The sequence below is a fragment of the Paraburkholderia sp. J11-2 genome (assembly GCF_905220185.1).
GTDB lineage: Bacteria > Pseudomonadota > Gammaproteobacteria > Burkholderiales > Burkholderiaceae > Paraburkholderia.
In genome coordinates, this window is the sequence record NZ_CAJMYY010000049.1 from 1 (window position 1) to 47,775 (window position 47,775).

The window sequence follows — 47,775 nt, forward strand, 5'->3', positions numbered from 1 at the left end:
CCTCTACAAGCGAGACCCCGGCCCTAAAAAGCCGGGGTTTTTGCTTTTTCGCTCTCCCTATAAGTGAGAGCGTTGTGGGATCGGCGCCGAACAAAGTGCTTGACACGATTCGGATGTTCCCCCATAATCATCAGTTCTCTGCGGAGGGGTGCCCGAGTGGCTAAAGGGGGCAGACTGTAAATCTGTTGGCTTACGCCTACGTTGGTTCGAATCCAACCTCCTCCACCAGAATTCAGCTGTAGTAAGTGTCGGGCCGGCAGCAGTACCAAGCCGGCGAACCTCGCGGGTGTAGCTCAATGGTAGAGCAGAAGCCTTCCAAGCTTACGACGAGGGTTCGATTCCCTTCACCCGCTCCAGCGAAGCAATAAAGCGGTTTAGAGCAGTTTTTGCCCATGTGGCTCAGTGGTAGAGCACTCCCTTGGTAAGGGAGAGGTCGGCAGTTCGATCCTGCCCATGGGCACCAGCCGGTATCTAGCGGGCCTCAGAAGCCCCGCATCGAGCAGGCAGCAGCAAGCCAGTGATTGTTTGCGCGCCCCGCGCAACGTACGGAAAAATCCTCTTAGGAGTCGAAAATGGCCAAGGGTAAGTTTGAGCGGACCAAGCCGCACGTGAACGTGGGCACGATCGGTCACGTTGACCACGGCAAGACCACGCTGACGGCAGCGATCACGACGGTTCTGACCGCGAAGTTCGGCGGCGAAGCGAAGGCGTACGACCAGATCGACGCAGCGCCGGAAGAAAAGGCACGTGGTATTACCATCAACACCGCGCACGTCGAGTACGAAACGGCTAACCGCCACTACGCACACGTCGACTGCCCGGGCCACGCTGACTACGTGAAGAACATGATCACGGGCGCGGCACAGATGGACGGCGCAATCCTGGTGTGCTCGGCCGCTGACGGCCCGATGCCGCAAACGCGTGAGCACATCCTGCTCGCCCGTCAGGTTGGTGTTCCGTACATCATCGTGTTCCTGAACAAGTGCGACATGGTCGACGACGCCGAGCTGCTCGAGCTGGTCGAAATGGAAGTGCGCGAACTCCTGTCGAAGTACGACTTCCCGGGCGACGACACGCCGATCATCAAGGGTTCGGCCAAGCTGGCGCTGGAAGGCGACAAGGGCGAACTGGGTGAAGTGGCGATCATGAACCTGGCCGACGCACTGGACACGTACATCCCGACGCCGGAGCGTGCAGTTGATGGCGCGTTCCTGATGCCGGTGGAAGACGTGTTCTCGATCTCGGGTCGCGGCACGGTGGTGACGGGTCGCGTTGAGCGCGGCATCGTCAAGGTCGGCGAGGAAATCGAAATTGTCGGTATCAAGCCGACGGTGAAGACGACCTGCACGGGCGTGGAAATGTTCCGCAAGCTGCTCGACCAGGGTCAGGCAGGCGACAACGTGGGTATCCTGCTGCGCGGCACGAAGCGTGAAGACGTGGAGCGTGGCCAGGTTCTGGCCAAGCCGGGTTCGATCACGCCGCACACGCACTTCACGGCTGAAGTGTACGTGCTGAGCAAGGACGAAGGCGGCCGTCACACGCCGTTCTTCAACAACTACCGTCCGCAGTTCTACTTCCGTACGACGGACGTGACGGGCTCGATCGAGCTGCCGAAGGACAAGGAAATGGTCATGCCGGGCGACAACGTGTCGATCACGGTGAAGCTGATCGCTCCGATCGCGATGGAAGAAGGTCTGCGCTTCGCAATCCGCGAAGGTGGCCGTACCGTCGGCGCCGGCGTGGTTGCAAAGATCATCGAGTAAGTTTTTGCCAGTCTCGTTGATCGACTAAGTGGTTTCGGGGTTGGCGATGCCGCCAACCCCAAAATGGTTTAGGGGTATAGCTCAACTGGCAGAGCGTCGGTCTCCAAAACCGAAGGTTGGGGGTTCGATTCCCTCTGCCCCTGCCAACTTCTCGCGCTTCGGTGCGTTGTTCTTTAAGGTGTTATGGCGAATCCTTCCGTCGAAACTGTTAATACTTCCAGCGACAAGCTGATGCTTGCAGTGGGCGTATTGTTGGTTGTGGCCGGGTTCGTAGGGTTCTACTGGCTCGGTAGCCAGGAGTGGTATGTCCGCGGTGCAGCGCTCGCAGTGGGCGTGATCGCGGGGGTGGTAGTCGGTCTTCTCTCGGCGCCCGGCAAGAGCTTCATCGCGTTTGCCAAAGACTCGTACAAGGAAGTTCGCAAGGTCGTCTGGCCGACTCGCAAAGAGGCCACGCAAACGACCCTGGTGGTCTTCGGTTTTGTGCTGGCAATGGCCATCATTCTGTGGGTTTGCGACAAGTCCATCGAGTGGGTGATTTTCTCGGCGATTCTGGGTTGGAAATGATATGAGCGATACACCGGCATCCCCGAGCGGAAAACGTTGGTATGTGGTGCACGCCTACTCCGGCATGGAGAAGAGCGTGCAACGTGCGCTTCAGGAGCGCATCGAACGTGCTGGCATGCAAGACAAGTTTGGCCAGATCCTCGTTCCGACTGAAGAAGTGGTCGAGGTGAAGGGTGGTCACAAATCAGTGACCGAACGTCGTTTCTTCCCGGGCTATGTCCTGGTTGAGATGGAAATGACGGACGAAACGTGGCACCTCGTGAAGAACACGGCAAAGGTGACCGGTTTTGTCGGCGGGGCGCGTAATCGCCCGAGCCCGATTTCGCCGCGCGAAGTCGAAAAGATCATGTCGCAGATGCAGGAAGGCGTTGAGAAGCCACGCCCCAAGACCCTGTTCGAAGTCGGCGAGATGGTCCGCGTGAAGGAAGGTCCGTTCACGGACTTCAACGGCAGCGTCGAAGAAGTCAACTACGAAAAGTCGCGCGTCCGGGTCTCCGTCACCATTTTCGGTCGCGCCACACCGGTCGAACTCGAATTCGGCCAGGTCGAAAAGCTGTAAATCGAATACTACGGATCGCGCCTCTGGTGCGGTCCGTTTTTCCGCGCTTACGGTCCGCGTTATGGCCGTAGAGGAGCGCCAGTAGTCCAGTCGGCTGTAGATGTCGCCAAAGCAGTTGGCACAGCGAAGATTGTGGCGAGCGCGCGCTACCACTCACCAGAACGCTCACGCGTTCCAAAGAGGTTTTCAACATGGCAAAGAAAATCATCGGCTTTATCAAGCTGCAGATTCCTGCAGGTAAAGCCAATCCGTCGCCGCCGGTCGGCCCGGCACTGGGTCAACGCGGCCTGAACATCATGGAGTTCTGCAAGGCGTTCAACGCGCAGACTCAAGCCATGGAACCGGGTCTGCCGGTTCCGGTCGTGATCACGGCATTCGCGGACAAGAGCTTCACGTTCATCCTGAAGACGCCGCCGGCTACGGTTCTGATCAAGAAGGCAGCGAAGGTCGACAAGGGTTCGGCCAAGCCGCACACCGACAAGGTCGCTACGATTACCCGCGCGCAAGCTGAGGAAATCGCCAAGACCAAGATGCCGGACCTCACGGCAGCCGATATGGACGCAGCGGTCCGCACGATCGCTGGTAGCGCCCGCTCGATGGGCATTGTCGTGGAGGGCGTGTAAATGGCTAAGGTTTCGAAGCGTCAAAAGGCACTGGCTGCCAAGATCGACCGCCAGAAGCAATACCCGATCGGCGACGCACTGTCGCTCGTGAAGGAATGCGCCACGGCGAAGTTCGACGAGTCGATCGACGTTGCAGTGCAGCTCGGCATCGATGCGAAGAAGTCGGACCAGGTCGTTCGTGGTTCGGTCGTTCTGCCCGCAGGTACCGGCAAGTCGGTCCGCGTTGCAGTGTTCGCGCAAGGTGAAAAGGCTGAGCAAGCCAAGGCAGCAGGCGCTGAGATCGTCGGTATGGAAGACCTCGCCGAGCAGATCAAGGGCGGCAACCTGAACTTCGACATCGTGATCGCTTCGCCGGACACGATGCGCGTTGTCGGTACGCTCGGTCAGATCCTCGGCCCGCGCGGCCTCATGCCGAACCCGAAGGTCGGCACCGTGACGCCGGACGTGGCGACCGCGGTCAAGAACGCGAAGGCTGGTCAGGTGCAATTCCGTGTCGACAAGGCCGGTATCATCCACGCGACCATCGGCCGTGCATCGTTCGAGCCGACCGCGCTGCGCAGCAACCTGGACGCGCTCCTCGACGCGCTGACCAAGGCGAAGCCGGCAACGAGCAAGGGCGTGTACCTGCGCAAGATCGCTGTCTCGAGCACGATGGGCGTTGGCGTTCGCGTCGACCAAACGTCGCTCGCAGCGTAATAGTTTCGCCGCGCTGAGGTTTGAAAGAACAGCAGCGCGGATTTAAAGGGCTTTGGGCGGTTGTGCAGCGGCAGTTTGCGCGGTGCAACCGGTTGTCAAAGACCGTTGGCGGAAGTGCAGCAGTTGGGTGCTTCCTTAATGCAAAGCCAACGCAGATGGCGAACCCGAAAAGGTTTTGAAGTGCTGATGTGAGCGGATGCGGGCGGCAACGCCTGAAGATGCAAACTGATTTACTCCGGACTGGTCGGTCGCCGTTGTTGAACGCGGCACATGTAGCGAAAGCAAAGTGTGTCGAATCTGGAGGTTAACCGTGCCACTGAACAAAGAAGGTAAGCAGGCCGTCGTGGCTGAAGTCTCCGCGCAAGTCGCGAAGGCTCAGACCATGGTGCTGGCCGAGTATCGTGGAATCGCGGTTGGCGATCTGACCAAGCTGCGCGCGAAAGCGCGTGAGCAGCAGGTGTACCTGCGCGTGTTGAAGAACACGCTGGCGCGTCGCGCTGTCGAAGGTACCCCGTTTGCTCCGCTGGCAGAGCAGATGACTGGCCCCCTGATCTACGGCATCTCGGAAGATGCAATTGCTGCTGCGAAGGTCGTCAATGACTTCGCGAAGGGCAATGACAAGTTGGTCATCAAGGCTGGTTCCTACGAAGGCAAGGTGATGGACGTGGCAGGCGTGCAAGCGCTGGCCAACATCCCGAGCCGCGAAGAACTGCTCTCGAAGCTGCTGTTCGTTATGCAAGCTCCTGTTTCCGGCTTCGCGCGTGCTCTGGCCGCGCTGGCGGAGAAGAAGCAAGCAGAAGCTGCCTGATTTCAGGCAGACGAACGAGCAAGAGCGAGCGAAGATCGCTAGCTGTTTCCGAATTCAAATCTGGAGTAATTTCAAATGGCAATCGCAAAAGAAGACATCCTCGAAGCCGTTGGCTCGATGTCGGTTCTCGAACTGAACGAACTGGTCAAGGCATTCGAAGAGAAGTTTGGCGTGTCGGCAGCTGCTGTGGCAGTCGCTGGCCCGGCAGGCGGCGGCGCTGCTGCTGCTGCTGAAGAGCAGACCGAATTCACGGTCAACCTGCTTGAAGCAGGCGCGAACAAGGTTTCGGTCATTAAGGCCGTTCGTGAACTGACGGGTCTCGGCCTGAAGGAAGCGAAGGACCTGGTCGACGGTGCACCGAAGCCCGTGAAGGAAGCGGTGCCCAAGGCTGCTGCTGAAGAAGCGAAGAAGAAGCTGGAAGAAGCCGGCGCGAAGGCTGAAATCAAGTAAGTTTCAGCGCGCTGTGCGAAGGCTGGCGGTTTTTACACCGCCGGCCTTTTTGTGCTTTGTGGGTTCTGCGTTTTTGTGTTCGATTTTTTTGAAGTCGGAGGCGGAATGCGGGACCTAGAAGCCAAAGAAAAACGTCTTTCGCCGGGTGAAAGCCTCAAGGGCACCATCTGGGCGCACGACGCTTCTCTTTGTCTTCTGAAGCGACTGCAGAAGGCAAGTTTGGTCGGGCAGCGGGCAAGTTATGACAAGCCGAAATCCGTTGCCGTCAGCCAGCGGTTGGTAGAGGCCAACCACCAAGCTTCCAGGGCTCGCGAAGCCATCGGGTCTCAGTCGGTGAACACTCGGGTCGTCCTACCCGCCGTGATTCGGAGATCGTATGCACTATTCCTTCACCGAGAAGAAGCGTATTCGCAAGAGTTTCGCGAAACGCCCCATCGTTCACCAGGTTCCTTTCCTGCTGGCTACCCAGCTTGAATCATTCAGCACTTTCCTGCAAGCAGAAACGGCGACCGCACAACGCAAACCGGAAGGTCTGCAGGCAGCGTTTTCGTCCGTTTTTCCTATTGTTTCCCATAACGGCTTTGCTCGTCTAGAGTTCGTCAGCTACATGCTGTCGTCGCCGGCATTCAACATCAAGGAATGCCAGCAACGCGGTTTGACGTACTGCTCGGCGCTGCGCGCCAAGGTCCGTCTCGTCCTGCTCGACAAGGAATCGCCGAGCAAGCCGGTCGTGAAGGAAGTGAAGGAACAGGAAGTGTACATGGGCGAAATTCCGCTCATGACGCCGACCGGTTCGTTCGTTATCAACGGCACCGAGCGTGTCATCGTCTCGCAGCTGCACCGCTCGCCTGGCGTGTTCTTCGAACACGACAAGGGCAAGACGCACAGCTCGGGCAAACTGCTTTTCTCGGCCCGTATCATTCCTTACCGCGGTTCGTGGCTCGATTTCGAGTTCGACCCGAAGGACGTGCTGTACTTCCGTGTGGACCGTCGCCGCAAGATGCCGGTCACGATCCTGCTGAAGGCTATCGGCCTCACGCCGGAACAGATCCTCGCGAACTTCTTCGTGTTCGACAACTTCACGCTGATGCCGGAAGGCGCGCAGATGGAGTTCGTGCCGGAGCGTCTGCGCGGTGAAGTCGCGCGCTTCGACATCAGCGATCGCGAAGGCAAGGTCATCGTCCAGAAGGACAAGCGGATCAACGCGAAGCACATCCGCGACCTCGAAAACGCGAAGACCACCTACATTTCGGTCCCCGAAGATTATCTGCTCGGCCGCGTTCTCGCGAAGAACGTCGTCGACGGCGACACGGGCGAAGTGATCGCGAACGCAAACGACGAGATCACGGAAAGCGTGCTCGAGAAGCTGCGCGAAGCGAAGATCAAGGACATCCAGACGCTCTACACGAACGATCTGGACCAGGGTCCGTACATCTCGTCGACGCTGCGTATCGACGAAACCGCCGACAAGATGGCCGCACGCATCGCGATCTACCGCATGATGCGTCCGGGCGAGCCGCCGACCGAAGAAGCAGTCGAGGCGCTGTTCAACCGCCTGTTCTATAGCGAAGAAGCGTACGACCTCTCGAAGGTGGGTCGTATGAAGTTCAACCGCCGCGTGGGCCGTGACGAAATCGTCGGCCCGATGACGCTGCAGGACGACGACATCCTCGCGACCATCAAGATCCTCGTCGAGCTGCGCAACGGCAAGGGCGAAGTGGACGACATCGACCACTTGGGCAACCGCCGCGTGCGTTGCGTGGGCGAGCTCGCGGAGAATCAATTCCGCGCGGGTCTCGTGCGCGTCGAACGTGCAGTGAAGGAACGCCTCGGCCAGGCCGAAAGCGAAAACCTGATGCCGCACGACCTGATCAACTCGAAGCCGATTTCGTCGGCGATTCGCGAGTTCTTCGGTTCGTCGCAGCTGTCGCAGTTCATGGACCAGACCAACCCGCTCTCGGAAATCACGCACAAGCGTCGTGTTTCCGCACTGGGCCCGGGCGGTCTGACGCGTGAGCGCGCAGGCTTCGAAGTCCGCGACGTGCACCCGACCCACTATGGCCGCGTGTGTCCGATTGAGACGCCGGAAGGTCCGAACATTGGTTTGATCAACTCGCTCGCACTGTACGCGCACCTGAACGAATACGGCTTCCTCGAAACGCCGTATCGCAAGGTCGTGGACAGCAAGGTGACCGACCAGATCGACTACCTGTCGGCGATCGAAGAAGGCCGTTACGTGATCGCTCAGGCGAACGCGGCAGTGGCCGAAGACGGCACGCTGACCGACGAACTCGTCTCGTCGCGTGAAGCGGGCGAAACGCTGATGGTCACGCCGGACCGCATCCAGTACATGGACGTGGCGCCGTCGCAGATCGTCTCGGTTGCTGCTTCGCTGATTCCGTTCCTCGAGCACGACGACGCGAACCGCGCACTGATGGGTTCGAACATGCAGCGTCAGGCCGTGCCTTGCCTGCGTCCGGAAAAGCCGGTCGTCGGTACGGGTATCGAGCGCACGGTTGCGGTCGACTCGGGCACGACGGTTCAGGCGCTGCGTGGCGGCGTGGTGGACTACGTCGACGCAGGCCGTATCGTGATTCGTGTGAACGACGACGAAGCGGTGGCGGGTGAGGTTGGTGTCGATATCTACAACCTGATCAAGTACACGCGTTCGAACCAGAACACGAACATCAACCAGCGTCCGATCGTGAAGATGGGCGACAAGGTTGCGCGCGGCGACGTGCTGGCTGACGGCGCATCGACCGATCTGGGCGAGCTCGCGCTCGGCCAGAACATGCTGATCGCGTTCATGCCGTGGAACGGCTACAACTTCGAAGACTCGATCCTGATCTCGGAGAAGGTGGTTGCGGACGACCGTTACACGTCGATCCACATCGAAGAACTGAATGTCGTTGCACGCGACACGAAGCTCGGACCGGAAGAAATCACGCGCGACATTTCGAACCTCGCGGAAGTGCAGCTTGGCCGTCTCGACGAGTCGGGCATCGTGTACATCGGCGCGGAAGTCGAAGCGGGCGACGTGCTCGTGGGCAAGGTCACGCCGAAGGGCGAAACCCAGCTCACGCCGGAAGAAAAGCTGCTGCGCGCGATCTTCGGCGAGAAGGCTTCGGACGTGAAGGACACGTCGCTGCGTGTGCCCTCGGGCATGAGCGGCACGGTCATCGACGTGCAGGTGTTCACGCGTGAAGGCATCCAGCGCGACAAGCGTGCACAACAGATCATCGACGATGAACTGAAGCGCTATCGCCTCGACCTGAACGACCAGCTGCGTATCGTGGAAGGCGACGCGTTCCAGCGTCTCGCACGTATGCTCGAAGGCAAGGTCGCGAACGGCGGTCCGAAGAAGCTCGCGAAGGGCACGAAGATCGAGCGCGCGTACCTCGAAGACCTGGATCACTACCACTGGTTCGACATCCGTCTCGCGGACGAAGAAGCAGCGGCGCAGCTCGAAGCGATCAAGAACTCGATCGAAGAGAAGCGTCACCAGTTCGATCTGGCTTTCGAAGAAAAGCGCAAGAAGCTCACGCAAGGCGACGAACTGCCGCCGGGCGTGCTGAAGATGGTCAAGGTGTACCTCGCGGTGAAGCGTCGTCTGCAGCCTGGCGACAAGATGGCAGGCCGTCACGGTAACAAGGGTGTGGTGTCGAAGATCGTTCCGATCGAAGACATGCCGTACATGGCTGATGGCCGTCCGGCAGACGTCGTGCTGAACCCGCTCGGCGTGCCGTCACGGATGAACGTGGGTCAGGTTCTCGAAGTGCACCTCGGTTGGGCCGCGAAGGGTCTGGGCTGGCGTATTGGCGAAATGCTCGCGCGTCAGACGAAGGTTGCGGAGATGCGTGAGTTCCTCACGAAGATCTACAACGAATCGGGCCACAAGGAAGACCTCGACAGCTTCAGCGACGACGAGATCCTCGAACTCGCGAAGAACCTGCGCGAAGGCGTGCCGTTCGCAACGCCGGTGTTCGACGGTGCGACCGAAGAGGAAATGTCGAAGATGCTCGACCTGGCGTTCCCGGACGACATCGCGACGAACCTCGGCATGACGCCGTCGAAGAACCAGGTGCGTCTGTACGACGGCCGCACGGGCGAGATGTTCGAGCGTACGGTCACCGTGGGCTACATGCACTACCTGAAGCTGCACCACCTTGTCGACGACAAGATGCACGCGCGTTCGACGGGTCCGTACTCGCTCGTGACGCAGCAGCCGCTGGGTGGTAAGGCGCAATTCGGTGGTCAGCGCTTCGGTGAAATGGAAGTGTGGGCGCTCGAAGCGTATGGCGCTTCGTATGTGCTGCAGGAAATGTTGACGGTGAAGTCCGATGACGTGACGGGCCGGACGAAGGTGTACGAAAACCTCGTCAAGGGCGACCACGTGATCGACGCGGGCATGCCGGAATCCTTCAATGTGCTGGTGAAGGAAATCCGCTCGCTCGGCATCGACATCGACCTCGACCGCAACTAATCGGACTACGGAGAGAAGGCAATGAAAGCTCTGCTCGATCTATTCAAGCAAGTCCAACAAGAAGAAGTTTTCGACGCGATCAAGATCGGTCTGGCCTCGCCGGACAAGATCCGTTCGTGGTCGTTCGGCGAAGTGAAGAAGCCGGAGACCATCAACTACCGCACGTTCAAGCCGGAGCGGGATGGTCTGTTTTGCGCGAAGATTTTTGGTCCGATCAAGGACTACGAATGCCTTTGCGGCAAGTACAAGCGCCTGAAGCACCGTGGCGTGATCTGCGAGAAGTGCGGCGTGGAAGTCACGCTCGCCAAGGTGCGTCGCGAACGCATGGGCCACATCGAGCTGGCCTCACCGGTCGCTCACATCTGGTTCCTGAAGTCGCTGCCGTCGCGTCTGGGCATGGTGCTCGACATGACGCTGCGCGACATCGAGCGCGTGCTGTACTTCGAAGCGTACGTGGTGATCGAACCGGGCATGACGCCGCTGAAGGCGCGGCAGATCATGACCGAAGAGGATTACTACAACAAGGTCGAAGAGTACGGTGACGAATTCCGCGCTGAAATGGGCGCGGAAGGCGTGCGCGAGCTGCTGCGTGCGATCAACATCGACGAACAGGTCGAGACGCTGCGCACGGAGCTTAAGAACACCGGCTCGGAAGCGAAGATCAAGAAGTACGCGAAGCGCCTGAAGGTGCTCGAGGCCTTCCAGCGTTCGGGCATCAAGCCCGAATGGATGGTGCTCGAAGTGCTGCCGGTGCTGCCGCCCGAACTGCGTCCGCTCGTGCCGCTGGACGGTGGCCGCTTCGCGACCTCGGACCTGAACGACCTGTATCGCCGCGTCATCAACCGTAACAACCGTCTGAAGCGTCTGCTCGAGCTGAAGGCGCCGGAGATCATCGTCCGCAACGAAAAGCGGATGCTCCAGGAAGCGGTTGACTCGCTGCTCGACAACGGCCGTCGCGGCAAGGCGATGACGGGCGCGAACAAGCGTCCGCTGAAGTCGCTCGCCGACATGATCAAGGGTAAGGGCGGTCGCTTCCGTCAGAACCTGCTGGGCAAGCGCGTGGACTACTCGGGCCGTTCGGTCATCGTGGTGGGTCCGACGCTCAAGCTGCACCAGTGCGGTCTGCCGAAGCTGATGGCGCTCGAACTCTTCAAGCCGTTCATCTTCAACAAGCTGGAAACGATGGGCGTTGCCACGACCATCAAGGCTGCGAAGAAGGAAGTCGAGAACCAGACGCCGGTGGTGTGGGACATCCTCGAAGAGGTGATCCGCGAGCATCCGGTCATGCTCAACCGTGCGCCGACGCTGCACCGTCTTGGCATTCAGGCTTTCGAGCCGGTGCTGATCGAAGGTAAGGCAATCCAGCTGCACCCGCTCGTTTGCGCGGCGTTCAACGCCGACTTCGACGGTGACCAGATGGCTGTGCACGTTCCGCTGTCGCTCGAAGCGCAGATGGAAGCGCGTACGCTCATGCTCGCGTCGAACAACGTCCTGTTCCCGGCCAACGGCGATCCGTCGATCGTGCCGTCGCAGGATATCGTGCTCGGCCTGTACTACGCCACGCGTGAAGCGATCAACGGCAAGGGCGAAGGCATGACGTTCACGGGCGTGTCGGAAGCACTGCGCGCCTACGAGAACAAGGAAGTCGAGCTGGCCTCGCGCGTGAACGTGCGTATTACCGAAATGGTCCATAACGAGGACAAGTCGGAAGGCGCACCGGCATTCGTGCCGAAGATCACGCTGTACGCGACCACGGTCGGCCGCGCGATCCTCTCGGAAATCCTGCCGCCGGGCCTGCCGTTCACGGTGCTGAACAAGCCGCTGAAGAAGAAGGAAATCTCGCGTCTGATCAACACCGCGTTCCGCAAGTGCGGTCTGCGTGAAACGGTGATCTTCGCCGACCAGCTGATGCAGTCGGGCTTCCGCCTTGCAACGCGCGCCGGTATTTCGATCTGCGTGGACGACATGCTCGTGCCGCCGCAGAAGGAAACCATCGTCGGCGACGCCGCGAAGAAGGTGAAGGAGTACGACCGTCAGTACATGTCGGGTCTCGTCACCGCGCAAGAACGCTACAACAACGTGGTCGACATCTGGTCGGCAACGTCGGAAGCGGTCGGCAAGGCGATGATGGAGCAGCTCGCGACGGAACCGGTCATCGACCGCGACGGCAAGGAAACGCGTCAGGAATCGTTCAACTCGATCTACATGATGGCCGACTCGGGCGCGCGGGGTTCCGCGGTCCAGATCCGTCAGCTGGCGGGTATGCGCGGTCTGATGGCGAAGCCGGACGGCTCGATTATCGAAACGCCGATTACCGCGAACTTCCGCGAAGGTCTGAACGTGTTGCAGTACTTCATCTCGACCCACGGTGCACGTAAGGGTCTGGCTGATACGGCACTGAAGACCGCGAACTCGGGTTACCTGACGCGTCGTCTCGTCGACGTCACGCAGGATCTCGTGGTCGTCGAGGAAGATTGCGGCACGTCGAATGGCGTGGCGATGAAGGCCCTCGTGGAAGGCGGTGAAGTCGTCGAAGCGCTGCGCGACCGTATTCTCGGCCGCGTGGCGGTGGCGGACGTCGTCAATCCTGAAACCCAGGAAACGATCTACGCTTCGGGTGACCTGCTCGACGAAGACGCAGTCGAAACGATCGAAAGCCTCGGCATCGACGAAGTGCGCGTGCGCACGCCGCTGACCTGCGAAACGCGTTACGGCCTGTGCGCATCGTGCTACGGCCGCGACCTGGGTCGTGGTTCGCGTGTGAACGTCGGCGAAGCAGTCGGCGTGATCGCAGCACAGTCGATCGGCGAACCGGGCACGCAGCTCACGATGCGTACGTTCCACATCGGTGGTGCGGCATCGCGTGCGGCAGTGGCCTCGTCGGTGGAAGCCAAGTCGAACGGTACCGTGCGCTTCACAGCGACGATGCGTTACGTCACGAATGCTAAGGGTGAGCAGGTTGTCATCTCGCGTTCGGGCGAAGCCATCATCGCCGACGATCACGGCCGCGAGCGCGAGCGTCACAAGGTGCCGTACGGCGCGACGCTGCTGCAGCTCGACGGCGCGGCGATCAAGGCCGGCACGCAGCTCGCAACGTGGGATCCGCTCACGCGCCCGATCATCACCGAGTACGGCGGTACGGTGAAGTTCGAGAACGTCGAAGAAGGCGTGACCGTGGCCAAGCAGATCGACGACGTCACGGGTCTGTCGACCCTCGTCGTGATCGACGTGAAGCGCCGCGGTTCGCAGGCTGCGAAGAGCGTGCGTCCGCAGGTCAAGCTGCTCGACGCGAGCGGCGACGAAGTGAAGATCCCGGGCACGGAGCACTCGGTGCAGATCGGCTTCCAGGTCGGCGCACTGATCACCGTGAAGGACGGTCAGCAAGTGCAGGTCGGTGAAGTGCTCGCACGTATCCCGACCGAAGCGCAGAAGACGCGTGACATTACCGGTGGTCTGCCGCGTGTGGCGGAACTGTTCGAAGCACGTTCGCCGAAGGACGCAGGTATCCTGGCGGAAGTCACGGGTACGACGTCGTTTGGTAAGGACACGAAGGGCAAGCAGCGTCTCGTTATCACGGACCTCGAAGGCAATCAGCACGAGTTCCTGATCGCGAAGGAAAAGCAGGTGCTGGTCCACGACGGTCAGGTCGTCAACAAGGGCGAAATGATCGTGGACGGCCCGGCCGATCCGCACGACATCCTGCGTCTGCAGGGTATCGAAGCGCTGTCGCGTTACATCGTGGACGAAGTGCAGGACGTGTACCGTCTGCAGGGCGTGAAGATCAACGACAAGCACATCGAAGTGATCGTGCGGCAGATGCTGCGTCGTGTGCAGATCACCGACAACGGTGATACGCGCTTCATTCCGGGCGAGCAGGTCGAGCGTTCGGACATGCTGGACGAAAACGACAAGATGAACGCCGAGGACAAGCGCCCGGCAACGTACGAGAACGTGCTGCTCGGTATTACGAAGGCATCGCTCTCGACCGACTCGTTCATCTCGGCGGCATCGTTCCAGGAAACGACGCGCGTGCTGACCGAAGCGGCGATCATGGGCAAGCGCGACGATCTGCGTGGCCTGAAGGAAAACGTGATCGTCGGTCGTCTGATTCCGGCCGGTACGGGTCTCGCCTTCCACAAGGCGCGCCGTGCGAAGGAATCGTCGGATCGCGAGCGTTTCGACCAGATCGCAGCGGAAGAAGCGTTCGAGTTCGGTACGCCGGAAACCCCGGCCGCCGAGCAGCCGCAACAGCCGCATACGACGGACGAGTAAGCCTGGGGCGGTGCAAGCCGCCTTGTGCCTCGGGCTGACGTGCCCTCGCAAAAGCCGCCCGGTATTCACCGGGCGGCTTTTTTATTTGCGCTGGCGTTTGCCCGCTCGCGCCTGCGGCCTCGTGCCGCAGTGCCGGCCCGCTCGCTGCGCGCATCGGTCAGGCGTGCTAACGTAGCGCGCCAAGTCCGCCTGTGTGGGTCTTTTCGTACGACGCTGGCGGCATTTTTCTGAATCTGGAGGCGGTAATCATGTGGGTGGTCGGGGTCGGTCTCATCCTGAATCTGGTGGCGTGTGTCGCCAGCTTTTCGCAGCTACTGCATCACGTCAGCAATCAATCTGCGGCGAACTTCTTCGCGACCTTCCTCGTGATGTGGGCGTTCCTGATTATCGGCTTCATCATGTTGCTGGCGCGCCGGGCCAAGGGCGGCGCCGCGCTGCTCACGGTCGGCTCGTTGATGTTCGTCGGCGCGAACTTCGTGCTCTTCGGGGCCGGCGTATTCGCGATCGTGGCCGCGATCGTGGCCGTTGTGACGATCGTCGGTGCAGTGCGCATCGCGCGCGGGCGTCAAGCCGCCTGACTATCTCCGTTTCACCCTGGTTGTCTGCGCTCGCGGCATGCGCGCGCAGCCCTCAGGGGCTCTTGTTTCCCGCTGGGTAACGGCCTTCGAATCCGGTACAGCGCCTCGACCTTTCGGCTAACGTTGCTTGAAGTGCGGTTTGAGGAGCGCCGCGGTTGGTAGAATGCGCCGACCGCTTCAGAATCCCGTGCCCTTCATGTCCCGCTCCCTCGAAATCCTCAACGAAGTCTTCGGCTATCCCGCGTTTAGAGGGCAGCAAGCCGAAATCGTCGAGCACGTTGCAGGGGGCGGCGATTCGCTGGTGCTCATGCCTACCGGCGGCGGCAAATCACTCTGCTACCAGATTCCGGCGCTTGTGCGGCACGAAGCCGGACTAGGGGCCGGCATCGTGGTGTCGCCGCTCATCGCGCTCATGCAGGACCAGGTGGCCGCGCTCACGGAAGTGGGCGTGCGCGCCGCTTATCTCAATTCCACGCTCAGCGGCGCCGAAGCCGCGGCTACCGAGCGAGCGCTGCGCGAAGGCGACCTCGACCTGCTTTACGTCGCACCCGAGCGCCTCATGACGCCGCGCTTTCTCGACTTGCTCGAGCGCACGCGCATTGGGCTCTTTGCGATCGACGAAGCGCATTGCGTCTCGCAATGGGGCCACGACTTCCGGCCCGAATACATCCAGCTCTCGGTGCTGCACGAACGCTTTCCGAACGTGCCGCGAATTGCGCTCACGGCGACGGCCGACGCCATCACGCGCGACGAAATTGCGCACCGCCTCGCGCTCGACGACGCACGCGTGTTCGTCTCGAGCTTCGACCGGCCGAACATCCGTTACCGGATCGCTGAAAAGGACAACGCGCGCTCGCAGCTGCTCGACTTCATCCGCGCGGAGCACACGCGCGCCGACGGCACGACGGATGCGGGCGTCGTGTATTGCCTCTCGCGCCGTAAGGTCGAAGAAACTGCAGAGTGGTTGAAAGGGCAGGGGCTGCGTGCGCTGCCGTATCACGCGGGCATGGAATTCGAGGTGCGCCAGAAGCACCAGGAGCTGTTCCAGCGCGAGGAGGGCGTGGTAATGTGCGCCACCATCGCATTCGGTATGGGCATCGACAAGCCGGACGTGCGTTTCGTCGCGCATCTCGATTTGCCGAAGAGTGTGGAAGGCTACTACCAGGAAACCGGCCGCGCGGGGCGCGACGGGCTGGCGGCCAATGCGTGGATGGCTTATGGCCTCGGCGACGTGGTACAGCAGCGCAAGATGATCGACGAGTCCGAAGCCGACGAGCAGCACAAGCGTGTGCAGACGGGCAAGCTCGACGCGCTGCTCGGCTTGTGCGAAACGGCCTCGTGCCGGCGCGTGCGGCTGCTCGCGTACTTCGGCGAGGAGAGCAAACCGTGTGGCAACTGCGACACGTGCCTCGAGCCGCCCGCCACCTGGGATGCGACGCGTGAAGCGCAAATGGCGCTCTCTTGTGTGTTCCGCGCGCAGCGCGCGAGCGGCTTCAACTTCGGCGCCGGCCATCTGATCGACATCCTGCGCGGCAACCGCAACGAGAAGATCCTGCAGCGCGGGCACGAGAAAATCTCCACCTTCGGCATCGGCTCGGCGCTTTCGGAGCCGGAGTGGCGCGCAATCTTCCGGCAACTGGTGGCGTTCGGTTATCTCACCGTCGACCACGACGGCTATGGTTCGCTCGTGCTCACCGAGGCGAGCAAGCCGGTCCTCAAGGGCGAGCAGAACGTCACGATGCGCCGCTACGTGAAGCCCACGCGTACGCGCACGTCGTCGAGCCGCACGAGCGAGCGCGCCGATCCGACCCTTGGCATGAGCCCGCGCCAGCGCTCGCGCTGGGAGCGCCTGCGCCTGTGGCGCACCGAAACCGCCAAGAGTGAAGGCGTGCCGGCCTACGTCATCTTCCACGACGCCACGTTGGCGGAAATCGCGCGCAACGGGCCGGAGTCGGTGGACGATTTGCGGGACATTCCGGGTATCGGCGCGCGAAAACTCGAGCGCTTCGGTGAGGAACTCGTCGAGGTCGTCGGCGACGAATAAGGCGCGGCGTTTCCTCCGGGTATTCCGGGCGCCGCCGGATTGTCACGCCGCTGTCACTTCTTCCGTCGTCCGAAATGTCGCAAGCCGTTGACTCGCTTGGTATTTTCGGAATATCATGCTGGGTTCCGGTCTTTGGGATGTGCGTGCTCGTCGATTGATTTGACGAAAACTAACATCGAATACCCAATTCCGGAGTTCGATACGCGTGCGTTTCCGCTTTGCCCGGAAATAAATGCGTCGATTTTGTTCAATTTCAGGAATAAACAATGCCAACCATCAATCAACTGGTTCGCAAAGGCCGCGCTTCGGAAGCTTCGAAGAGCAAGTCGCCGGCCCTGCAGGACTGCCCTCAGCGTCGCGGCGTGTGCACCCGTGTGTACACGACGACGCCGAAGAAGCCGAACTCGGCACTCCGTAAGGTCGCCAAGGTGCGCCTGACGAACGGCTTCGAAGTCATTTCGTACATCGGTGGTGAAGGCCACAACCTGCAGGAACACTCGGTCGTGCTGATCCGCGGCGGCCGTGTGAAGGACTTGCCGGGTGTGCGTTACCACATGGTTCGTGGCTCGCTGGATACCCAGGGCGTCAAGGATCGTAAGCAGGCTCGTTCGAAGTACGGCGCAAAGCGCGCCAAGGCTGCGAAGTAAGAGTCAGGTGTCGTCGCGCTCGCGAGAGTGCAGGCGATAAAAGCGACAGGTGCCGGATTGGCCGGTGCTGTCGAGTAAGTGGTCACCCGACCAGGCTGGTAAGTCGTAATGGATGAATCGGGTTAGTTGGTGGCCGCGGAGCGCAAGGGATTCACCCGCGCTTCAACTGAAAAGTTAAAGGAAGAAACATGCCGCGTCGTCGCGAAGTCCCCAAGCGGGAAATATTGCCGGATCCGAAGTTCGGCAACGTTGATGTAGCCAAGTTCATGAACGTGCTGATGCTCTCCGGCAAGAAGTCGGTTGCCGAGCGTATCGTGTACGGCGCTTTCGAACAGATCCAGACCAAGGGTGGCAAGGACCCGCTGGAAGTGTTCACTGTCGCACTCAACAACGTGAAGCCGGTGGTGGAAGTGAAGAGCCGCCGCGTTGGTGGTGCGAACTATCAGGTTCCGGTCGAAGTGCGCCCCTCGCGTCGTATGGCATTGGCGATGCGTTGGCTGCGTGAAGCCGCGAAGAAGCGCAGCGAGAAGTCGATGGCTCTGCGTCTGGCAGGTGAACTCACCGAAGCGGCCGAAGGCCGTGGCGGCGCGATGAAGAAGCGCGACGAAGTTCACCGGATGGCAGAAGCGAACAAGGCGTTCTCGCACTTCCGCTTCTAAGAGAAAGCCCCTACCGGGGTTTGCTCGAAAAACGGAAAAAATTCCGGGCGGGTGCGCTTATCAAGCGCCTCGCCCGTTTGTGTTCAGGCGCGTTGGGATCAACCCGGTCGGGATGACCCGGCGCGCACCTCCCGATAGAGGATCAAAGTGGCTCGCAAGACTCCTATCGAGCGCTACCGTAACATCGGTATTAGCGCTCACATCGACGCCGGCAAGACGACGACGACCGAGCGCATTCTGTTTTACACCGGCGTGAACCACAAGATTGGTGAAGTTCACGACGGCGCCGCGACCATGGACTGGATGGAGCAGGAACAGGAGCGTGGCATCACGATCACGTCCGCTGCTACGACCGCGTTCTGGAAGGGCATGGGCGGCAACTACCCCGAGCACCGCATCAACATCATCGACACCCCGGGCCACGTTGACTTCACGATTGAAGTCGAGCGCTCGATGCGCGTGCTCGACGGCGCGTGCATGGTCTACTGCGCAGTGGGCGGCGTGCAGCCGCAGTCGGAAACGGTGTGGCGTCAGGCGAACAAGTACAAGGTTCCCCGTCTCGCGTTCGTCAACAAGATGGACCGTACCGGCGCGAACTTCTTCAAGGTCTACGACCAGCTGAAAACGCGTCTGAAGGCGAATCCGGTTCCGGTCGTGGTGCCGATCGGCGCGGAAGACACGTTCACTGGCGTGGTCGACCTGATCAAGATGAAGGCGATCATTTGGGACGAAGCCTCGCAAGGCACGAAGTTCGACTACGTCGACATCCCGGCTGAACTCGTTGACACGTGCAACGAGTGGCGCGAGAAGATGATCGAGTCGGCGGCTGAAGCCAGCGAAGAGCTGATGGAGAAGTACCTCGGCGGCGAAGAGCTCACGGAAGCGGAAGTCGTCAAGGCACTGCGCGACCGTACGATCGCGTGCGAAATCCAGCCGATGCTGTGCGGCACCGCGTTCAAGAACAAGGGCGTGCAGCGCATGCTCGACGCCGTGATCGACTTCCTGCCGTCGCCGGTGGATATTCCCCCGGTCAAGGGCGAACTCGAAAACGGCGAAGTGGCAGAGCGCCGCGCAGCCGACGACGAGAAGTTCGCAGCACTCGCGTTCAAGATCATGACCGACCCGTTCGTCGGTCAGCTGATCTTCTTCCGCGCGTACTCGGGCATCGTCAACTCGGGCGACACCGTGCTGAACTCGACCAAGGGCAAGAAGGAACGCCTCGGCCGTATTCTGCAGATGCACGCGAACAACCGCGAAGAAATCAAGGAAGTTCGTGCCGGCGACATCGCTGCTGCTGTCGGCCTGAAGGAAGCGACCACGGGTGACACGCTGTGCGACCCGCAGAACCCGATCATCCTGGAACGCATGGTGTTCCCGGAGCCGGTGATTTCGCAGGCCGTCGAGCCGAAGACGAAGCCTGACCAGGAAAAGATGGGCATCGCCCTGAACCGCCTGGCGCAGGAAGACCCGTCGTTCCGCGTCCAGACGGACGAGGAATCGGGCCAGACCATCATTTCGGGTATGGGCGAGCTCCACCTCGAAATTCTGGTGGACCGCATGAAGCGCGAATTCGGCGTGGAAGCGACCGTCGGCAAGCCGCAGGTTGCCTACCGTGAAACGATCCGCGCAACGGCGAAGGACGTGGACGGCAAGTTCGTCAAGCAGTCGGGTGGTCGCGGCCAGTACGGTCACGCGGTCATCACGCTCGAGCCGAACGAACAGGGCAAGGGCTACGAGTTCCTCGACGAGATCAAGGGCGGTGTGATTCCGCGCGAATACATCCCGGCGGTGGACAAGGGTATCCAGGACACGCTGAAGGCAGGCGTGCTGGCGGGCTTCCCGGTCGTCGACGTCAAGGTTCACCTGACGTTCGGTTCGTACCACGACGTTGACTCGAACGAAAATGCGTTCCGCATGGCCGGTTCGATGGCGTTCAAGGAAGCCATGCGCAAGGCGCAGCCGGTCATCCTCGAGCCGATGATGGCTGTTGAAGTCGAAACGCCGGAAGACTACATGGGCAACGTGATGGGCGACCTGTCGGGCCGTCGCGGTATCGTCCAGGGCATGGAAGACATGGTTGGCGGCGGCAAGATCGTTCGCGCCGAAGTGCCGCTGTCGGAAATGTTCGGCTACTCGACGTCGCTGCGCTCGCTGACGCAAGGTCGTGCAACGTACACGATGGAATTCAAGCACTACGCAGAAGCACCGCGTAACGTGGCCGACGCGATCATCAGCGCGAAGGCGAAGTAAGCATCGGCGCATAAGCGGATCGGGCGTGAGTCCGGTCCGCATCGCTCAGTCACCGATTCACCACTTTTTTGAAAGAAGAGAAACATGGCAAAAGGTAAATTCGAACGGACCAAGCCGCACGTGAACGTGGGCACGATCGGTCACGTTGACCACGGCAAGACCACGCTGACGGCAGCGATCACGACGGTTCTGACCGCGAAGTTCGGCGGCGAAGCGAAGGCGTACGACCAGATCGACGCAGCGCCGGAAGAAAAGGCACGTGGTATTACCATCAACACCGCGCACGTCGAGTACGAAACGGCTAACCGCCACTACGCACACGTCGACTGCCCGGGCCACGCTGACTACGTGAAGAACATGATCACGGGCGCGGCACAGATGGACGGCGCAATCCTGGTGTGCTCGGCCGCTGACGGCCCGATGCCGCAAACGCGTGAGCACATCCTGCTCGCCCGTCAGGTTGGTGTTCCGTACATCATCGTGTTCCTGAACAAGTGCGACATGGTCGACGACGCCGAGCTGCTCGAGCTGGTCGAAATGGAAGTGCGCGAACTCCTGTCGAAGTACGACTTCCCGGGCGACGACACGCCGATCATCAAGGGTTCGGCCAAGCTGGCGCTGGAAGGCGACAAGGGCGAACTGGGTGAAGTGGCGATCATGAACCTGGCCGACGCACTGGACACGTACATCCCGACGCCGGAGCGTGCAGTTGATGGCGCGTTCCTGATGCCGGTGGAAGACGTGTTCTCGATCTCGGGTCGCGGCACGGTGGTGACGGGTCGCGTTGAGCGCGGCATCGTCAAGGTCGGCGAGGAAATCGAAATTGTCGGTATCAAGCCGACGGTGAAGACGACCTGCACGGGCGTGGAAATGTTCCGCAAGCTGCTCGACCAGGGTCAGGCAGGCGACAACGTGGGTATCCTGCTGCGCGGCACGAAGCGTGAAGACGTGGAGCGTGGCCAGGTTCTGGCCAAGCCGGGTTCGATCACGCCGCACACGCACTTCACGGCTGAAGTGTACGTGCTGAGCAAGGACGAAGGCGGCCGTCACACGCCGTTCTTCAACAACTACCGTCCGCAGTTCTACTTCCGTACGACGGACGTGACGGGCTCGATCGAGCTGCCGAAGGACAAGGAAATGGTCATGCCGGGCGACAACGTGTCGATCACGGTGAAGCTGATCGCTCCGATCGCGATGGAAGAAGGTCTGCGCTTCGCAATCCGCGAAGGTGGCCGTACCGTCGGCGCCGGCGTGGTTGCAAAGATCATCGAGTAAATCGAGTAGAATACTCGGCTTGCTGTAGAAGTTGATGTACCCTGGGACCACCTTGCGGCGCCTTGCCGCGGGGTGGTCCTGCGCTCTTTATATCGTCTGGCGGCGCAAGTCCGCCTCGCTCTTTTCAAGGAATTGTCATGCAGAACCAAAAAATCCGTATCCGTCTGAAGGCTTTCGACTACCGTCTGATCGACCAGTCGGCCGCTGAAATCGTCGATACGGCGAAGCGCACGGGTGCCATCGTCCGCGGTCCGGTGCCGCTGCCGACGCGTATCCAGCGTTTCGACATTCTGCGTTCGCCGCACGTCAACAAGACGTCGCGCGACCAGCTCGAAATCCGCACCCACCTGCGCCTGATGGACATCGTCGACCCGACGGACAAGACCGTTGACGCGCTGATGAAGCTGGACCTCCCGGCTGGCGTGGACGTCGAAATCAAGCTGCAGTAAGAGTCTCCAGCGCTGTCAGATTCTCTGGCGGCGCTAAGTCTTTGATTGCTTGCGGAAAACGAGGAAGGACGTTATACTTGACGTCTTTTCGCGCGTTTGCGCAAAAAATCGGTGTGTCCCTTTCGAGCCTTTACCTCGAAAACGCGCCGGTACTTTGTAAATTAGCCCCGACCAATCGCAGTCGGGAATGGAGAAAACGATGAGCCTTGGACTCGTAGGTCGCAAGGTTGGCATGACGCGTATCTTCACGGCTGACGGGGATTCGATTCCCGTGACCGTGCTGGACGTGTCCGACAACCGCGTGACGCAGATCAAGACTGTTGAAACCGACGGCTACACGGCCGTGCAGGTTGCTTTCGGCACTCGCCGCGCATCGCGCGTGACGAAGCCGCTCGCAGGTCATCTCGCCAAAGCTGGCGTTCAAGCCGGTGAAATCCTCAAGGAATTCCAGATCGACGCCGCTAAGGCCGCCGAACTGTCCGCTGGCGCTGTGATCGGTGTGGAACTCTTCGAAGAAGGCCAGAAGATCGACGTGCAAGGCACCTCGATCGGTAAGGGCTACGCCGGTACCATCAAGCGTTACAACTTCGCTTCGGGTCGTGCTTCGCACGGTAACTCGCGCTCGCACAATGTGCCGGGCTCGATCGGTATGGCGCAGGATCCGGGTCGTGTTTTCCCGGGTAAGCGCATGACCGGTCACATGGGTGACGAAACCGTGACGGTGCAAAACCTCGAAATCGCCCGTATCGACGCAGAGCGCAAGCTGCTGCTCGTGAAGGGTGCTGTCCCGGGTGCAAAGGGCGGCAAGGTTTTCGTGACGCCGGCTGTCAAGGCCCGCGCCAAGAAAGGAGCGCAATAATGGAACTGAAGCTCCTGAACGCTAATGGTCAGGAAGGCGCAGCAGTCAACGCATCGGACGTCGTGTTCGGTCGTGACTACAACGAAGCGCTGATCCACCAGATCGTTGTTGCCTATCAGGCGAACGCGCGCAGCGGTAACCGCGCGCAGAAGGACCGCGAACAGGTCAAGCACACCACCAAGAAGCCGTGGCGTCAGAAGGGTACGGGCCGCGCTCGTGCCGGTATGTCGTCGAGCCCGCTGTGGCGTGGCGGTGGTCGCATCTTCCCGAATTCGCCGGAAGAAAACTTCTCGCACAAGGTCAACAAGAAGATGCATCGCGCAGGTCTCTGCTCGATCTTCTCGCAGCTGGCCCGCGAAGGCCGCATCTCGGTCGTGGAAGAGCTCTCGCTCGAAGCGCCGAAGACGAAGCTGCTGGCCGAAAAATTCAAGGCCATGGGTCTCGAATCCGTGCTGGTCATCACCGACACGGTCGACGAGAACCTGTTCCTGGCGTCGCGCAACCTGCCCCACGTGGCAGTCGTTGAGCCGCGCTTTGCCGACCCGCTCTCGCTGATCTACTTCAAGAAGATCCTGATCACGAAGGCAGCGGTCGCCCAGATCGAGGAGTTGCTGTCATGAGCGAGATTCGCAAGAACGATCATCGTTTGATGCAGGTCCTGCTCGCACCGGTGATCTCCGAAAAGGCGACGCTGGTTGCGGAGAAGAACGAACAAGTCGTCTTCGAAGTCGCGCCGGACGCGAACAAGCAGGAAGTCAAGGCTGCTGTCGAGCTGCTGTTCAAGGTGGAAGTCGAGTCCGTCAACGTGCTGGTCCAGAAGGGTAAAGCCAAGCGCTTTGGCCGCTTCAACGGCAAGCGCAAGGACGTGAAGAAGGCGTATGTCTGCCTGAAGCCCGGCCAGGAAATCAACTTTGAAGCGGAGGCCAAGTAATCATGGCAATCGTGAAAGTTAAGCCGACCTCGCCGGGTCGCCGCGCGATGGTCAAGATCGTCAACAAGGACCTCCATAAGGGTGCGCCGTTCGCAGCGCTGCTCGAAAAGAAGTCCTCGAAGGCCGGTCGTAACAACAACGGTCGTATCACGACGCGTCACCAGGGTGGTGGTCACAAGCAGCACTACCGCGTGATCGATTTCCGTCGCAACAAGGACGGTATCGCAGCGAAGGTCGAGCGTCTCGAGTACGACCCGAACCGTAGCGCGAACATCGCGCTGGTTCTGTACGCAGACGGCGAGCGCCGCTACATCATCGCGCCGAAGGGCGTGGCGGTTGGTGCGCAGCTGATGTCGGGTTCGGAAGCGCCGATCAAGGCAGGCAATGCACTGCCGATCCGCAACATTCCGGTCGGTACGACGATCCACTGCATCGAAATGCTGCCGGGCAAGGGCGCGCAGATCGCGCGTTCGGCTGGTACGTCGGCAATGCTGCTGGCACGTGAAGGCATCTACGCGCAGGTTCGTCTGCGTTCGGGTGAAATCCGTCGCGTGCACGTTGAGTGCCGCGCAACGATCGGTGAAGTCGGCAACGAAGAGCACAGCCTCCGTCAAATCGGTAAGGCTGGCGCGAACCGCTGGCGCGGTATCCGCCCGACGGTCCGTGGCGTTGCAATGAACCCGGTCGACCACCCGCACGGTGGTGGCGAAGGCAAGACTGCGGCTGGTCGCGACCCGGTGAGCCCGTGGGGCACGCCGACGAAGGGCTATCGCACCCGCAGCAACAAGCGCACGACGAGCATGATCGTCCAGCGCCGTCACAAGCGTTAAGGAGTAGGCAATGGCACGTTCTATTAAGAAAGGTCCGTTCTGCGACGCCCATTTGCTGAAGAAGGTTGAGGCGGCTGCAGCTACGCGCGACAAGAAACCGATCAAGACCTGGTCGCGTCGTTCGACGATCCTGCCGGACTTCATCGGCCTGACGATCGCCGTTCATAACGGCCGTCAACACGTTCCGGTGTATGTCACGGAAAACATGGTCGGCCACAAGCTTGGCGAGTTCGCACTGACCCGTACGTTCAAGGGTCACGCAGCCGACAAGAAGGCCAAGAAATAAGGGGCAATCAAGATGGAAGTGAAGGCAATTCATCGCGGTGCCCGCATCTCGGCGCAGAAGACGCGCCTTGTGGCTGACCAGATCCGCGGTCTGCCGGTCGACAAGGCACTGAACGTTCTGACGTTCTCGCCGAAGAAAGCGGCTGGCATCGTGAAAAAGGTTGTGCTCTCGGCGATCGCAAACGCGGAACACAACGAAGGTGCTGACATCGACGAGCTCAAGATCAAGAGCATCTACGTCGACAAGGCAGCTTCGCTGAAGCGTTTCACCGCGCGCGCCAAGGGCCGCGGCAACCGCATCGAGAAGCAATCCTGTCACATCACTGTGACGGTCGGGAATTAAGGAGCCATACGATGGGACAGAAAATTCATCCGACTGGCTTCCGTTTGGCCGTCAGCCGCAATTGGGCTTCGCGTTGGTACGCGAACAACAACAATTTCGCGGCGATGTTGAAGGAAGACATCGGTGTTCGTGAATACCTGAAGAAGAAGCTGAAGAACGCTTCGGTGGGCCGTGTTGTGATCGAGCGTCCGGCAAAGAACGCTCGCATCACGATTTACAGCTCGCGCCCGGGTGTGGTGATCGGCAAGAAGGGCGAGGACATCGAACTCCTCAAGGCCGAACTCCAGAAGCGCATGGGCGTTCCGGTTCACGTGAACATCGAAGAAATCCGCAAGCCGGAAACCGATGCTCAACTGATCGCCGATTCGATCACGCAGCAGCTCGAGCGCCGCATCATGTTCCGTCGCGCAATGAAGCGCGCGATGCAGAACGCAATGCGTCTGGGTGCCCAGGGCATCAAGATCATGAGCGCCGGCCGTCTGAACGGTATCGAAATCGCACGTACCGAGTGGTACCGCGAAGGTCGAGTGCCGCTTCACACGCTGCGTGCTGACATCGACTACGCAACCTCGGAAGCGAAGACGACGTACGGCATCATCGGCGTGAAGGTTTGGGTCTACAAGGGCGACACGCTCGGCCGCAACGACGCACCGGTGGTGGAAGAAGTCGCCGAAGAAAAGCGTCCGCGCCGCAACGCGCGCCCGGGCGATCGTCGTCCGCGCCGTGATGGCGAAGGTGCACCGGGTGCCCGTCGTGGCGCACCGCGCCGTGGCGCCGGCGGTGACGGCAAGAGTGGAGAATAACGATGCTGCAACCGAAACGCAGGAAGTATCGCAAAGAGCAGAAGGGTCGTAACACCGGTATCGCAACGCGCGGCAACGCGGTTTCGTTCGGTGAATACGGTCTGAAGGCTATCGGTCGTGGTCGCCTGACCGCGCGTCAGATTGAAGCAGCGCGTCGTGCAATGACGCGTCACATCAAGCGTGGCGGCCGCATCTGGATCCGTATCTTCCCGGACAAGCCGATCTCGCAAAAGCCGGCGGAAGTGCGTATGGGTAACGGTAAGGGTAACCCTGAGTACTACGTCGCCGAGATTCAGCCGGGCAAGATGCTGTATGAAATGGATGGTGTGTCCGAAGAACTGGCCCGTGAAGCCTTCCGTCTGGCTGCAGCCAAGCTGCCGCTGAAGACGGTCTTCATGGTTCGCCAGCTCGGCGCCTAAGGAGTGATTGATGAAGGCATCTGAACTTCTTCAGAAAGACAAGGCCGCGCTCGACAAAGAGCTGTCGGACCTCTTGAAGGCGCAATTCGGCCTGCGCATGCAACTCGCGACCCAGCAGCTCACGAACACGAGCCAGCTGAAGAAGGTTCGTCGCGACATCGCACGTGTGCGGACCGTCCTGACTCAGAAGGCGAACCAGAAATGAACGAAAGCGTGAAAACCTCGCTTAAGCGGACGCTGGTCGGCAAGGTCGTCAGCAACAAGATGGACAAGACGGTCACCGTCCTGGTCGAGCGCCGCGTCAAGCACCCGATCTACGGCAAGTACGTCGTGCAGTCGAAGAAGTACCACGCTCACGACGAAGCGAACACGTACAACGAGGGTGACCTCGTTGAAATTCAGGAAACCCGTCCTCTCTCGAAGACGAAGGCCTGGACCGTGTCGAAGCTGATCGAAGCAGCACGCGTCATCTAAAAGTGACGCAGCACCCCGGGGAGTCATTCTCCGGGGTGTAGAAGTAATTGAAATCGCTGAAGATTTCGCTTGCGAGGCCAAGATTGTCTGGTTATAATCTTGGTCTTCCCTCCTTTTGGGCTTGCTGTTGGCAAAGCAGCAGGCGAATGTAGGTGGGGAAGCAGATCCGGGCGCCAGTCCGGGTTAGCAAGATTCACCGGAATGCGATGGCCGGTTTCGTTTGCCGTCGCTGCTGTTCTTACCCAAGCAGCTGAGCGGTCGTTCTAGTGGCGGCGCGGCTGACGGGACCAAGACTGACCGGATGTGCCATGGTGGCGCGACCGGATTAAGTTGGGAAAGATAAACCATGATCCAGACCGAAACTCGGCTTGAAGTAGCCGACAACACGGGTGCACGTGAAGTCCTGTGCATCAAGGTGCTCGGCGGCTCGAAGCGTCGTTATGCCAGCATTGGCGACATCATCAAGGTGAGCGTCAAGGAAGCAACGCCGCGCGGGCGCGTGAAAAAGGGCGAAATCTACAACGCTGTTGTGGTTCGCACTGCGAAGGGCGTGCGCCGTCAAGACGGCTCGCTGATCAAGTTCGATGGCAACGCCGCCGTGCTTTTGAATACCAAGCTTGAGCCGATCGGCACCCGCATTTTCGGGCCGGTTACGCGTGAGCTGCGTAGCGAACGATTCATGAAGATCGTTTCGCTGGCGCCGGAAGTGCTGTAAGGAGTCGCGATGAACAAGATTCGCAAGGGTGACGAAGTCATCATCGTCACTGGCAAAGACAAGGGCAAGCGCGGCGTCGTGCTGGCCATCGGCGAAGAGCGCGTCACTGTCGAAGGCATCAACATCGCTAAAAAGCATGTGAAGCCGAACCCCATGAAGGGTACGACGGGTGGCGTGGAAGCCAAGGCAATGCCGGTGGCTATCTCGAACGTCGCACTGGTCGACGCGAACGGTAAGCCGTCGCGCGTGGGCATCAAGGTCGAAGGGGACAAGAAGGTCCGTTTCCTGAAGACGACCGGTGCTGTTCTGAGCGCCTGACGCTGCGGAGTAAAAAATGGCACGTTTGCAAGAATTTTATAAAGAGAAGGTCGTTCCTGGCCTGATCGAGAAGTTCGGTTACAAGTCGGTCATGGAAGTGCCGCGCCTCACCAAGATCACCCTGAACATGGGTGTTGGTGAAGCCGTCGCTGACAAGAAGGTCCTTGAGCACGCCGTTGGCGACCTCACGAAGATCGCCGGCCAGAAGCCCGTCATCACGAAGTCGCGCAAGGCAATCGCCGGCTTCAAGATCCGCGAAGGCTACCCGATCGGCACGATGGTCACGCTGCGTGGCAACGCCATGTACGAATTCCTGGACCGTTTCGTGACGGTTGCGCTGCCCCGCGTGCGCGACTTCCGTGGCGTGTCGGGCAAGGCGTTCGACGGCCGTGGTAACTACAACATCGGTGTGAAAGAGCAGATCATTTTCCCCGAAATCGACTACGACAAGATCGACGCGCTGCGTGGGCTGAACATCAGCATCACGACGACCGCGAAGACCGACGAAGAAGCAAAGGCACTGCTCGCCGGCTTCAAGTTCCCGTTCAGAAACTGAGGTTACCGTGGCTAAACTGGCACTGATCGAACGTGAAAAGAAGCGCGCTCGTCTGGCAGCGAAATTTGCGCCGAAGCGCGCATCGCTGAAGGCGATCATCGACGACCAAAGCAAGTCGGAAGAAGAGCGCTACGCAGCTCGCCTCGAACTGCAACAACTGCCCCGCAACTCGAACCCGACTCGCAAGCGTAACCGCTGCGCGATCACGGGCCGTCCGCGTGGCACGTTCCGCAAATTCGGTCTCGCACGTAACAAGATTCGTGAAATCGCGTTCCGTGGTGAGATCCCTGGCATCACCAAGGCGAGCTGGTAATAGGAGAAACATAAATGAGCATGAGTGATCCTATCGCCGATATGCTGACTCGCATCCGCAATGCGCAGATGGTCGAGAAGGTTTCGGTTGCTATGCCCTCGTCGAAAGTGAAGATTGCGATTGCGCAGGTTCTGAAGGACGAAGGTTATATCGACGACTTCGCGGTGAAAACCGAAGGTGCGAAGTCGGAATTGAACATCGCGTTGAAGTACTACGCTGGCCGTCCCGTTATCGAGCGCATCGAACGCGTTTCGAAGCCGGGTCTGCGCGTGTACCGCGGCCGCAACGATATCCCGCAGGTCATGAATGGCCTGGGCGTTGCGATCGTGTCGACGCCCAAGGGTGTGATGACGGACCGCAAGGCGCGCGCTACTGGCGTCGGCGGCGAAGTTATCTGCTACGTCGCTTAAGGCCTAAGGAGAAGAAACATGTCTCGAGTAGGTAAGAGCCCGATCGCGCTGCAAGGCGCAGAAGCGACGCTCAGCGACGAGAAGATTACCGTCAAGGGCCCGCTGGGTACGATTTCGCAAGCTGCGAACCGCCTCGTGAAGGTGGTGAACGACAACGGTACGCTCAAGTTCGAGCCGACCGATGAAAGCCGCGAAGCCAATGCAATGTCGGGCACGATGCGCGCAATTGTCGCGAACATGGTGCAAGGCGTGACGAAGGGTTTTGAGCGCAAGCTGACGCTGGTTGGCGTCGGTTACCGTGCTCAAGCGCAAGGCGACAAGCTGAACCTGTCGCTGGGTTTCTCGCACCCCGTGGTGCACCAGATGCCGGAAGGCATCAAGGCTGAAACCCCGTCGCAAACGGAAATCGTGATCAAGGGGATCGACAAGCAGAAAGTCGGCCAAACCGCTGCAGAAGTGCGCGGTTATCGCCCGCCGGAGCCCTACAAGGGCAAGGGTGTGCGTTACGCCGACGAGGTCGTGATCCTCAAAGAAACGAAGAAGAAGTAAGGGTGCGCAATCATGGATAAGACTCAATCTCGCCTGCGCCGCGCTCGTCAGACGCGTCTCAAGATCGCTGAGCTGCAGGTCGCGCGTCTGGCCGTGCATCGCACGAACACGCACATCTATGCGCAAGTGTTCTCGCCCTGCGGCACCAAGGTGCTGGCCAGCGCGTCGACGCTTGAAGCTGAAGTGCGTGCGCAACTGGCTGACCAGTCGGGCAAGGGCGGCAACGTCGCAGCAGCCTCGCTGATCGGCAAGCGTATTGCAGAAAAGGCTAAGGCCGCCGGCATCGAATCCGTCGCCTTTGACCGCTCGGGTTTCCGCTATCACGGCCGCGTCAAGGCGCTGGCTGATGCTGCGCGCGAAGCCGGGCTCAAGTTCTAAGGAAGGAATTCGTCATGGCAAAGATGCAAGCGAAAGTTCAGGCTGACGAACGCGACGACGGCCTCCGCGAAAAAATGATTTCGGTCAACCGCGTGACCAAGGTCGTGAAGGGTGGCCGTATTCTCGGCTTCGCCGCACTGACCGTGGTTGGCGACGGTGATGGCCGCGTCGGTATGGGCAAGGGCAAGTCGAAGGAAGTGCCCGTCGCTGTCCAGAAGGCGATGGAACAAGCTCGCCGCAACATGTTCAAGGTGCCCCTGAAGAACGGCACCCTGCAACACGAAGTGCACGGCAAGCACGGCGCATCGGTCGTCCTCCTCGCTCCGGCGAAGGCAGGTACGGGCGTGATCGCCGGCGGCCCGATGCGCGCAGTGTTCGACGTGATGGGCGTGCAGAACGTCGTGGCCAAGAGCCACGGTTCGACGAACCCGTACAACCTCGTTCGTGCCACGCTGGACGGTCTGCGCAAGCAATCGACCCCGGCTGACATCGCAGCGAAGCGCGGCAAGTCCGTCGAAGACATTCTGGGCTAAGGGTGGGCACCATGTCTGAAAAAACTGTCAAGGTTCAGCTCGTCAAGAGCCTGATTGGGACCCGCGAAACGCACCGTGCCACCGTGCGCGGTCTCGGCCTGCGCCGCCTGAACTCGGTTTCCGAGCTGCAGGACACGCCGGCTGTGCGCGGCATGATCAACAAGGTCTCGTACCTCGTTAAGGTCATCGGCTAAGCGGTCGACCAAAGACTCCAGGAGTTTGAAATGGAATTGAATAACCTGAAGCCGGCAGAAGGCGCGAAGCACGCTAAGCGTCGCGTCGGTCGCGGCATCGGCTCCGGCCTCGGCAAGACCGCTGGCCGTGGTCACAAGGGTCAGAAATCGCGTTCGGGCGGCTTCCACAAGGTTGGCTTCGAAGGCGGTCAAATGCCGCTGCAGCGTCGTCTGCCGAAGCGTGGCTTCACCTCGCTGACGAAGGAATTCGTTGGTGAAGTGCGCCTCGCCGACCTCGAGAAGCTGCCGGTCGACGAAATCGATCTGTTGGCTCTCAAGCAGGCAGGCCTCGTGGGCGAACTGACCCGCAGCGCGAAGATCATCGCTACCGGCGAGATCAAGCGTAAGGTCGTCGTGAAGGGTCTGGGTGCGACGAAGAATGCGCGTGCTGCGATTGAAGCAGCAGGCGGTTCTTTTGCCGAGTGATTGTGAGTGGTGCGCGCGGGCTTGCCCGCCGTCACTAGCATCTGCATCGGAGAAGCTACTTGGCTAACAGCCCGAGTCTCGCAAAAACCGGTCGCAGCGCTCCGAAGTTCGGCGACCTGCGTCGGCGGGCAGTGTTCCTGCTGCTGGCGTTGGTCGTTTATCGTATCGGCGCGCATATTCCGGTCCCGGGTATCGATCCGGACCAGCTGGCGAAGCTCTTTCAAAGCCAGTCGGGCGGCATCCTTGGCATGTTCAACATGTTCTCGGGTGGCGCACTGTCGCGGTTCACGATCTTCGCGCTGGGTGTGATGCCGTATATTTCGGCGTCGATCATCCTGCAGCTGATGGCGATTGTCTCGCCGCAGCTGGAAGCGCTGAAGAAAGAAGGGCAGGCTGGACAACGCAAGATCACGCAGTACACGCGGATCTTCACGGTGGTGCTGGCGACGTTTCAGGCGTTCGGCATCGCGGTCGCGCTGGAAAACCAGCCCGGCCTCGTGATCGATCCGGGCATGGTGTTCCGCTTGACGACGGTCGTGACGCTCGTAACGGGCACGATGTTCCTGATGTGGCTTGGTGAGCAGATCACGGAACGCGGGCTTGGCAACGGTATCTCGATCATCATCTTCGGCGGGATCGCGGCAGGCTTCCCGAATGCGCTCGGTGGGCTTTTCGAACTGGTTCGCACCGGCTCGATGAGCATCATCTCGGCAATCATCGTGGTCGTTCTGATCGCAGCCGTGACGTACCTGGTGGTGTTCATCGAACGCGGCCAGCGCAAGATCCTCGTGAACTATGCGAAGCGTCAGGTCGGTAACAAGATTTACGGCGGGCAGTCGTCCCACCTGCCGCTCAAGTTGAACATGTCGGGTGTGATTCCGCCGATCTTCGCGTCGTCGATCATCCTGTTCCCGGCAACTATCCTGAACTGGTTCAGTTCGGGTTCGCGAACCGGCTGGTTTGCGGACACGCTGCACAATGTGGCCGAAGCCCTCAAGCCTGGCCAGCCCGTGTACGTGTTGCTGTATGCGTTGGCGATCGTGTTCTTCTGCTTCTTCTACACCGCACTGGTGTTCAACAGCAGGGAGACGGCCGACAACCTGAAGAAGAGTGGCGCGTTCGTACCTGGCATCCGCCCGGGCGATCAGACGGCACGTTATATCGACCGCATCCTCACGCGTCTGACGCTGGCCGGTGCGATCTATATCGTGTTCGTTTGCCTGCTGCCGGAGTTTCTGGTGCTGCGCTGGAATGTGCCGTTTTATTTTGGTGGAACGTCGCTGCTGATCATTGTCGTCGTCACAATGGACTTCATGGCGCAGGTGCAGTCGTACGTAATGTCGCAACAATATGAATCGCTGCTCAAGAAGGCCAACTTCAAGGGCGGCGGCGTCCCGATGCGTTAAAAGGACCTATGGCCAAAGACGATGTAATCCAGATGCAAGGCGAGGTGATCGAAAACCTCCCCAACGCAACCTTCCGGGTGAAGCTGGAAAACGGCCATGTCGTTCTGGGACATATTTCCGGAAAGATGCGGATGCACTACATCCGCATTCTCCCGGGCGACAAGGTGACGGTTGAGTTGACGCCTTACGATCTGTCGCGTGCGCGGATCGTGTTCCGGGCGAAGTGATTTAGGAAAAAGGGTAATATCATGAAAGTGATGGCATCGGTAAAGCGCATTTGCCGCAACTGCAAAATCATCAAGCGCAACGGCGTCGTTCGCGTGATCTGCAGCTCGGACCCGCGCCACAAGCAGCGCCAAGGCTGATTAGCGCGCTTGCGCTTTTTGTTTGAGGAAAAACAATGGCTCGTATTGCAGGGGTTAACATCCCGAACCACCAGCACACTGAAATCGGCCTGACGGCAATTTTCGGTGTTGGCCGCACGCGTTCGCGCAACATCTGCGTGGCCGCCGGTGTGCCGTTCAACAAGAAGGTCAAGGACCTGAACGACGCGGATCTGGAAAAGCTGCGTGAGGAAGTGGGCAAGTTTGTCGTCGAAGGCGATCTCCGCCGTGAAGTGACGATGAACATCAAGCGCCTGATGGACCTCGGCTGCTACCGCGGCGTGCGCCATCGCAAGGGCCTGCCCCTGCGTGGCCAGCGTACGCGTACCAACGCACGTACGCGTAAGGGTCCGCGCCGCGCAGCACAGTCGCTGAAGAAGTAAGCGGAACTGAAAGTTACAGGAAAACGTAATGGCTAAGGCTTCGAACAACTCCGCGGCGCAACGCGTTCGCAAGAAGGTTAAGAAGAACGTCGCCGAGGGCGTGGTTCACGTTCACGCGTCGTTCAACAACACCATCATCACGATCACCGATCGTCAAGGCAATGCACTTGCCTGGGCAACGTCGGGCGGTCAGGGCTTCAAGGGCTCGCGTAAGTCGACCCCCTTCGCAGCTCAGGTCGCAGCCGAATCGGCTGGCCGTGTTGCAATGGAATACGGCGTCAAGAACCTCGAAGTGCGGATCAAGGGCCCCGGTCCTGGCCGCGAATCGGCGGTGCGCGCGCTGCATGGTCTTGGCATCAAGATCACCGCGATCTCCGACGTGACGCCGGTCCCGCACAACGGCTGCCGTCCGCCGAAGCGCCGCCGTATCTAAGGCGTCGTTTGAGCCGAACGCCTGAGCCGCCGGAAACGGCGACCCAGGCTCTCGGCGTTATTGAATTGACTAAGCCCACCGTTCGGCTCAAAGGGCCGGACTAGCGCGATACCGCGGGTTTTCCCACTAAGGTTTCGCGTGATCAATTATCGAAGGAAAGCAACGTGGCACGTTATATCGGCCCGAAGGCCAAGCTGTCCCGCCGTGAAGGCACCGACCTCTTCCTGAAGAGCGCACGCCGCTCGCTCGCCGACAAGTGCAAGCTTGACAGCAAGCCGGGCCAGCACGGCCGCACTTCGGGCGCCCGTACGTCCGACTACGGCACGCAGCTTCGCGAAAAGCAGAAAGTGAAGCGTATCTACGGCGTGCTCGAGCGCCAGTTCCGCCGCTACTTCGCAGAAGCTGACCGTATCAAGGGCAACACCGGCGAAAACCTGCTGCAACTGCTCGAGTCGCGTCTCGACAACGTCGTGTACCGCATGGGCTTCGCATCGACCCGCGCTGAAGCGCGTCAGCTCGTGAGCCACAAGGCTCTCACGCTGAACGGCGTCGTCGCGAACATCCCGTCGATGCAAGTGAAGGCAGGCGACGTCGTTGCGATTCGCGAAAAGGCGAAGAAGCAGGCGCGTATCGTCGAAGCCCTCTCGCTCGCAGAGCAAGGCGGCATGGCAGGTTGGGTGTCGGTCGACGCGAAGAAGTTCGAAGGCACGTTCAAGGGCATGCCTGAGCGCAGCGACATCGCTGGCGACATCAACGAAAGCCTGATCGTCGAATTGTATTCGCGGTAATCGGATTGACGGCCGGGGTAACCTCTGTGCTTCGCGCAGGAGGCGGCCTCGGCCGTTTTTTTCAGGTTGTTGCCATCTCAGCCTTATCGGTGTAACGAGCCGAGGGTATTGAAAAGGAAAACCTATGCAAACCAGTTTGTTGAAACCCAAGATCATCGCTGTGGAATCGCTCGGCGACAACCACGCGAAAGTGGTCATGGAGCCGTTCGAACGCGGTTATGGCCACACCTTGGGTAACGCGCTCCGGCGCGTGCTGCTGTCGTCGATGGTGGGCTACGCGCCGACCGAAGTGACGATCGCAGGCGTCGTGCACGAATACTCGACGCTTGATGGTGTGCAAGAGGATGTGGTCAACCTGCTGCTGAACCTGAAGGGCGTTGTTTTCAAGCTGCATAACCGTGACGAAGTGACGGTTACGCTGCGCAAGGAAGGCGAAGGCGTTGTCACCGCTGGCGACATCGAACTCTCGCACGACTGCGAAGTGATCAACCCGGAACACGTGGTTGCGCACCTCACGAAGGGCGGCAAGCTCGACGTGCAGATCAAGATCGAGAAGGGCCGTGGCTACGTGCCGGGCAACGTGCGCCGCTATGGCGACGAGTCGGCCAAGATCATCGGCCGTATCGTGCTGGACGCATCGTTCTCGCCGGTTCGCCGCGTGAGCTACGCCGTGGAAAGCGCTCGCGTTGAACAGCGTACCGACCTCGACAAGCTCGTGATGAACATCGAAACCAACGGCGTGATCTCGCCTGAGGAAGCGATCCGCCAGTCGGCGCGCATCCTCGTGGATCAGCTGTCGGTGTTCGCTGCACTGGAAGGCACGGAAACGGCGGCGGAAGCCCCGTCGCGCGCACCGCAGATCGACCCGATCCTGCTGCGTCCGGTGGACGATCTCGAACTCACGGTTCGCTCGGCGAACTGCCTGAAGGCCGAGAACATCTACTACATCGGCGACCTGATCCAGCGCACCGAGAACGAGCTGCTCAAGACCCCGAACCTGGGTCGCAAGTCGCTCAACGAGATCAAGGAAGTGCTCGCTTCGCGCGGTCTCACGCTCGGCATGAAGCTCGAAAACTGGCCGCCGGCTGGTCTCGACAAGTAATGTATGTGGCACGGACGCGGATTTTCCTTTAAAATCCGCGTCTTGCCTTTTTCACGTACCGGCCCGTGCTTCGGTAGTCGCGAAGCGATAGAAGAGCTGGACCAAAACTTTGTTTCAAGGAAATTGAAATGCGTCACCGTCATGGTCTGCGGAAACTGAACCGCACGAGCAGCCACCGTCTGGCAATGCTCCGTAACATGTCCAACTCGCTTATCGAGCACGAAGTCATCAAGACGACGCTGCCGAAGGCGAAGGAACTCCGTAAGGTTGTCGAGCCCCTCATCACGCTGGGCAAGAAGCCGTCGCTCGCAAACCGTCGTCTGGCATTCAACCGCCTGCGCGATCGTGACTCGGTCACGAAGCTGTTCGACGTGCTCGGTCCGCGTTTCGCGAACCGTCCGGGCGGCTACCTGCGTATCCTGAAGTTCGGTTTCCGTGTTGGCGACAACGCACCGATGGCACTGGTCGAACTGCTCGATCGTCCGGAAGTTGCGGAAGAGAACGTCCAGGAAGCGGAATAAGCTTTCAGTCGCTTGACGCAGTTGTTGACTGCGGATCGAGCGGCACGCAAAAAAGCCAGGCCTAGCCTGGCTTTTTTGTTTTTGGCTCCGCCCGATTGCACGCAGCGCCACCGAATGCCGCTGAGTTTGATGTACCGCGACCTCGATGCGGAACCGTCAACGTATAGTCAGGCACGAATGCAGCTGCGATTGAAAGCGGAGGACACCGTGTCTTATTTTTCTCGAGATTTATTCGGACAACTTAAGACGTTGTGCGCGATGGGTTTGCCTCATCCGCGGAGTGCTCCCTGCGCGCGAATACGATCCTCGGATCCTTCAGTCGCTCGACTCGTCGCAGTGCTTTGCGCGCTGACCGCTGCCATGTCACTTGCTGCTTGCAGTGGCTCCGACGACAGTAGCGCAGGCGCAACCCTGGCCCAGGCGCAACTGATCGCGTCAAGCCTGAAGCTCAGTGTGGCCATCGACACGAACGACGCGACCCAGAGCGGTGTTTCCTGCGCGAACCTTGGCGCGGATTGGGCGAGTTGTGCGCGTGGCCGCCTGATCCTCGAGAATCTGGGAACAGAACGCGTGAGCGCAGGCGGTTGGGCGCTCTACATGCACAGCATCCGGCGCATACTCGCGATCGACAACGCTGCGATTTCGTGGCGCCACATTACGGGCGACCTGTACGCGTTGTCGCCCCAGCGAGGCGCATTCTCGCTGGCGCCGGGTCAGCGTATCGAAGTGCCTTTCGTGGGCGAGTACTGGTACCGGCGCTATAGCGATGTGTTGCCGCGCGCCTATGTCGTGGTCGACGGCGCGGCGCCGATCGTCCTCAAGGCGAACAATACCGACGACGAAACCCAGTATGTCGAAAGCCTGCCGCCCAGCCCGGATAGCGCGGCCGCTTTCCTGCAGACGCCCGCGCAGGTTCAACGTGCGCGTGCTGAGTCTTCGCCACCTTCCGCCGAACGGATTGCGGCGCGAGCGATTCCCGCCGTTGTGCGCGAGCAGGCGGGCGATGGTGACGTCCAGATCGGCGGGGTGGCGCTCGGGTTGCCGGATTTACCGGGCGGGCAGCTTGCCGCGCTGCAGGCACGCGCATCAGCGCTCGGCTTGACGGGAGCGTCCATGCAGATAACGGGCCGCCTCGCGCCCAACACGTTGCCAGCGGACATCGCGGTATCGGGGGGCTATCGGCTGATCATCGCGCGAGATGGGGTGGCCATTGACGCTTTCGACGCACCGGGCCTTTACTACGCCGTGCAGACCCTGTTCTCCCTGACTCCTGCTGGGGGCGGTCGCGTGCCGGCACTGACCATCGAAGACGCGCCTCGCTACACACATCGCGGGATGATGGTCGACCTCGCGCGCAACTTCCGCCATCCTGCGACCCTGCAGCGTCTCATCGACCAGATGAGCGCCTACAAGCTCAATCGCCTGCACCTGCATCTCTCCGACGACGAAGGCTGGCGCATCCAGATTCCCGGCTTGCCGGAGTTGACCGACATCGGCGGACAGCGTTGCCACGATCCCGGCGAAACCCGGTGCCTCATCCCCCAATTGGCCTCTGGGCCAAACAACGAATCGGGCGGCGGCTACCTGAGCCGCGCCGAATACATCGCGCTCGTGCGCTATGCCGCCGACCGCTTCATCGAGGTCATCCCGGAAATCGATATGCCAGCGCATGCTCGCGCGGCGGTGGTGTCGATGGAGGCGCGCTATCACAAGCTGCATTCGCAGGGCGACGAACAAGGCGCCAACGAGTATCGTCTGCTCGATCCTCAGGACACGTCGAATATTACGTCGGTGCAGTTCTACGACCGACGGACCGATCTGAACCCCTGTTCCGACGGCGCGCGCCGCTTCGCAGGCAAGGTCATCGGCGAAATCGCCGCCATGCATCGCGAGGCAGGCGCGCCGCTCTCGATCTGGCACTTCGGCGGCGACGAGGCAAAGAACATTCTGCTTGGCGCCGGCTTTCAGGCGCGCGACGGCGGCGATCCCGCCAAGGGGCGCATCGACCTTGCCGCACAGGACAAACCGTGGGCACGTTCGCCATGGTGCGCCGCGCTGATTCGACAAGGCAGGGTGGCGTCGGTCGACGAATTGCCCACGATGTTCGCGATCGACGTCAGTCGGCTCGTGAGCGCCAACGGCATTGGTGCGATGGCGGCGTGGCAGGACGGTCTCAAGCACGCCAGCGGTCCACAGGACTTCGCCACGAGCAGTGTCATGGTGACGCTCTGGGACACGCTCTTCTGGGGCGGCGCGGATACCGCGCAATCGTGGAGCCAGAAGGGCTACCGTGCGGTCCTCGCGCTGCCCGACTACCTCTACTTCGACTTTCCTCACACGATCGATCCGCATGAGCGCGGTTACTACTGGGGCTCGCACGCAACGGACAGCTTCAAGGTCTTCTCGCTTGCCCCCGATAACCTGCCGCAGAACGCCGAGATCATGCCCGATCGGGATGGCAATCCGTTCGAGGTGACGGGTACGGGCGCCGCACCGCGCGTCGAAGGCATGCAGGGCCAGGCGTGGGGCGAGGTGATGCGTAACGATCGGCTTTTCGAGTACATGGTGTATCCGCGGCTGCTTGCGCTTGCCGAGCGGTCCTGGCACCGTGCACCTTGGGAACTGCCTTATCGGGCTGGCGAGCGCTACAAGCTCGGCGACACCGACAAGGTCGACAAAGCCGCTCTGGCGCGGGACTGGGCCGAGTTCATGAGCGTGGTGCAGGCGCGCGAACTCGCGAAGTTACAGCGCTCGGGAGCCGTGGTGCGCACATCGCTCAGCCTCTCGGGAACCTGAGCGGTGGTGTAGTGCGCCCGGCGGCACACAAAGTACCGGATCGCATGCACCTCACGCGGCAGGGGCATCAACGGGCGCGCAGCACGCGCCGGTCGGGGCGGTGGTAGCATCACGTCTTGCCTCAAGCCCTTGTTTTGAAAGAGGGCGCAGCCGGAGTTCGTCGTGACCCTCAATGTGACCCTGATGCTGACCACGGTGCCCGACGAGGGCACCGCCGAAAAGCTCGCCTCCGGGGCGCTCGCGCAGCGTCTCGCTGCGTGCGTGACGCGCCTTGGCGCCGTGCACTCGCAGTACCACTGGCAGGGCAGCATCGAGTCAGGCAACGAGATTCAGCTGCTCTTCAAGACGAGCCTCGCCCGCGCGGCCGAGCTCGAACAGTTCATCCAGACCCAGCATCCCTACGAAACGCCCGAGATTCTCTCGTGGCAGGCCACGGCGTCGAACGCCTACGGTCAATGGGTCAATGCCGAGACTCAGCGCACCCTACATGTCTAACCGCTTCGATCGGCGCTCCCGCGTCGCGCCGTACGCTTCGCTGTCCGGCTTCCTCCTGCTCGTCTGCTGCGTGCTGCCTCTGCTGTTCGGCACTTCACTCGCGCGCGCCGCCGACGATGACTTTCTGCCGCCCGATCAGGCCTTCACCTTCAGCGCGAGCGAAGCGCCGGGCATGGTCGATGTGCATTTCAAGATCGCGGACGGCTACTACATGTACCGCGAGCGCTTCGCTTTCGCCGCGCGCAACGGGACGGCCGAACTGGGCGAGGCGCAAATCCCGCCCGGCCACATCAAGTTCGATCCGACTTTCCAGAAGAACGTCGAAACCTATCGTGGCGAGCTGACCATTCACTTGCCGGTGCAGAAGGCGAGCGGTCCATTCGATCTCGCGGTGACGTCGCAGGGCTGTGCCGATGCCGGCATCTGTTATCCGCCTGCTGAGCACGTGTTCCACGTGAGTGGCGCGGCTTTGCAGGCCGCTACGGCTGGCCAGAGCACCGTTGCGGGCGCGGCACGCTCGACGCCCACGCCGCTGACGCAATCCAACGCAGCGCCCGCTGCTGGCGACACCGGGGAGCCCTGGTACGAGCGCGCCACGAGCGCCGACTATGCGCAGTCGTTGCTTCAGGGCGGCGGCTTTTTCGCCGTGGTCGGCCTGTACTTCGTGGCCGGCATGGTGCTGAGCCTCTTGCCCTGCTCGTATCCGATGATCCCGATCCTTTCGGCGATCATCGTCGGTGAGGGCGTTCGCGTCACGCGCTCGCGTGGCTTCGCGCTCTCATTCGTCTACGTGCTCGGCATGGCGCTCGTCTACACGGTGCTGGGCATCGCCGCTGCGCTGGTCGGGCAGAGCCTGGGGGCGTGGTTGCAAAATCCGTGGGTGCTCGGCGTGTTCGCGGTGCTCCTTGCGGCGTTCGCGGTCATGCTGATCGCGGGCTACGACATCGCGCTGCCGCAGCGCTGGCAGGATGGCGCCTCGCGCGCCACGCAGGGCCGCTCCGGCGGCAAATTTGCGGCGGTCGCCGTGATGGGTGCGCTTTCCGCGCTCGTGGTGGGCGCCTGCATGACCGCGCCGCTTTTCGCGGTGCTCGCCTTTATCGCGCACACGGGCAACGCCGTGCTGGGCGGCGCAGCGCTCTTTGCGATGGGCTTGGGTCTTGGTGTGCCGCTGATGATCCTCGGCCTCGGCGCGGGCTCGCTGCTGCCTCGCGCGGGCGCATGGATGGATGGCGTGAAGGTATTCTTCGGCGTCGTGCTGCTGGCGGCCGCGCTGTGGATCGTCTGGCCGGTGCTCGGCGCCACCGCGCAGATGCTGCTCGCCGCCCTCTGGCTGCTGCTCGCGGCCGCCGCGCTTGGGCTTTTCACGCCGAACGCGGGTGCGGCCAACGTCTGGCGCCGCCTCGGGCGCGGTCTCGGCGCGGCGTTCGCAATCTGGGCGGCGACGCTGATCGTCGGTCTTGCGGCGGGCTCGACCGATCCGCTGCGTCCGCTTGCGGTGCTTGCCGCGCGCGTGGGTGGTGCGAGCGATGTTGCCGCAACCGGCGCGGCGCAGTCCGCCGGCGCCAGCGCAGCGAACGCGCTGGTCTTTGCCCCCGTGCGCTCGCCGGCGCAACTGGACGCGGCGCTCAAGACAGCGGGCAAGCCGTCGATGCTCGACTTCTACGCCGACTGGTGCGTGAGCTGCAAGGAGATGGAGAAGTTCACGTTCAGCGACCCTCGCGTGCAGGCACGCCTCGCGGAACTGGGCCTGATGCGCGCAGACGTCACGGCCAACAATTCCGACGATCAGGCGCTGCTCAAGCGCTTTGGACTCTTCGGACCGCCTGGCATCATCTTCTTCGATACGCAGGGCCGGGAAGTGCTGCGCGTGGTCGGCTACGAAAACGCCGACCGCTTCCTCGCGCGTCTCGATCGCTTGACGGCACCCGCGCCGCAGACGCAGGGAGCGCCTTCGGCCTGATCGGGATCTGCGGTATTGCGCGAGCAAAAAACAAAAAGGCACGTCCGCAGACGTGCCTTTTTTCATGCAGTGCGCGCGGCGCTTACTTCTGTGCGCGCAGCAAACGAGCGGCGTCGAGCGCGAAATACGTGAGGATGCCGTCGGCGCCCGCACGCTTGAACGCGAGCAGCGATTCCATCATCACCTTGTCGTGATCGAGCCAGCCGTTCTGCGCGGCGGCCTTGAGCATGGCGTATTCGCCGCTCACCTGATACACGTAGGTCGGGAAGCGGAATTCGTCCTTCACGCGGCGCACGATGTCGAGGTACGGCATACCGGGCTTCACCATCACCATGTCGGCGCCTTCCTCGATGTCGAGGCGCACTTCACGCAGCGCTTCGTCGGAGTTCGACGGGTCCATCTGGTAGGTCATCTTGTTGCCCTTGCCCAGATTCGACGCCGAGCCCACGGCGTCACGGAACGGTCCGTAGAACGCCGAAGCGTACTTGGCCGAGTACGCCATGATGCGCGTGTGGATGTGGTTCTCGCTCTCGAGCATCTCGCGGATCGCACCGATGCGGCCGTCCATCATGTCCGAAGGCGCGACGATATCGACGCCCGCTTCGGCCTGCGCGCGCGCCTGCGCGACGAGGATCTCGATGGTTTCGTCGTTGATGACGTAGCCGTTCTCGTCGAGCACGCCGTCCTGGCCGTGGCTCGTATACGGGTCGAGCGCGACGTCGCAAAGCACGCCGAGGTCGGGGAAGCGCTTCTTCAGTTCGCGCACGGCGCGCGGGATCACGCCGTCGGGGTTCGTTGCCTCGATGCCATCGGGCGTCTTGAGCGCCGGATCGACAACAGGGAAGAGCGAAAGCACGGGAATGCCGAGTTCGACGCACTGCTCGGCGACGCCCATCAGCAGATCGATCGACACACGTTCGACGCCGGGCATCGACGGCACGGCTTCGCGCACGTTGTTGCCCGCAATGACGAATACGGGGTAGATCAGATCATTCGTGGTGAGGAGGTTTTCGCGCATCAGACGGCGCGAGAAATCGTCACGTCGCATGCGGCGCGGACGATGATGCGGATAGAAGCTCATGTCGGCGGATATCTTGAAACGGGATGGGTCCCGGGAGCGCAGGAAACTTTTCGGGACAATGGTATATCATACCGATCGAGCGAGGCGCCTGGCGCCGAGCTCCCCGCTTCTCCTCCCTGAGCGGGTGCCTGTCGTTTTTCGATAAGGCTGTTTAACCCGCCGGAAATCACGGCGGGTTTTTTTATGTGCCGCGGACTTGGCGTGGCAAGGCCCCGACGCGAAGACCCAAAAGGGCGTTTGCGCCTGGCGTCGGTGCGGTCTGTGTGCGGTAACGCACATAGCACGGCGAAAGCCGCGCCTGCGTTGCGAAAAGATCTGATGAAAACGCGTGAAACGCCCGACTGTGTGGGCTTTTCGACGGCTGAGGGCCTGCCTGGGGCGACGGGCCAGCGGTGCTATTACGCTTGCGTGTTGGTCTCGCCGAGCGATTCCTGCGGCACGATCCAGCTCTCGATCACGGCGTGCGCCTCGTCGAGTCCCACGCGCTTGAGCGCCGAAAAAAGCTGGGCGCTCAGCTTCCCTTCATAGCCTTGCTTGCTGTATTCGTCGAACGCCTTGTTCGTCGTGCGCAGCGCGAGCACGCTTTCCTGACGCGTCAATTTGTCGCACTTCGTGAGGAGTGCGTGGATCGGCTTGCCCGTCGGCGCAAACCATTCGACCATGCGGTGGTCGAGGTCGGTGAGCGGGCGGCGGGCGTCCATCATCAGGATGAGGCCCGAGAGTTGGGCGCGCGTTTGCAGGTACAGCGAGAGCAACTGCTCCCAGTGCGCCTTCGCGGCTGCCGGCACTTCGGCGTAGCCGTAGCCGGGCAGGTCGACGAGATAGCCCGCGGGGTCGTCCGCGGGGCCGACCGAGAAGTAGTTGATATGCTGGGTGCGGCCCGGCGTCTTCGAGGCGAAGGCGAGCCGTTTCTGGTTGCACAGCAGGTTGATGGCGGTGGATTTGCCGGCGTTCGAACGGCCGGCGAACGCAACCTCGGGCCGCGCCGTAGCGGGCAGGTCGCGCATATGGTTCACCGTCGTGAAGAAGCGGGCTTGGTGCAGCAGGAAGGCCATCGGAAAAGGACCACAATATGAAACAACGCGGCGGGTGGCCCGCCGGGCCCGGAGGCGCCCGGGATGGAATCTGGGATATCGGGGGCAGGCCCGACTGGCGCGGAGCTGCCTTGCGCGCTATTGTACAATGCGATGGTTTACTGAATACCAGTGAGGCCAGCGCGGGCCTTTCGAGGTAGATCGGTCGCTGTCGTCCATTGCAGAACCTGATTCCCACAAGACGAAACAAGGTGCGCGAATGAATCGACTGGGCAAGTGCTTGAAGGTGTTCGAGAGTGCGATAGCGTCGGGTCTAACAGCGGGTTTATTCATGATGGCGGGGCACGCAAGCGCGGCGGATCAGGGAACGCCGGCCAAGCCCGACCTCGCCCGGGGGCAAGCCATTGCCGCACAGGTGTGCGCGGCCTGTCACGCGGCCGACGGCAACAGCACCGGCGGCGCCTATCCCAAGCTTGCCGGCCAGCACGCCGACTATCTCGTCAAGCAACTCAAGGACTTCAAACCGCAGCCCGGCGGCAAGCCAGCGGCGCGCGCGAACCCCATCATGGCGGGCTTTGCTGCTGCGCTGTCAGACCAGGATATGATCAACGTGGCGGCCTGGTTCGCCTCCCAGACACCCAAACCCGGCTACGCGCGCGACGCGAAGACCGTGCCGTTCGGCCAGTCGATCTGGCGCGGCGGTATCGCCGACAAGGGCGTGCCGGCGTGTGCGGCGTGCCACGGACCCACGGGCCAGGGCATTCCGATCCAGTATCCCCGGCTCTCGGGCCAGTGGTCGGAATATGTCGTTGCACAGCTCAATGCCTTCCAGCAGGGCACGCGTAACAATAACGATCCGATGCGCACCATCGCGCACCGGCTCTCGGACGACGAAATCAAGGCCGTCGCCGATTACGCGGCCGGCCTGCATTGAGCGTCATAGGCCTGCCGCCTGTTTGATCGGGCGGCCGGCCGAAAAACAAGAAAAGGGTGAGGGCGTCGTCATGCTGGCGGCGCGCCTGCACCCTTTTTTGCTGTAGCGCCTCATCAGCAAGAAGCCGGCAAGAAGCCGGCAAGAGCGAAAAGCGGAGTTTGAATGAGCGTCACCACGCAGGGTTTGCAGTTGAATGTTCGCCAGAAGGCGGTGAAAAGCGCTGTCGAACTGATCAGTTCGATGCGCTTCGCGATTGCGCTGCTCGTTGTGCTCGCCATTGCGAGCATCATCGGCACGGTGCTCACGCAGGATGACCCGTACCCGAACTACGTCAATCAGTTTGGCCCCTTCTGGGCCGACATCTTCCGCTCGCTGAGCCTCTACACGGTCTACAGCGCGTGGTGGTTCATGACGATTCTCGGCTTTCTCGTCGTGTCGGTCTCGCTGTGCGTGATCCGCAACGCGCCGAAGATGCTCGCGGACATGAAGAGCTGGAAGGACAAGGTCCGCGAAGGCAGCTTGCGCGCGTTCCATCACAAGGGCGTGTTCGCAGTGGAGGGCGCCACGCGCGCACAAACGGCCGCCACGCTCGGCAAGCTGGCGCAGCGCATGGGCTACAAATTCGTCACGCGCGAGTCCGACGGCGCCACGCTCATCGCGGCCAAGCGCGGCGCGCTCACGAAGATCGGCTACATCTTCGCGCACCTCGCGATCGTGATCATTTGTCTCGGCGGCCTGCTCGACAGCAATCTGCCGATCAAATTCCAGATGTGGCTCTTCGACAAGACGCCGATTCGCAGCAACACGGTCATCAACGACATACCGCCCGAGCACCGGCTCTCGCAGTCCAACCCGACCTTCCGCGGCTACGCCTGGGTCCCGGAAGGCCAGTTCGTTTCCACGGCCATCCTGAACCAGCCCGACGGATCGCTGATCCAGGACTTGCCGTTCTCCATCCAGCTCAACAAGTTCATCGTCGATTACTACTCGACCGGCATGCCCAAGCTCTTTGCGAGCGACATCGTCGTGATCGACCACAAGACGGGGCAGCGCATTCCCGCGCGCATCGAGGTGAACGAGCCATTCGAGTACGACGGCGTGTCGATCTACCAGTCGAGCTTCCAGGACGGCGGCTCGCAGATGTCGATGACGGCGTGGCCCATGTCCGGCGCAAGCGCGAAGAGCTTCGCGTTCGGCGGCACGATCGGCAATTCGGCGCCGCTCGCGCTGCCCGCCGGGCAGACGGTGCCGGGCGTGGATGGACAAACCATCGAATTCGCGGACTTCCGCGCGATCAACGTCGAAAACATCTCGAACGGCAGTGGCGCGAACGACGCGCGCGGCGTGGCGCACCAGTCGCTCAAGGAGGCGTTCGACGAGCGTCTCGGGTCCGGTGCGAAGAGCTCGAAGCCGCTCGATCTGCATAACGTCGGCCCTTCGGTGCAGTACAAGGTGCGCGACAAGGACGGCCAGGCGCGCGAGTACAACAACTACATGCTGCCCGTGGACGTGGGCGGCGGCGACCGCATGTTCCTCGCCGGCATGCGCGAGAATCCCGACGATCCGTTCCGCTACCTGCGCATTCCCGCCGACAGTGGCGGCACGCCGAAGGAGTGGATGATGCTGCGCGCGGCCTTCGAGGATCCCGCATTGCGCGCGCAAGCCGCAAAGCGGTTCGCCGCGCGTTCGGTCCCCGCTTCGAACAGCGAACTGCAACAGCATCTCGAAGACAGCGCAGAGCGTGTCTTGACCCTTTTCGCGGGCGCAGTGCCTCCGCCGACAGGTGCGACGGCAGCTGCGGGCGCCGCCGGCGGCTTCCAGGCCGTGGCCGCCTTCATCGACAAGTCGGTGCCGAAGGATCAGCAGGAAAAGGCGGCGAGCCTGCTGCTGCGCATGCTGGAGGGCGCGACGTGGGACCTCTGGCAGCTCGCGCGCGAGCAGGCCGGCGAACCCGACCTGAAGCCCGACGCCGACGCCGCGCGCTTCGTACAAGACTCGATCAACGCGATTTCCGACAGCTTCCTGTATGGATCTCCCGTCTATCTACAGCTCGATTCATTCAAGCAGGTGCAAGCTTCGGTATTTCAGTTGACGCGCGCGCCGGGCAAGAAAGTCGTGTATCTTGGCAGCCTGTTGCTCGTGCTCGGCATCTTCTCGATGTTCTACGTGCGTGAGCGGCGTCTGTGGTTCTGGTTGAAGGACCGCAAGGGCCAGGATGATCAGGACCACGGCGTCGACGTCATCATGGCGATGTCGACCGCCCGCCGTACCCTCGACTTCGAGAAGGAGTTCGCCCGTACCCGCGACGCGGTTGGCCGTGCGCTAGGCGCGGCGCCGCAAACCGGCGCCGCGAGCGATGCGGGCGACACGAACGGCAGCGGCAAGGACCGTGCGCCCTGATCCACGCACGCGATGACAGCCACTCACGATCAATACCGGTAAGCCCATGGACTTGTCTCAGGTTTCCTCTTCCGCGAAGGCCCGCCGCGCCGAACGTGCTCAGGTGGCCAATGCCGCTCACGCGCACGGCGCCGCGAGCGCACACGATCCTCTCGCCGACGCCCTGTTCGACGAACGCCCCTTCCTGCGCCGCCTGAGCGTGGTGGACTGGCTGTTCGCGCTGGCGCTCGTGGCAGGCGCAGGCTTCGCGCTCTCGCGCTATCACGCGCACATGAACTACTACGACAAGCTGGTGCTCTGCGGCACGACACCGGCGCTCGTCGTGCTGGGCTGGCGCTGGAAGCCGGCGCGGCTGCTCATGGCGGGTATCGCGGTGCTCGCTCTGTTCGCGATCCAGATCTACCAGGGCGACCTCGCGCGCGCCGACCAGGCCTTCTTCCTCAAGTATTTCCTCTCCAGCCAGTCGGCCATCTTGTGGATGAGTGCGCTGTTCGTGCTCGCCACGCTGTTCTACTGGATCGGCCTGCTCTCGCGTTCGCCCTCGGGCGGCTCGATCGGCTCGAA

Annotated in this window: 51 protein-coding genes, 4 tRNA genes and 1 pseudogene; 54 read left to right on the forward strand and 2 right to left on the reverse strand. The window is 61.3% G+C overall.

Annotated features, from left to right (window positions below; all coding sequences use genetic code 11):
- The first annotated feature begins 142 nt into the window (after positions 1 to 142).
- The 51 genes from U5A57_RS39210 (at position 143) to dsbD (ending at position 41,762) form a co-directional block, all read left to right on the forward strand.
- Positions 143 to 228 (forward strand) — tRNA-Tyr (locus U5A57_RS39210).
- A gap of 54 nt (positions 229 to 282) precedes the next feature.
- A tRNA-Gly gene (locus tag U5A57_RS39215) sits at positions 283 to 356 on the forward strand.
- Positions 357 to 388: 32 nt separating this feature from the next.
- Positions 389 to 463 (forward strand) — tRNA-Thr (locus U5A57_RS39220).
- A 109-nt stretch (positions 464 to 572) separates the two neighbouring features.
- On the forward strand, positions 573 to 1,763 hold the full coding sequence (gene tuf, locus U5A57_RS39225; RefSeq protein ID WP_028371383.1) for an elongation factor Tu: 1,191 nt from the start codon (positions 573 to 575) through the stop codon (positions 1,761 to 1,763).
- Between the two features lie 70 nt (positions 1,764 to 1,833).
- Positions 1,834 to 1,909: transfer RNA gene (locus U5A57_RS39230), tRNA-Trp, on the forward strand.
- A gap of 37 nt (positions 1,910 to 1,946) precedes the next feature.
- Entirely contained in the window at positions 1,947 to 2,327 is a 381-nt protein-coding gene (gene secE / locus U5A57_RS39235) for a preprotein translocase subunit SecE (protein ID WP_321917529.1), read from the forward strand.
- Between the two features lies 1 nt (position 2,328).
- Positions 2,329 to 2,886, forward strand: coding sequence for a transcription termination/antitermination protein NusG (nusG, locus tag U5A57_RS39240; protein WP_028208939.1), 558 nt, complete (start codon positions 2,329 to 2,331; stop codon positions 2,884 to 2,886).
- Positions 2,887 to 3,077: 191 nt separating this feature from the next.
- Positions 3,078 to 3,509 (forward strand): 50S ribosomal protein L11, encoded by a 432-nt coding sequence (rplK, locus tag U5A57_RS39245; protein WP_027797945.1) that lies wholly within the window; start codon positions 3,078 to 3,080, stop codon positions 3,507 to 3,509.
- Positions 3,510 to 4,205, forward strand: a complete 696-nt coding sequence (gene rplA / locus U5A57_RS39250) for a 50S ribosomal protein L1 (RefSeq protein ID WP_042272956.1) — start codon at positions 3,510 to 3,512, stop codon at positions 4,203 to 4,205.
- A gap of 310 nt (positions 4,206 to 4,515) precedes the next feature.
- Positions 4,516 to 5,013 (forward strand): 50S ribosomal protein L10, encoded by a 498-nt coding sequence (gene rplJ / locus U5A57_RS39255; protein WP_069269335.1) that lies wholly within the window; start codon positions 4,516 to 4,518, stop codon positions 5,011 to 5,013.
- Positions 5,014 to 5,088: 75 nt separating this feature from the next.
- A complete protein-coding gene (gene rplL / locus U5A57_RS39260; protein ID WP_027821097.1) occupies positions 5,089 to 5,463 on the forward strand; it encodes a 50S ribosomal protein L7/L12 in 375 nt (124 codons plus the stop codon).
- A gap of 376 nt (positions 5,464 to 5,839) precedes the next feature.
- Positions 5,840 to 9,946, forward strand: coding sequence for a DNA-directed RNA polymerase subunit beta (rpoB, locus tag U5A57_RS39265; RefSeq protein ID WP_321917533.1), 4,107 nt, complete (start codon positions 5,840 to 5,842; stop codon positions 9,944 to 9,946).
- Positions 9,947 to 9,967: 21 nt separating this feature from the next.
- Positions 9,968 to 14,218 carry a DNA-directed RNA polymerase subunit beta' gene (gene rpoC / locus U5A57_RS39270; RefSeq protein WP_321917535.1) on the forward strand — a complete coding sequence of 1,417 codons (4,251 nt, stop codon included), beginning with the start codon at positions 9,968 to 9,970 and terminating at the stop codon, positions 14,216 to 14,218.
- 248 nt (positions 14,219 to 14,466) lie between these two features.
- Positions 14,467 to 14,796: a hypothetical protein gene (locus U5A57_RS39275; RefSeq protein WP_321917537.1), complete on the forward strand. Its 330-nt coding sequence runs from the start codon at positions 14,467 to 14,469 to the stop codon at positions 14,794 to 14,796.
- A gap of 196 nt (positions 14,797 to 14,992) precedes the next feature.
- Complete coding sequence (gene recQ, locus U5A57_RS39280; protein ID WP_321917539.1) at positions 14,993 to 16,840, forward strand: DNA helicase RecQ; 1,848 nt, start codon at positions 14,993 to 14,995, stop codon at positions 16,838 to 16,840.
- A 266-nt stretch (positions 16,841 to 17,106) separates the two neighbouring features.
- On the forward strand, positions 17,107 to 17,487 hold the full coding sequence (gene rpsL, locus U5A57_RS39285) for a 30S ribosomal protein S12 (RefSeq protein WP_124154012.1): 381 nt from the start codon (positions 17,107 to 17,109) through the stop codon (positions 17,485 to 17,487).
- Positions 17,488 to 17,675: 188 nt separating this feature from the next.
- The gene (gene rpsG / locus U5A57_RS39290) at positions 17,676 to 18,146 is read left to right on the forward strand and encodes a 30S ribosomal protein S7 (RefSeq protein ID WP_158758793.1); all 471 of its coding nucleotides are present in this window, start codon (positions 17,676 to 17,678) and stop codon (positions 18,144 to 18,146) included.
- A gap of 147 nt (positions 18,147 to 18,293) precedes the next feature.
- On the forward strand, positions 18,294 to 20,396 hold the full coding sequence (gene fusA / locus U5A57_RS39295; protein WP_321917543.1) for an elongation factor G: 2,103 nt from the start codon (positions 18,294 to 18,296) through the stop codon (positions 20,394 to 20,396).
- A gap of 84 nt (positions 20,397 to 20,480) precedes the next feature.
- Positions 20,481 to 21,671 carry an elongation factor Tu gene (gene tuf / locus U5A57_RS39300; protein WP_028371383.1) on the forward strand — a complete coding sequence of 397 codons (1,191 nt, stop codon included), beginning with the start codon at positions 20,481 to 20,483 and terminating at the stop codon, positions 21,669 to 21,671.
- Between the two features lie 137 nt (positions 21,672 to 21,808).
- Positions 21,809 to 22,120, forward strand: coding sequence for a 30S ribosomal protein S10 (gene rpsJ, locus U5A57_RS39305; protein ID WP_017777154.1), 312 nt, complete (start codon positions 21,809 to 21,811; stop codon positions 22,118 to 22,120).
- A 199-nt stretch (positions 22,121 to 22,319) separates the two neighbouring features.
- Positions 22,320 to 22,979 carry a 50S ribosomal protein L3 gene (gene rplC / locus U5A57_RS39310; protein ID WP_028222628.1) on the forward strand — a complete coding sequence of 220 codons (660 nt, stop codon included), beginning with the start codon at positions 22,320 to 22,322 and terminating at the stop codon, positions 22,977 to 22,979.
- Positions 22,979 to 23,599: a 50S ribosomal protein L4 gene (rplD, locus tag U5A57_RS39315; RefSeq protein ID WP_028222627.1), complete on the forward strand. Its 621-nt coding sequence runs from the start codon at positions 22,979 to 22,981 to the stop codon at positions 23,597 to 23,599. Before rplC ends, rplD begins: the two co-directional genes overlap by 1 nt.
- Entirely contained in the window at positions 23,596 to 23,910 is a 315-nt protein-coding gene (gene rplW, locus U5A57_RS39320; RefSeq protein WP_028206513.1) for a 50S ribosomal protein L23, read from the forward strand. The genes rplD and rplW overlap by 4 nt, the downstream gene beginning before the upstream one ends.
- 2 nt (positions 23,911 to 23,912) lie before the next feature.
- Entirely contained in the window at positions 23,913 to 24,740 is an 828-nt protein-coding gene (rplB, locus tag U5A57_RS39325; RefSeq protein ID WP_321917547.1) for a 50S ribosomal protein L2, read from the forward strand.
- Between the two features lie 10 nt (positions 24,741 to 24,750).
- Positions 24,751 to 25,026, forward strand: coding sequence for a 30S ribosomal protein S19 (gene rpsS / locus U5A57_RS39330; protein WP_027797286.1), 276 nt, complete (start codon positions 24,751 to 24,753; stop codon positions 25,024 to 25,026).
- 12 nt (positions 25,027 to 25,038) lie between these two features.
- A complete protein-coding gene (rplV, locus tag U5A57_RS39335) occupies positions 25,039 to 25,368 on the forward strand; it encodes a 50S ribosomal protein L22 (RefSeq protein WP_004199272.1) in 330 nt (109 codons plus the stop codon).
- 11 nt (positions 25,369 to 25,379) lie between these two features.
- Positions 25,380 to 26,171 (forward strand): 30S ribosomal protein S3, encoded by a 792-nt coding sequence (rpsC, locus tag U5A57_RS39340; protein ID WP_027797287.1) that lies wholly within the window; start codon positions 25,380 to 25,382, stop codon positions 26,169 to 26,171.
- Positions 26,172 to 26,173: 2 nt separating this feature from the next.
- Complete coding sequence (rplP, locus tag U5A57_RS39345) at positions 26,174 to 26,590, forward strand: 50S ribosomal protein L16 (RefSeq protein WP_042269753.1); 417 nt, start codon at positions 26,174 to 26,176, stop codon at positions 26,588 to 26,590.
- A gap of 10 nt (positions 26,591 to 26,600) precedes the next feature.
- Positions 26,601 to 26,795 carry a 50S ribosomal protein L29 gene (gene rpmC / locus U5A57_RS39350; protein WP_028206515.1) on the forward strand — a complete coding sequence of 65 codons (195 nt, stop codon included), beginning with the start codon at positions 26,601 to 26,603 and terminating at the stop codon, positions 26,793 to 26,795.
- Positions 26,792 to 27,064 carry a 30S ribosomal protein S17 gene (gene rpsQ / locus U5A57_RS39355; protein ID WP_028206516.1) on the forward strand — a complete coding sequence of 91 codons (273 nt, stop codon included), beginning with the start codon at positions 26,792 to 26,794 and terminating at the stop codon, positions 27,062 to 27,064. Before rpmC ends, rpsQ begins: the two co-directional genes overlap by 4 nt.
- Before the next feature lie 346 nt (positions 27,065 to 27,410).
- Positions 27,411 to 27,779, forward strand: a complete 369-nt coding sequence (gene rplN, locus U5A57_RS39360) for a 50S ribosomal protein L14 (protein WP_028206517.1) — start codon at positions 27,411 to 27,413, stop codon at positions 27,777 to 27,779.
- 9 nt (positions 27,780 to 27,788) lie between these two features.
- On the forward strand, positions 27,789 to 28,097 hold the full coding sequence (gene rplX / locus U5A57_RS39365) for a 50S ribosomal protein L24 (RefSeq protein WP_321917550.1): 309 nt from the start codon (positions 27,789 to 27,791) through the stop codon (positions 28,095 to 28,097).
- 16 nt (positions 28,098 to 28,113) lie between these two features.
- On the forward strand, positions 28,114 to 28,653 hold the full coding sequence (rplE, locus tag U5A57_RS39370) for a 50S ribosomal protein L5 (protein WP_069268213.1): 540 nt from the start codon (positions 28,114 to 28,116) through the stop codon (positions 28,651 to 28,653).
- A 7-nt stretch (positions 28,654 to 28,660) separates the two neighbouring features.
- Positions 28,661 to 28,966, forward strand: coding sequence for a 30S ribosomal protein S14 (gene rpsN, locus U5A57_RS39375; RefSeq protein ID WP_028206520.1), 306 nt, complete (start codon positions 28,661 to 28,663; stop codon positions 28,964 to 28,966).
- A gap of 14 nt (positions 28,967 to 28,980) precedes the next feature.
- On the forward strand, positions 28,981 to 29,376 hold the full coding sequence (gene rpsH, locus U5A57_RS39380) for a 30S ribosomal protein S8 (protein WP_027819345.1): 396 nt from the start codon (positions 28,981 to 28,983) through the stop codon (positions 29,374 to 29,376).
- An 18-nt stretch (positions 29,377 to 29,394) separates the two neighbouring features.
- The gene (gene rplF, locus U5A57_RS39385; RefSeq protein ID WP_321917555.1) at positions 29,395 to 29,925 is read left to right on the forward strand and encodes a 50S ribosomal protein L6; all 531 of its coding nucleotides are present in this window, start codon (positions 29,395 to 29,397) and stop codon (positions 29,923 to 29,925) included.
- Between the two features lie 12 nt (positions 29,926 to 29,937).
- The gene (gene rplR / locus U5A57_RS39390; RefSeq protein WP_027819343.1) at positions 29,938 to 30,303 is read left to right on the forward strand and encodes a 50S ribosomal protein L18; all 366 of its coding nucleotides are present in this window, start codon (positions 29,938 to 29,940) and stop codon (positions 30,301 to 30,303) included.
- Positions 30,304 to 30,317: 14 nt separating this feature from the next.
- Positions 30,318 to 30,836, forward strand: coding sequence for a 30S ribosomal protein S5 (rpsE, locus tag U5A57_RS39395; RefSeq protein WP_028206522.1), 519 nt, complete (start codon positions 30,318 to 30,320; stop codon positions 30,834 to 30,836).
- An 11-nt stretch (positions 30,837 to 30,847) separates the two neighbouring features.
- A complete protein-coding gene (rpmD, locus tag U5A57_RS39400; protein ID WP_010106952.1) occupies positions 30,848 to 31,030 on the forward strand; it encodes a 50S ribosomal protein L30 in 183 nt (60 codons plus the stop codon).
- Between the two features lie 30 nt (positions 31,031 to 31,060).
- A complete protein-coding gene (gene rplO / locus U5A57_RS39405) occupies positions 31,061 to 31,495 on the forward strand; it encodes a 50S ribosomal protein L15 (RefSeq protein ID WP_028228146.1) in 435 nt (144 codons plus the stop codon).
- Positions 31,496 to 31,554: 59 nt separating this feature from the next.
- A complete protein-coding gene (gene secY / locus U5A57_RS39410; protein WP_028206524.1) occupies positions 31,555 to 32,901 on the forward strand; it encodes a preprotein translocase subunit SecY in 1,347 nt (448 codons plus the stop codon).
- A gap of 8 nt (positions 32,902 to 32,909) precedes the next feature.
- Positions 32,910 to 33,128 carry a translation initiation factor IF-1 gene (gene infA / locus U5A57_RS39415; protein ID WP_004521905.1) on the forward strand — a complete coding sequence of 73 codons (219 nt, stop codon included), beginning with the start codon at positions 32,910 to 32,912 and terminating at the stop codon, positions 33,126 to 33,128.
- Positions 33,129 to 33,149: 21 nt separating this feature from the next.
- The gene (gene rpmJ / locus U5A57_RS39420; RefSeq protein WP_027819338.1) at positions 33,150 to 33,266 is read left to right on the forward strand and encodes a 50S ribosomal protein L36; all 117 of its coding nucleotides are present in this window, start codon (positions 33,150 to 33,152) and stop codon (positions 33,264 to 33,266) included.
- A gap of 35 nt (positions 33,267 to 33,301) precedes the next feature.
- Entirely contained in the window at positions 33,302 to 33,667 is a 366-nt protein-coding gene (rpsM, locus tag U5A57_RS39425) for a 30S ribosomal protein S13 (RefSeq protein WP_028213337.1), read from the forward strand.
- Positions 33,668 to 33,695: 28 nt separating this feature from the next.
- Positions 33,696 to 34,100, forward strand: a complete 405-nt coding sequence (gene rpsK, locus U5A57_RS39430; RefSeq protein ID WP_006052224.1) for a 30S ribosomal protein S11 — start codon at positions 33,696 to 33,698, stop codon at positions 34,098 to 34,100.
- Between the two features lie 164 nt (positions 34,101 to 34,264).
- Positions 34,265 to 34,888: a 30S ribosomal protein S4 gene (gene rpsD / locus U5A57_RS39435; protein WP_158758789.1), complete on the forward strand. Its 624-nt coding sequence runs from the start codon at positions 34,265 to 34,267 to the stop codon at positions 34,886 to 34,888.
- 124 nt (positions 34,889 to 35,012) lie between these two features.
- On the forward strand, positions 35,013 to 35,990 hold the full coding sequence (locus U5A57_RS39440; protein ID WP_027819335.1) for a DNA-directed RNA polymerase subunit alpha: 978 nt from the start codon (positions 35,013 to 35,015) through the stop codon (positions 35,988 to 35,990).
- Positions 35,991 to 36,118: 128 nt separating this feature from the next.
- Positions 36,119 to 36,511, forward strand: coding sequence for a 50S ribosomal protein L17 (gene rplQ / locus U5A57_RS39445; RefSeq protein WP_027797304.1), 393 nt, complete (start codon positions 36,119 to 36,121; stop codon positions 36,509 to 36,511).
- Between the two features lie 360 nt (positions 36,512 to 36,871).
- Entirely contained in the window at positions 36,872 to 39,307 is a 2,436-nt protein-coding gene (locus U5A57_RS39450; protein ID WP_321917558.1) for a family 20 glycosylhydrolase, read from the forward strand.
- A gap of 183 nt (positions 39,308 to 39,490) precedes the next feature.
- On the forward strand, positions 39,491 to 39,802 hold the full coding sequence (gene cutA, locus U5A57_RS39455; RefSeq protein WP_199272101.1) for a divalent-cation tolerance protein CutA: 312 nt from the start codon (positions 39,491 to 39,493) through the stop codon (positions 39,800 to 39,802).
- Positions 39,795 to 41,762, forward strand: coding sequence for a protein-disulfide reductase DsbD (gene dsbD / locus U5A57_RS39460; RefSeq protein ID WP_321917560.1), 1,968 nt, complete (start codon positions 39,795 to 39,797; stop codon positions 41,760 to 41,762). The genes cutA and dsbD overlap by 8 nt, the downstream gene beginning before the upstream one ends.
- Positions 41,763 to 41,844: 82 nt before the next feature.
- Here dsbD and hemB read toward each other — a convergent pair whose 3' ends face one another.
- Positions 41,845 to 42,843 carry a porphobilinogen synthase gene (gene hemB, locus U5A57_RS39465; protein WP_028206531.1) on the reverse strand — a complete coding sequence of 333 codons (999 nt, stop codon included), beginning with the start codon at positions 42,841 to 42,843 and terminating at the stop codon, positions 41,845 to 41,847.
- A gap of 398 nt (positions 42,844 to 43,241) precedes the next feature.
- Positions 43,242 to 43,898 (reverse strand): ribosome biogenesis GTP-binding protein YihA/YsxC, encoded by a 657-nt coding sequence (gene yihA, locus U5A57_RS39470; RefSeq protein ID WP_321917562.1) that lies wholly within the window; start codon positions 43,896 to 43,898, stop codon positions 43,242 to 43,244.
- A 238-nt stretch (positions 43,899 to 44,136) separates the two neighbouring features.
- Here yihA and U5A57_RS39475 point away from each other — a divergent pair, with 238 nt between their 5' ends.
- The 3 genes and pseudogenes from U5A57_RS39475 to U5A57_RS39485 all read left to right on the forward strand — a co-directional run.
- The gene (locus U5A57_RS39475; protein WP_321917564.1) at positions 44,137 to 44,811 is read left to right on the forward strand and encodes a c-type cytochrome; all 675 of its coding nucleotides are present in this window, start codon (positions 44,137 to 44,139) and stop codon (positions 44,809 to 44,811) included.
- Positions 44,812 to 44,973: 162 nt separating this feature from the next.
- Entirely contained in the window at positions 44,974 to 47,211 is a 2,238-nt protein-coding gene (locus U5A57_RS39480) for a cytochrome c biogenesis protein ResB (RefSeq protein WP_321917566.1), read from the forward strand.
- 46 nt (positions 47,212 to 47,257) lie between these two features.
- Positions 47,258 to 47,775, forward strand: a pseudogene (locus U5A57_RS39485) (c-type cytochrome biogenesis protein CcsB); the annotation flags it as partial.

What these genes read in the sequence shown, in the direction of transcription:
- tuf (WP_028371383.1), top strand. Translation starts at nt 573, where the DNA reads ATGGCCAAGGGTAAGTTTGAGCGGACCAAGCCGCACGTGAACGTGGGC.
- secE (WP_321917529.1), top strand. Translation starts at nt 1,947, where the DNA reads ATGGCGAATCCTTCCGTCGAAACTGTTAATACTTCCAGCGACAAGCTG.
- nusG (WP_028208939.1), top strand. Translation starts at nt 2,329, where the DNA reads ATGAGCGATACACCGGCATCCCCGAGCGGAAAACGTTGGTATGTGGTG.
- rplK (WP_027797945.1), top strand. Translation starts at nt 3,078, where the DNA reads ATGGCAAAGAAAATCATCGGCTTTATCAAGCTGCAGATTCCTGCAGGT.
- rplA (WP_042272956.1), top strand. Translation starts at nt 3,510, where the DNA reads ATGGCTAAGGTTTCGAAGCGTCAAAAGGCACTGGCTGCCAAGATCGAC.
- rplL (WP_027821097.1), top strand. Translation starts at nt 5,089, where the DNA reads ATGGCAATCGCAAAAGAAGACATCCTCGAAGCCGTTGGCTCGATGTCG.
- rpoB (WP_321917533.1), top strand. Translation starts at nt 5,840, where the DNA reads ATGCACTATTCCTTCACCGAGAAGAAGCGTATTCGCAAGAGTTTCGCG.
- rpoC (WP_321917535.1), top strand. Translation starts at nt 9,968, where the DNA reads ATGAAAGCTCTGCTCGATCTATTCAAGCAAGTCCAACAAGAAGAAGTT.
- U5A57_RS39275 (WP_321917537.1), top strand. Translation starts at nt 14,467, where the DNA reads ATGTGGGTGGTCGGGGTCGGTCTCATCCTGAATCTGGTGGCGTGTGTC.
- recQ (WP_321917539.1), top strand. Translation starts at nt 14,993, where the DNA reads ATGTCCCGCTCCCTCGAAATCCTCAACGAAGTCTTCGGCTATCCCGCG.
- rpsL (WP_124154012.1), top strand. Translation starts at nt 17,107, where the DNA reads ATGCCAACCATCAATCAACTGGTTCGCAAAGGCCGCGCTTCGGAAGCT.
- rpsG (WP_158758793.1), top strand. Translation starts at nt 17,676, where the DNA reads ATGCCGCGTCGTCGCGAAGTCCCCAAGCGGGAAATATTGCCGGATCCG.
- tuf (WP_028371383.1), top strand. Translation starts at nt 20,481, where the DNA reads ATGGCAAAAGGTAAATTCGAACGGACCAAGCCGCACGTGAACGTGGGC.
- rpsJ (WP_017777154.1), top strand. Translation starts at nt 21,809, where the DNA reads ATGCAGAACCAAAAAATCCGTATCCGTCTGAAGGCTTTCGACTACCGT.
- rplC (WP_028222628.1), top strand. Translation starts at nt 22,320, where the DNA reads ATGAGCCTTGGACTCGTAGGTCGCAAGGTTGGCATGACGCGTATCTTC.
- rplD (WP_028222627.1), top strand. Translation starts at nt 22,979, where the DNA reads ATGGAACTGAAGCTCCTGAACGCTAATGGTCAGGAAGGCGCAGCAGTC.
- rplW (WP_028206513.1), top strand. Translation starts at nt 23,596, where the DNA reads ATGAGCGAGATTCGCAAGAACGATCATCGTTTGATGCAGGTCCTGCTC.
- rplB (WP_321917547.1), top strand. Translation starts at nt 23,913, where the DNA reads ATGGCAATCGTGAAAGTTAAGCCGACCTCGCCGGGTCGCCGCGCGATG.
- rpsS (WP_027797286.1), top strand. Translation starts at nt 24,751, where the DNA reads ATGGCACGTTCTATTAAGAAAGGTCCGTTCTGCGACGCCCATTTGCTG.
- rplV (WP_004199272.1), top strand. Translation starts at nt 25,039, where the DNA reads ATGGAAGTGAAGGCAATTCATCGCGGTGCCCGCATCTCGGCGCAGAAG.
- rpsC (WP_027797287.1), top strand. Translation starts at nt 25,380, where the DNA reads ATGGGACAGAAAATTCATCCGACTGGCTTCCGTTTGGCCGTCAGCCGC.
- rplP (WP_042269753.1), top strand. Translation starts at nt 26,174, where the DNA reads ATGCTGCAACCGAAACGCAGGAAGTATCGCAAAGAGCAGAAGGGTCGT.
- rpmC (WP_028206515.1), top strand. Translation starts at nt 26,601, where the DNA reads ATGAAGGCATCTGAACTTCTTCAGAAAGACAAGGCCGCGCTCGACAAA.
- rpsQ (WP_028206516.1), top strand. Translation starts at nt 26,792, where the DNA reads ATGAACGAAAGCGTGAAAACCTCGCTTAAGCGGACGCTGGTCGGCAAG.
- rplN (WP_028206517.1), top strand. Translation starts at nt 27,411, where the DNA reads ATGATCCAGACCGAAACTCGGCTTGAAGTAGCCGACAACACGGGTGCA.
- rplX (WP_321917550.1), top strand. Translation starts at nt 27,789, where the DNA reads ATGAACAAGATTCGCAAGGGTGACGAAGTCATCATCGTCACTGGCAAA.
- rplE (WP_069268213.1), top strand. Translation starts at nt 28,114, where the DNA reads ATGGCACGTTTGCAAGAATTTTATAAAGAGAAGGTCGTTCCTGGCCTG.
- rpsH (WP_027819345.1), top strand. Translation starts at nt 28,981, where the DNA reads ATGAGCATGAGTGATCCTATCGCCGATATGCTGACTCGCATCCGCAAT.
- rplF (WP_321917555.1), top strand. Translation starts at nt 29,395, where the DNA reads ATGTCTCGAGTAGGTAAGAGCCCGATCGCGCTGCAAGGCGCAGAAGCG.
- rplR (WP_027819343.1), top strand. Translation starts at nt 29,938, where the DNA reads ATGGATAAGACTCAATCTCGCCTGCGCCGCGCTCGTCAGACGCGTCTC.
- rpsE (WP_028206522.1), top strand. Translation starts at nt 30,318, where the DNA reads ATGGCAAAGATGCAAGCGAAAGTTCAGGCTGACGAACGCGACGACGGC.
- rpmD (WP_010106952.1), top strand. Translation starts at nt 30,848, where the DNA reads ATGTCTGAAAAAACTGTCAAGGTTCAGCTCGTCAAGAGCCTGATTGGG.
- rplO (WP_028228146.1), top strand. Translation starts at nt 31,061, where the DNA reads ATGGAATTGAATAACCTGAAGCCGGCAGAAGGCGCGAAGCACGCTAAG.
- infA (WP_004521905.1), top strand. Translation starts at nt 32,910, where the DNA reads ATGGCCAAAGACGATGTAATCCAGATGCAAGGCGAGGTGATCGAAAAC.
- rpmJ (WP_027819338.1), top strand. Translation starts at nt 33,150, where the DNA reads ATGAAAGTGATGGCATCGGTAAAGCGCATTTGCCGCAACTGCAAAATC.
- rpsM (WP_028213337.1), top strand. Translation starts at nt 33,302, where the DNA reads ATGGCTCGTATTGCAGGGGTTAACATCCCGAACCACCAGCACACTGAA.
- rpsK (WP_006052224.1), top strand. Translation starts at nt 33,696, where the DNA reads ATGGCTAAGGCTTCGAACAACTCCGCGGCGCAACGCGTTCGCAAGAAG.
- U5A57_RS39440 (WP_027819335.1), top strand. Translation starts at nt 35,013, where the DNA reads ATGCAAACCAGTTTGTTGAAACCCAAGATCATCGCTGTGGAATCGCTC.
- rplQ (WP_027797304.1), top strand. Translation starts at nt 36,119, where the DNA reads ATGCGTCACCGTCATGGTCTGCGGAAACTGAACCGCACGAGCAGCCAC.
- U5A57_RS39450 (WP_321917558.1), top strand. Translation starts at nt 36,872, where the DNA reads ATGTCACTTGCTGCTTGCAGTGGCTCCGACGACAGTAGCGCAGGCGCA.
- cutA (WP_199272101.1), top strand. Translation starts at nt 39,491, where the DNA reads ATGCTGACCACGGTGCCCGACGAGGGCACCGCCGAAAAGCTCGCCTCC.
- dsbD (WP_321917560.1), top strand. Translation starts at nt 39,795, where the DNA reads ATGTCTAACCGCTTCGATCGGCGCTCCCGCGTCGCGCCGTACGCTTCG.
- hemB (WP_028206531.1), bottom strand. Translation starts at nt 42,843, where the DNA reads ATGAGCTTCTATCCGCATCATCGTCCGCGCCGCATGCGACGTGACGAT.
- yihA (WP_321917562.1), bottom strand. Translation starts at nt 43,898, where the DNA reads ATGGCCTTCCTGCTGCACCAAGCCCGCTTCTTCACGACGGTGAACCAT.
- U5A57_RS39475 (WP_321917564.1), top strand. Translation starts at nt 44,137, where the DNA reads ATGAATCGACTGGGCAAGTGCTTGAAGGTGTTCGAGAGTGCGATAGCG.
- U5A57_RS39480 (WP_321917566.1), top strand. Translation starts at nt 44,974, where the DNA reads ATGAGCGTCACCACGCAGGGTTTGCAGTTGAATGTTCGCCAGAAGGCG.